The organism is Sinorhizobium sojae CCBAU 05684 (genome assembly GCF_002288525.1).
In the GTDB taxonomy this organism is placed as follows: domain Bacteria; phylum Pseudomonadota; class Alphaproteobacteria; order Rhizobiales; family Rhizobiaceae; genus Sinorhizobium; species Sinorhizobium sojae.
The window spans coordinates 1,811,445-1,867,393 of the sequence record NZ_CP023067.1 but is presented as its reverse complement, the minus strand read 5'-3'; the positions used below and the strand labels follow the sequence as shown (position 1 = coordinate 1,867,393).

The window sequence follows — 55,949 nt, the reverse complement described above, 5'->3', positions numbered from 1 at the left end:
CCAGCAATGCGCGCGCCGACGGATCGTCGCCGGAGCGCTGCTCGGCCCAGTCGAAGACGATGCGCTCCTCGCCAGCGTGAAACTGGCGCAGCATCGGAGCCAGCATCTTGGCCGCATAGGCGCAAATCTCACGATCGACTTCGCCCGGAAGGCTGTCGGCGATCGCCTCGAGGCAATCGCAGAGCGCCAGCTGCTCCCTATGGACGCTTGCGAGCCAGGCGAGCGGCTCGGCATAGGCCTCGTTCGCCGCGGCGCGCGCGCCGCCCGGAGGCGGCGGCCAATTGATCCTTGCTGCCATGCGCTCCGGTCCCTTCCAATATCTCCTCAAGGATGGTCCTCCTTCATCGACGAGTATGCGACACGGCGCCGGGCCCAACCTTGATCTGAGTCAAGGCGGCAAAGGGGTGATTCTGACAATTCTCAGGCCGGCTGGTTCGCGCCGCAATTGCGCGCGATCGCCGGCAACCTGAGAAAAGTTGGGGACCCAACCATGAAATACACTCTCGAGATGCTCGTGCTTGCGGTCGGCGCCTTCCTGGCGCTGATCGGGGCTGGCTTCGCCCAGGACCGCCTGTTCGGGGCGCATATGTGGGTTCTGTTCTTCGTGCTCGTCGCTGGCACGATCGTGCTCATGCGCCGCATGGAGTTCCGGCCGGCGGTTGCAAGCCGGGCGCCCGCACCGCAATCGGAATATTTCGATGAGGTCGTGAAATACGGTGTCATCGCCACGGCCTTCTGGGGGGTGGTTGGCTTCCTCGTCGGCGTCGTCGTCGCGCTGCAACTCGCCTTTCCCGATCTCAACATCGAGCCCTGGTTCAATTTCGGGCGCGTGCGGCCGCTCCACACCTCCGCGGTCATCTTTGCCTTCGGCGGCAATGCGCTGATCGCCACGTCCTTCTATGTCGTGCAGCGCACGAGCCGCGCACGCCTCTTCGGCGGCGATCTCGCCTGGTTCGTCTTCTGGGGCTACCAGCTCTTTATCCTCCTCGCCGCCACCGGCTACCTGCTCGGCATCACCCAAAGCCGCGAATATGCGGAGCCGGAATGGTATGTGGATCTCTGGCTGACGATCGTCTGGGTCGCCTATCTCGTCGTCTTCCTCGGCACGATCCTCGTGCGCAAGGAGCCGCATATCTATGTGGCGAACTGGTTCTACCTGTCCTTCATCGTCACCATCGCCATGCTGCACGTCGTCAACAATCTCGCGGTGCCGGTCTCCTTCCTCGGCTCCAAGAGCTATTCGGCCTTTTCGGGCGTGCAGGATGCACTGACGCAATGGTGGTACGGCCATAACGCCGTCGGCTTCTTCCTGACGGCCGGGTTCCTGGCGATGATGTACTACTTCATCCCCAAGCAGGTGAACCGTCCTGTCTATTCCTACCGGCTGTCGATCATCCACTTCTGGGCGCTGATCTTTATGTATATCTGGGCCGGTCCCCACCACCTGCATTACACCGCGCTGCCGGACTGGGCGCAGACCCTCGGCATGGTCTTCTCCGTCATGCTCTGGATGCCCTCCTGGGGCGGCATGATCAACGGTCTGATGACGCTCTCGGGCGCCTGGGACAAGGTCCGCACCGATCCGATCGTGCGCATGATGGTCATGGCCGTCGCCTTCTACGGCATGGCGACCTTCGAGGGGCCGATGATGTCGATCAAGACCGTGAACTCCCTCAGCCATTATACCGACTGGACCATCGGCCACGTGCATTCCGGCGCGCTCGGCTGGAACGGCCTGATCACGTTCGGTGCGCTCTACTATCTCGTGCCGAAGCTCTGGAACCGCGAGCGGCTCTACAGCATGCGCATGGTCAACTGGCACTTCTGGCTCGCCACCCTCGGCATCGTCATCTACGCCGCCGTCATGTGGGTCGCCGGCATCCAGCAGGGACTCATGTGGCGCGAGTACGACGACCAGGGTTTCCTCGTCTATTCCTTCGCGGAAACGGTGGCGGCGATGTTCCCGTACTACGTGATGCGTGCCATCGGCGGCGCCCTGTTCCTCGCCGGCGCCCTGGTCATGGCCTTCAACATCACAATGACAATCCTCGGACGCGTCCGTGACGAGGAGCCGATCATCGGTGCGGCGCCGATCGCACAGCCTGCGGAATAGGAGGGCTAAACCATGTCCATTCTCGATAAACACGCCATCCTCGAACGCAATGCCACGCTACTGCTCGTCGGCTCCCTGCTCGTCGTCTCCGTCGGCGGCATCGTGGAAATCGCGCCGCTCTTCTATCTCGAGAACACGATCGAGAAAGTGGAGGGCATGCGGCCCTATTCGCCGCTGGAGCTCGCCGGGCGCGACATCTACGTCCGCGAGGGCTGCTATGTCTGCCACAGCCAAATGATCCGGCCGTTCCGCGACGAGGTGGAGCGCTACGGCCATTATTCGCTGGCGGCGGAGTCCATGTACGACCATCCGTTCCAGTGGGGCTCCAAGCGGACGGGGCCGGACCTCGCCCGGGTCGGCGATCGCTATTCCAACGAATGGCACGTCCAGCACATGATCGAGCCGCGCTCCGTCGTGCCGGAATCGGTGATGCCGAGCTACGCCTTCCTCAAGGAGACGCCGCTCGACGTGAAGAATGTCGCCATGAGCCTCAAGGCCAACAGGGCGGTCGGGGTTCCCTATACGGACGAGATGATCGCCCACGCGCTCGACGACCTCGAGGCACAGGCCGATCCCGATGCCGACACCTCCGGCGTCGAGGCGCGCTACCCGAAGGCCAAGCTCGGGGACTTCGACGGCGACCCGCAGAAGTTGACGGAGATGGACGCGCTCGTCGCCTATCTGCAGATGCTCGGCACGCTCGTCGACTTCTCAACCTATGACGACACCACCGGCTATCGCTAAGAAGGAGGCTCCCATGGAAACCTACACGGCTATGCGCCATTTCGCCGATAGCTGGGGACTGCTCGCCATGACGGTCTTCTTCCTCGGCGTCGTCCTTTTCGTTTTTCGGCCGGGCGCCAAGAAGGCCGCCCGACAGGCCGCCATTATCCCGCTGAAGGAGGACTGATCCATGGCGGACAAACATATCGACGAGATCAGCGGAGTCGAAACCACCGGACATGAGTGGGACGGCATCCGCGAGCTCAACAACCCGATGCCGCGCTGGTGGGTCTACACCTTCTACGCGACCATCCTCTGGGGCATCGGTTACGCGATCGCCTATCCCTCCTGGCCGTTGCTGACCGAGGCCACCAAGGGGGTGCTCGGTTACTCCAGCCGCGCCGAAGTCAGCGCGGAACTCGCCGCGGCGAGGGCGGCCCAGGCCGGCAATATGGAACGCATCGCTTCAAGGACGGTCGAAGAGATCATCGCCGATCCGCAACTGCAGCAATTCGCGATTGCGGCCGGTGCTTCGGCCTTCAAGGTGAACTGCGCGCAATGCCATGGATCGGGTGCGGCCGGTGCCGAGGGCTTCCCGAACCTGAACGACGATGATTGGCTCTGGGGCGGTGACCCTGAGGCGCTCTACCAGACGATCGCCCACGGCGTCCGCCATGCCGGCGATGACGAGACGCGCATCTCGGAGATGCCGTCCTTCACCGACATGCTGACGCAGGATGAACTGCGGCAGACCGCCGCCTATGTCGTAAGCCTCACCAGCGCGCCGTCCGATGCGGCTCTGGTGGAGCCCGGAAAGCAGCTCTTTGCGGATAATTGCGCCTCGTGCCACGGGGTGGATGCAACCGGCAGCCGTGAATTCGGGGCGCCGAACCTCGCCGATGCGATCTGGCTGAAGGGGAGCGGCGAGCAGGCGATCATCGAACAGATGAAGGCACCGAAGCACGGGGTGATGCCCGCCTGGCTGCCGCGCATTGGCGACTCTACCGTCAAGCAGCTCGCGGTTTTCGTCCATTCGCTGGGTGGCGGCGAGTAGGCTAGCGCCGGGCGTCTATCAGACGCGCAAAGGCCGCCGTACCGCCGTGAATTGCTGCCGCGGTTCGCCGATCCGGCAAAGGAACGGCGGGGAAAATCCTCACACTTTTCCTTCGCCGCTCCTGCCGCGCGTTCCTGATCGGGGCGCGCGGCATTTTTGCGCGCCAATCTGCAGAGGTGCTAAAGTGCACGATCTGCAGCGACTTCGTGCGTCTCTGTAGAGATACTCGAATGGAGGACGCGAGATGGCAGAGGAATGGCCGATGTACATCCTGCAGTGCCTCGTCGTCTTCGGTCTGGTCGCCGCCTTGTTCATCCGTTTCGGCGAGTAGCGCGGTCGGCACGGCTAGCGCGTCGGCCCGAAAATCGGATCCGATTCTCGAAATCACCATGGCTAGGTTCAAAGAGCTGCAGCGCCCTTTGCGCGTCCAAAGGGCCCACGGCGCTGAGCGTTTGCAGTCAGATGGAATCAGCCGACGTCGCTGCACGCGGCGCAGCCGGAAAATAGGCCCGCCGGGAGGGCGGACTATCTCCGGGACCCTACACGAGGTTACGACCCGTCCCGCAGGCGGATCGGGGCTGGCAGATCGGTCGGCCGTCCGAGAGCGGGTGGACGGGTCAGAGCCTCGCTTCGAGAACGAGATTGAATGGCGTCTCGAAAGCGCGGCGGAAGCGGGTAAAGCCGGCTTTGCGGAAGACGTCGGCCAGCCGCGCCGCGCCGGCCTGCGCGCCAAGCACCAGGCGGCCACCATCCGAGATCGCATGGGCGCAGCAGATCGTGGTCGAGGCCGCGTAGTACAATCTCCCCACCGGGGAGATGTTGTCCTCGACCCGATCGTTGGCGAAGGGCTCCACCAACATCACCGTGCCGTCCGGTGCGAGTGCCTGGGCGGCATGACGCGCTGCCGCGACCGGATCGCCCATGTCGTGGAGCGCATCGAAAAAGCAGATCAGGTCGTAATCCTCACCGGGATAGCTATCGGCTCGCGCGGCCGCGAAGGTAACCTGCTCGGAAACGCACGCTTCGGCCGCGGCTTTCCGGGCCTCAACCAGCGACTCCTGGTGCGAGTCGAAGCCGCGGAACTCGGATGCCGGGAAGGCCTCTGCCATAAGCACTGTCGAATGGCCATGACCGCACCCGGTATCGGCGACAAGGGCACCGGCTTTGAGCTTGTCGACGATACCGTCGAGAGCAGGCAGCCATTCGGAGACGAGGCTCGCCTTGTAGGCGTTGCGGTAGAACGAGGCGACTCCGCAGGAGAGCCGTCCGTCGTGGTCGCCCCAGGGAATACCTTTACCTGTGCGGAACGCCTCCACGGCCTTGTCCTCATCGGCCCACATCGAGGCGGGTACGGCCCAGGCGTTGGGAATGAAGGTGGGGCTGTTGGTGTCGGCAAGCACGAGGGCCTGCTCCGGCGTCAGCTCGTAGGTATTGCTGACGGCGTGGTAGGCGACGTAACCGCCGGCAACCTGCGAATTGAGCCATTCGCGGACGTAGCGTTCAGCGCATCCGCTGCGCTTGGCCAGTTCGCGTGCGCTGAGCGGGCCGGCCCCGGCCATTTCCTTGTACAGGCCGAGCCGGTTACCAAGGCTGATCATGACGCCGCCGTAGCCGGCTGATAAGTCCTCGATCGCCCGTGCGACCAGCGCGTTGAGTTTCGCAGAATCGATTGTGCCGTGGTGGGTGTGTTCCATATCAATGTCTCCTGTCAACGCGCCCAGGGAAGGGCGGCGGCTGGCTCGAAGAATCGCAGAGACAGGAGAAGACGGGCAGAGCCGGATTTTCCGGAATCGGGTCTTTTGTGCCAAACCGACAGCGTTATTCTTGCTCCCGCTATAGTACCGGTGCGTCCGTACGGGCGTTGCTGTAAGCTCATGAATCGAGGTAGCGCGCTTTTTGAAAATCGGGTCCGATTTTCGGGCCGATGCGCTACAAGGCGTTGACATGCAGCACCATACCGTTGCGACCAGATCCGAGCCGTTCCACGTGAGCCTCGTCGCCATTCCGGAGGCCGTCGTATCGACGCTCTCCGGCATCTTCGACGTGATGAACGCCTTTGCCATGATGCCGTTGTCGGAGATCGTATGTTTGCAGGCACCGCCGTTTCACGTCGAGATCGTTGGGCTCAAACCCGGCCTGCTGGAACTAGCCAGCCGCATCCCGGTTATGGTGCAGCGCAGCGTCGATGAACTCAGTGAAACCGATATCATCATCGTCCCATCGATCCTGCTTGGCCCGGAGGGCTGGCAGAAGGATCTGCATCCAGAACTGGTCGATTGGCTTCGCACGATGCATAGCCGTGGCGCACTCCTGTGCTCCGCCTGCTCAGGCATTTTCCTGCTCGCCGAAACCGGGCTCTTCGATGGCGAGGAAGCGACGGTGCATTTCGGTTATGCGGGAGCCTTTGCCCGCGCCTTTCCGGAGGTGTCGATCCGCCCGGAGCGCGTGCTGGTCGTCTCCGGTAAGAGCGAGGAACTGATCACTTCCGGCGCTTCCATGACGTGGCACGATCTGGTGCTGTACCTGATAGCCCGCCATGCCGGCGCGACCTCGGCACAGAGCGTCGCACGATCCTTCGCCCTCCAATGGCATCAGGACGGGCTCGCACCCTACATCGTATTCGAGGGGCGCAAGGAACACGGCGATCAGGCGATTCAGACGGCCCAAGACTGGGTTGCCAAACACTTCTCTGTGGCCAATCCCGTGGAAGAGATGATCCGGCGCACTGGTCTTGCCGAACGCACCTTCAAACGTCGGTTCACAAACGCCACGGGCTTTAGCCCGATCGCCTATGTGCAGCGCCTGCGAGTAGAAGACGCCAAGCGTCGTCTTGAGCGGACAGAAGACACGGTAGACGAAATCAGCTGGCGGGCCGGCTACGAGGAGCCTGCCTTCTTCCGTCGCCTCTTCAAACGCGTCACCGGCCTGTCGCCCGGGAGCTATCGGCGACGCTTCAAGATTCCCGACTATGCTCGTCCTGGTTCCCAAGCCGAACGTCCGGGAAAACCTTGAAGAGAGAGGCGGGCTATGGCTCCTAAGCTTCTGTCGGTATTGCCGTAACGGTGGCGATCCGGCGCCATTTCTCGAGCCGCTGGGTGCAATTCTCGATCAAGTGCCGCCACTTCTCATGTCGGCCCTTGGGGGGCGGGTCCCTGGCCCTTGAGGAAGTAAAGTGACGGCGAAACTGTCGCGCTCGTCAGTTCGGGAGCGGGCCGCGCTCATGTGCGTCCGCGCCACCGCTCGAGCCGCATTTCTCATACTCCTTGTGCCCTGCGTGCTATTCGTTTGGTTTTACCGCATTTGTGCGCCGGCAGGGGATCTCACCTGACTGCAGAATGCTCTATTGCTCCGACCAGACCGCCAGTTCATAGCCGTCCGGGTCGGTGAAATGGAAACGCCGTCCGCCGGGAAAGGCGTAGATCGGCTTGACGATCTTGCCGCCGGCCGCCTCGACGCCGGCCTGCGCTTCCTCGATCCGGTCGGCATAGATGATGACGAGTGGTCCGCCGCTTCGCACCGGTCCGAGCGTGGTGAAGCCGCCCGTCAGCCGACCATCGGCAAACTCGCAATATTCCGGCCCGTAATCGGTGAAGGTCCAGCCGAAGGCGCTGCCATAGAAGGCCTTGCTGGCGGCGATATCCGCGACGTTGAATTCGACGTAATCGATGCGGCGGTCGTTCTCTTTGCGGCTCATGTCGTTCCCGTCCTTCCAATCAGTCCTTGTCGGATTCCAGGATGGATTTAAGCGTGGCGAGATCTTTTTCCACCCACGCCGCGTCGTCGGCAAATTGCGCATCGCTCATCCCCGGTTGCCTGAGCAGGGTGAACATCACCTCGGCGCCGTCGCCGTTCGGCACGACACGCAGGGCGTTTTGCACCTGCCGGCCGTCTTCGAAGGTGACCAGGTGATCGACGACGCCGTAATCATTCTTGGCCACGAAACGTACGCGGGCATTGCCGAGCGGCCCGGGCGCGATCCAATCCTCGCCGTCGCGCGTCAGCCCGGAGGAGAGGCCGGAGGCCCAAAGCGGCATCTTCTCGCGCTCCGCCATGAAGGCATAGACCTCGCGCCAATCGCGCGCGATCGAGATGTGGACGATTCTGGCGGGCATCGGGGGCATGGGCATGCTCCTGTCGTTTCGGGACCTCGATTGAACAAGGCGATCGGTGAACGGTATCCGTTATTGAGCTACTCAGCGCGTGTTCAGGCCACATTTGCGGCCTATGCAATCAAGAATAGACTTAAGAGGCATGCAATGCTCAAATATCTCTTCTTCGCTGCTGCTTCCGTCCTGATCACCTCGCCCGCACTTGCTGACCCTTACAAGGACGAGAGCGGCAATCGTTCGTCCCCTGTCTGGAGAGGGGATCGGCAAGGCGGCTGGAATAATCACCAGCGCTATTCAGATCGCATTCCCCCTGGCCACTTGCCTCCGCCGGGACTCTGCCGCGTTTGGTTCTACGATCGCCCGGCCGGGCATCAGCCGCCACCGACAAGTTGCCGCAAGGCCGAGCGATTTGCTTATCGCTATGGCGGCCGGGTCATCTGGGGAGGGGAGTGGGAGTAAGGCTGCATCGAACTCCACTGAGCCTCCGCTCACCAGGAGGAGCCTGGCAAGTGGTCATCGGGAGATCGGAAGCAGATCAGACCGGAAACCGCGAAACGCAGTCCATAGGCGCAGACCGTTGCGTCAATTCGGAGGAGCGGCGATGGGAATATACAGAGATGTGATCCTGCCGAAGTTGTGCGATCTGTCCATGCGCAACGAGCGCCTGCATCCCTATCGCGAGCGCGTGATCGGAGCGGCGGAGGGCCGCGTTCTGGAGATAGGCAGCGGCTCGGGCCTGAATCTGCCCTTTTACCGTCCGGTCGCCCAGGAAGTTCTGGCGCTGGAGCCTGACCCAACCCTGCTCACCATGGCCCGTCGCGTGCCGTATTCTGGACTGTCGGTCGATTTCATCGAAGCTTCTGCGGAAGCCATTCCGTTTGAGGACAAGAGCGTCGACACCGTCGTCACGACCTGGACCTTATGCACGATCCCCGGAGCTGCGACGGCGTTGGCGGAGATGCGCCGGGTGTTGAGGCCCCAGGGCAAGCTGCTGTTCGTCGAGCACGGGCTCTCGCCTGATCGGGGCGTGCGCTGGTGGCAGGATAGCCTCACGCCGGTTTGGCGTCGCATCAGTGGTGGCTGTCACCTCAACCGACCGATCCAATCATTGATAGAAGACGCAGGCTTTCGGATCGATCGGATCGAGACGGGCTATATGCGAGGGCCGAAGCCACTGACGTTCATGTACGAAGGCAGCGCAAGGCCTAATTAGCGCCCTTCCGGGATTCGCCTCCGGCGTCGTCTTTGCGGTGATCATGCGCGAGCGCTGATCGGTCGGGCGGTGAGGACGAATTGAAGATCACCTGACGTCATTCGAAAAACCGCCTATGATAGATTTCCGCCCGAAACTTTCCGGAGATCCACATGATCCGGCTTGAGCCACCCCTACGCCTCGCAGGCGAAGCAGATGCAAGGGCGCTGGCCGATCTCGTCAACTTTGCTGGCGAGGGTTTGCCCTTGTACATTTGGGAGGGACTTGCAAAGGAGGGACAGGATCCTTGGGAGATCGGTCGCTCCCGGCAACTACAAAAGGTGCGCGAGGACCAGATCGTCGTTGTGGACTTTGGAGACGGTGCGGTAGCAAGTCTGACCGGCTACCCGATCGGCTCCGAGCCCGAGCCAATTGCCGATGACTTCCCCGCCCTGTTCCGGCCGCTTCAAGAACTGGAGAACAAGGCACTCGAAAGCTGGTACGTCAATGTGCTGGCCTGCTACCCCGAGTACCGCGGGCAAGGGCTTGGTTCACGGCTGCTCGATGTTGCAGAACGATTAGCGCAGGATGAGTCGCTTCGCCGGATGAGTGTCATCGTCGCCAGCAACAATACAGGTGCAAGACGACTGTACGAGCGGCATGGCTACCAAGAAGCTGCAACACTCCCCTGTGTGAAAGAAGGCTGGGAGACCGATACGGAGCACTGGGTGCTTCTGATGAAATCGCTCCGCCCAGCGAATGATTGTTAAGCCTGCAATTTGAAACGCCAGAGCGTCACGTCCTCGTCGTTATCGCGAACGGCAAGACAACGATGTCGAGCAAGGTCGGCGCGGCCCAGCAGATCACCGACTTGGATGAAGTGCTCGGTACCGCCCCCACAGAGGCGCCCGAGACGTGAAGAGGATCGCAGCAATCACCGATCTCTCAGGCCGCAGCGCGACCGCACTCAACCGGCCGCAGCCATAGTGGCAGGAGCCGGCGACAATCTCCCGATCGTGCATGCGGTGGATGACAGAAGAAGGCGGAGCGCCCGTCGAAGGAAGGCTTCGGTAAGGCGGTGCCGGCAGGCCATCCTGCTGCACGCCAGGAAGCACGTTCTCGGCTGATGGCCGCTCGGCCTCGACTTGTTGCTGCCGTGCAACAAAATTCCTCCAAGGCCGCTCACGTCGGAGCGGGCATCAGCTGGCCGGAGCCCTCGGGAAATATTTCGATGTCATAAGCGCCGCGAGTTCCGCACGGCAGTCGACGAGCGGGCGAACATCCTGGCTGGCTTTTGCTATCGCCATGGCTCCGGAATAGGCGGCGACTACCAGCGTGGCAAGGCTGCCAGGGTCTATGCCGACAACCCGGTTTGAGTCGATGTCCGACTGAAACTTTGCCGACAGCGCCTCATGCCAAATGGCGAAAACACCACCGAGCGCATCGCGCATCTCATCATCGTGCTGGGCGACCTCCATGCTCATGTTGTTGAGGGGGCAGCCGCGAACCGAGCCTTTGCGTGCCAATTCTCCGATGATGTTTCCAAAAATGCGATCTATGGCGCTTGGTGCGTCTGCACACCCATGAAGCGGGTCTATCCATGTCTTTCGTACGGCTTCGGCTACACGGCTGCGGATGACCGCGAGCCCGAGATCCCGCTTTGCCGGGAAATGATATGCCATAGCACCGCCGGACACGGAGGCCTTGGCCCGGAGCTCTAGCATTCCCGTTGCCAGGTATCCCTGGGTCACAAAGGCATCATAGGCTGCGTCGATAATCCGGCGACGCACGCCCTTGGGGTCATTGGTTCTCTTGTTTTCGATCATCGGAGCCCTTTTGAGATTTTCGACTACAATACGCCCTTGACAAAACAGGTCAATCGTCCTCCTGTAGAACAGGATGATTGACCTGTTAGGAGTTTCCATGAACTCGCACACTGTGTATGAACTCCGCCGCTATCGGCTGCGCCCGGGAGGCAGGGAGGCATTGATCGCCCTGTTTGACAGTGAATTCGTAGAGCCGCAGGAAGAACTGGGCATGCGCATCGAGGGCGAGTTCCGCGACCTGGACGATCCCGATGCCTTCGTCTGGGTACGCTCTTTCAAGGATATGGAATCACGAACGGAAGCGCTTAGTTCTTTCTACTCGGGTCCGATCTGGAAGAAATATGGTCCGGCGGCCAACGAGACGATGCTCAATTCAGATAATGTGCTGCTCCTGCGGTCGGCAGGCGACGTGCGACCGTTCTCACACAACCTACAACGGAAACAGGAGATGACGCGGCCCCAACCAGACGGCCTCATTCTCGTGAATATCTGCTCGCTGGCGCCCGGGACGGAGGACGAATTCACAAAGTTCTTCAGTGAAAATGCACTGCCAATATTGCTGGATGCAGGCGCCCGTATAGAAGCTGTATTTGTCACGGAGCGAAGCGTAAACGGCTTTCCGAGGCTCCCGGTTCGTGAGGGGGAGACGGTGTTTGTCTGGTTCGAGTGCCATAAGGACGTGGAAAGTGCAGCCCGCCATCAAGAGCAGTTGCTACAGCACGTCGGTTGGTCGGACGAAGTCTATCCACGGATGGACGGCCACTGTTGGCGGAGAATCGAAGCGACATGCCTAACACCGACGTCGCGGTCGCTTTGCGCCTGGTGATTTCAATTCGCCGGCACAAAGACGACCGCGCGGCTTTGTCACCGAATTTGCGCTCGATCGAAGTCGAAAGAGCAAAGGCAATCGTACTTAGCTGCCAAACTCTCCCTCAAGATCGGGCGGCTCCAGCTGAACCACGAGCGCGTTTCGACGCACCATGCGGCATTAGGGCGCAAACTTGACGCAGATCAAGGCTCCGGGGCGATCGATCGGGCACAAGTCGGACCGATAGATGTGAATACCCTTGGGAACTCCCGCAGATGCAGCCTCAATCGGTCAATCAATCCCGGTCCGTAGAACTCTTCGAGGCCGAGCCGGTCAATGCGGCGCGCGTGCGAAAGCCGCTTTACGAAAAGCGCCGCAAGATTTTCCCGAAGCGGGCCGAAGGCAGTTTCCGCCGGTTCAAGTGGCTGGTGATGCTTGTGACGCTCAGCATCTACTATCTGACGCCGTGGATCCGCTGGGACCGGGGCGCGCATGCGCCGGACCAGGCGGTCCTGGTCGATCTTGCCGCCCGCCGCTTCTACTTCTTCTTCATCGAAATCTGGCCGCAGGAGTTCTTCTTCGTCGCCGGCCTTCTGGTGATGGCCGGCTTCGGCCTCTTCCTCGTGACCTCCGCCGTTGGTCGCGCCTGGTGCGGTTACGCCTGTCCGCAGACCGTCTGGGTCGATCTGTTCCTGGTTGTCGAGCGCTTCATCGAAGGCGACCGCAACGCCCGCATGCGTCTCGATGCCGGACCCTGGACGCTCGACAAGATCCGCAAGCGCGTCGCCAAGCATTCGATATGGCTGGTAATCGGCCTTGCGACCGGCGGCGCCTGGATCTTCTATTTCGCCGACGCGCCGTCCCTGCTCAAGAGCTTCGTCGCGCTCGAGGCGCCGCCCGTCGCCTATTTCACCGTCGGCACCCTGACCTTCACGACCTATGTCTTCGGCGGTTTGATGCGCGAGCAGGTCTGCACCTATATGTGCCCCTGGCCGCGCATCCAGGCGGCAATGCTGGACGAGAACTCGCTCGTCGTGACCTATAACGACTGGCGCGGCGAGCCGCGCTCGCGCCACGCAAAGAAGGCCGTGGCGGCCGGTCAGGTGGTCGGCGATTGCGTCGACTGCAATGCCTGCGTCGCCGTCTGTCCGATGGGCATCGATATTCGCGACGGCCAGCAGCTCGAATGCATCACCTGCGCGCTCTGCATCGACGCCTGCGACGGCGTCATGGACAAACTCGGCCGCGAACGGGGACTGATCTCCTATGCGACGCTCAGCGACTACGCGGCCAATATGGCGCTCGCCACCGGTAACGGCACGACGGCCATCGACCCGACTCGCGTGCGCGATGCAAACGGCGCCTTCGTCGACAAGGTCAGGCACTTCGACTGGCATATCGTCTTCCGGCCGCGCGTCCTCATCTATTTCGGCGTCTGGACCCTGGTCGGCATCGCCATGCTCTACGCGCTGGTGTCGCGCGATCGGCTCGAACTCAATGTGCTGCACGACCGCAACCCGCAATTCGTCGTCGAGTCCGATGGCTCGGTGCGCAACGGCTACATGGTCAAGCTGCTGAACATGATCCCGGAGCAGCGCAACATCACGCTTTCGATCGACGGCATGGCGTCGGCGCAGATGCGCATTGCCGGTCAATCCCCAGGGGACGGCCGCAGCTTCACCATTGCCGTCGATCCGGACAAGGTCACGCCGCTCAAGGTCTTCGTCACCCTGCCGAAAAACAGACTTGACGAGGCGGAGGACGGCTTCTCGCTGGTCGTCGAGGACCCTTCGAGCAACGAGCGCGACACTTACCAGGCAAACTTCAACCAGCCGGGAACCGAACGATGAGCAAGATACGTACCGACCGTCCGCACGTGTTCACCGGTTGGCACATGGTCGCGGTGATGGCCCTGTTCTTCGGCACGGTTATCTCGATCAATCTGGTGATGGCCTGGAACGCCAGCCGCAGCTGGAGCGGTCTTGTGGTGGAGAACACCTATGTCGCCAGCCAGCAGTTCAACGGCAAGGTGGCGGAGACACGCGCCTTTGCCGAAAGCGGGATCAAGGGGCAATTGGTACCGGGACGCGGCTCCATCCGCTACACGCTCACCCGCAAAGGCGAGCCGGAGCGGAGAGCGGACAGGATCGTCGCGATCCTGAAACGCCCGGTCGAGGAGCACGAGGATCTTAACATTGAGTTCAAGCGCACGGGCGAGGGCATGTTCGTCGCCGCGCTGGCGCTCAAGCCCGGACAATGGATTGCCGATCTGACGGCGATGGCCGGAGACGAGGTCGTCTACCGGCAGGCCATTCGCTTCATCGCGCCGGGAGACGCCCAATGAGTTGCTGCGCCCCGGGTGTCGAAACTGCTGTAGAACCCGAGGGGGGGCTGGGGCTGCCCGCCTCCGAGGAGCTCTGGCTTGCGAGCCAGTGCCTCGGAGGCGGGTCACGCCAGACGGAGCTGAGCGTGCCGGGTGTCCATTGCGGCGCCTGCATCACCACGATCGAAGGCGCACTGCGTAGAAGGCCGGAGGTTGAGCGCGTCCGGGTCAACCTGTCCTCTAGGCGCGTTTCGATCGTCTGGAAGGAGGAGGTTGCCGGCAAGCGCACGGATCCCCGCGAATTCGCCCGCGTCATCCGTGATCGCGGCTATGAAGCGCATCTCTTCGCCGCCGGCGAGGAGGAGGAAGACGCCGTCCTGAAGCAACTGATCCGGGCCGTCGCCGTTGCCGGCTTCGCCGCCACCAACATCATGCTGCTCTCGGTTTCGGTCTGGTCGGGTGCGGATGCCGCAACCCGCGATCTTTTTCACTGGATCTCGGCATTGATCGCCGCGCCGGCGCTCGTCTATGCCGGACGATTCTTCTATCAGTCCGCCTGGAACGCCCTGCGATATGGCCGCACCAACATGGACGTGCCGATCGCGCTCGCGGTGACGCTGTCCTATGGCATGTCGCTCCACGAGACGATCGGCCATGGCGAACATGCCTGGTTCGATGCCTCTGTCACGCTCCTCTTCTTCCTGCTGATCGGCCGCACGCTGGACCATATGATGCGGGGGCGGGCACGCTCGGCGATCAGCGGGCTTGCGCGCCTCTCGCCGCGCGGTGCGACTGTGGTCGATGCCGACGGCAGCCGCGAGTACCGGCCTGTCGAGGAAATCAGGCCCGGCGAACGCCTGATGATTGCGGCAGGGGAGCGCATCCCTGTCGACGGGCGCGTGCTCGCCGGCGCCAGTGACCTCGACCGATCCGTCGTCAATGGCGAGAGCGCGCCGGTACCGGTCGGCGTCGGCGAACTGATCCAGGCGGGCACGCTCAACCTCACAGGACCGCTCACACTCGAGGCGACGGCGGCAGCCCGCGACTCCTTCCTCGCCGAGATCATGGGGCTGATGGAGGCAGCCGAAGGGGGCAGGGCGCGCTATCGCCGTATCGCCGATCGAGCAGCGCGATATTATTCGCCGGCGGTCCATCTTCTGGCGTTCCTCACCTTCATCGGCTGGATGTTCGTCGAAGGCGATGTGCGCCATGCGATGCTGGTCTCCGTCGCGGTTCTCATCATTACCTGTCCCTGTGCATTGGGTCTGGCGGTGCCGGTCGTGCAGGTGGTCGCCGCGGGGCGGCTCTTCCAGGGCGGCGTCATGGTCAAGGACGGCTCGGCCATGGAACGGCTGGCTGAGATCGACACGGTGCTCTTCGACAAGACCGGCACGCTGACGATCGGCGAACCTCGGCTTGTGAATGCCGACGAGATCGCGCCGGCGGCGATGGCGATTGCCGCGGCACTCGCGGCGCATTCCCGCCATCCGATCGCGAGGGCGCTGCATGATGCCGCCGGTGCGGCGGCACCGCTGGCCGGGGAGATCAGGGAGATAGCCGGCGCGGGCATCGAGGCGAACACGAAGGAAGGCGTCTACCGGTTCGGCAGCCGTGCCTTTGCCTGTGCCGGTGCCGGCGAAGCGAGCCGCCAATCGGAAGCGGTCCTGTCACTTGACGGGGGGGAACTTGCCTCCTTCCGTTTCGAGGACCGCTTGCGTGCCGGCGCAGGCGAGAGCGTCGCGGAACTCCACCGGCTCGGGCTCGAAACGGGCATCCTCTCCGGCGACCGCGAGCCGGTCGTCGCCGAGAGCGGCCGAAAGCTCGGCATCAGGCGGTGGATCGCGGAACTGTCGCCGCGCGGCAAGGTCGAGGCCTGCGCCTCTGCGGTCGAGGGCGGACACCGGGTCCTGATGGTCGGCGACGGCATCAACGACGCGCCGGCGCTGCGCGCCGCCCATGTGTCGATGGCGCCGGCAACCGCCGCCGATGTCGGCCGCCAGGCCGCCGACTTCGTCTTCATGCACCAGACTTTGACGGCCGTTCCCTTCGCGATCGAGACCTCGCGCCAGGCGGGGCGGCTGATCCGCCAGAATTTCGCACTGGCGATCTGCTATAACGTGATCGCCGTTCCAATCGCGATCCTCGGCTATGCGACGCCGCTCGTCGCCGCAATCGCCATGTCCACCTCGTCGGTGATCGTCGTCGCCAATGCGTTGCGGCTGAGGGGAGGGGGTATCACGGAACCTCAACGACAAGCACCGATGCATGCGGCGCTGCTGCCCGCCGGGGACGCCCGATGAACACGCTCGTCTATCTCATCCCCATTGCGCTTTTCCTGGGCGGGCTCGGCCTCGCCGCCTTTCTCTGGGCACTGAAGAGCGGCCAATACGAAGATCTCGACGGTGCCTCCTGGCGCGTCCTCGACGATGGCGACGGAAGGCCGGAAAAGGGATGATCAAGAGGGCGGATGCCATGGCGATCAGTGCTCTCGGCTATCGCCCGCCAAGAGGTTTCCTGAAGCCGCCTCGGGAATGGTCGCGTCGGCGATGTCCTGCGGCAGTTCGCTAATTTCATTTCCCAGGCCGCCCTCGGCCGAGCTTGCCTCCGTGCTCGGCTCGGCCGTCCTGGCCTCAGGCTTGCCTGGAACTGCCGCCGCACCTGGGGCGGGCACCTCGTTCGGCGGCATTTCGTCCAGACGAACAATCGGCACGCCCTGTGGAAAAATGACCTCGCGCGCTTCATCCGGCATGGAGACGCCGTGCTCGACGAGCGCCCGCTTGATGAGACGCAGCGCCGAGGATCGCACGCGATGCGGTGAAAGCGTACGCCCGTCTATCCAGAAATGCGCCTTCAGGTTCACCGTCGCTGCCCCTAACGCATCGACCAGCACCATCGGCGGTGGCTCGTTCAGGATCGCGTCGTGGTCGCGCAAGACTTCCGCGATCAGGCGTTGCGTGTCGTCAATCGAGGCATCGTAGCCAATGCCGACCTCCGCCGTCACCCGGCGTGCCGGCGCCGCCGTGTAGTTCAAGATCGTGCTTTTGAAAACCGTCGCGTTAGGTATCTGCGCGTGGTTGCCGTCGATCGTCACCAGAATCGTCGATCGCGTGTTCATCGTCTGCACCACGCCTTCAAAGCCCGCCACACTGATCACGTCGCCCTGCCTGAAAGGCCGGCGGATGCTGAGCACAAGGCTCGCGAGGAAATTCTCGGCGATGTCCCGGAAGGCAAAACCCAGCACGATGCCGATCACGCCCGCGCCGCCCAGCAGCGAGACCGCAAGCCCCGTCAGCCCCGCAACCTGCAGCATAAGATAAACGCCAAGCAGCAGGACCGGAACTGCGATCGCCCGCGCGATCACGTTGCGCAGGAACTCCTGCTCGACGCGGGGCGCGAGCACCCGGCGCATGAGCGAGGCGATAGCGCTTGAGAGCCACCAGGCGAATGGCAGGATCAGCACCGCAAGCGCGATCAGCGGCAGCGCAACTGCGATCCTGCGGGCCAGCGCCTCGGTCTCCAACAAAGCGGGCGCGAAGTCCCAGTTCACCTCCTCACGCACTTCGATCCGGTTCACTACGGCAACCGTGCCCTCGGTCCGCGCTGCGAGATCGCGCGCCCACGTCCGCTGATCCTGGGAACCCGCGACCCCGTCAAGGAACACGATCCCCTCGTCGACCGCGACCCCGACGTTGCGATACCAGCCGGTGGCTTCGAGGATCCGGCCGATCCGCTCCGCAATCGCTTCGTCGCCCGCCACGGGCTCGATGGCCACCTCCTGCTCGGGCGCGGCGGGCTCGTCGGCAGGTTGGGCTGCCGCGTGCGTCGACATCACGAAGAAAATAGCCAGGGCCGCCCAGCGTGCGCGTCGAGAGGCCAACGCCCCCTCGGCGCCGATTGTCAGCTTCGTCATTCCGCTCTCGTCCTTGCCGGCACAGGCGCCGGAGAGTGTGAAACAATAAACGGTAGCCTTCCGCACGATCAAGCGATCAAGACTTGCGCCGTTGTGATGTCCAGGTGGCGCGTGCCGCCGGCTGCGGCGGGACTTGAGCTCCTTCGCCGCAGAGCCTGGAACCGGCGCGGCCGCCAGAGAAGCGGCCCGGCGGCCTGCTCCCTTTCTTAGCCGTTTAGCGAGTCTGCCGCCCGTCGGGCAGCTTGAGCCACACAAGTGCGCCTCGAGAGTGAGACTGATTGGTCAGCCCGAGCGTATGCTGTCAAGCGCACTTCCCAAAAACCGATTGCAAGATAAGATCAGTTGATCTAGTCTGCAACCGGTTGCGTTATGCAATCAAAACGGCAGATGCGCCGTGAGGAAAGCAGATGGCATGGCCAAACCCACGGTCGGAACTTGGACGGCTACGGCGACCATAGGGCGTTCATCGGGACATACGCAGCCCTGCCGGCAGCGGGCAAATGTTGAGCGGAGATGAATTGATGAACACTCACGCCTCAGTCACCATCACGCCGATCCTCGTTGCCGACCTGCTCGTCAAGGGCGAGGTGATGCCGGTCTATGTGCACGTCATCGACCATCCCGACGCGCGCATACTGGTCGACACCGGCATGACGGAGCTGCACCCGGCGGTGGTGGCCGCCTTCGATCCCCGCCTCTATCCACTGAGCAAGCAGGACTTCGACCTCGCCGGCATCGACATCGTCGTCAACACACACCTGCACGCCGACCATTGCGGCGGCAACCACCTCTTCGCCGGCAAACCGATTTACGTCCAGCGTCGGGAGCTCGACGACGCGCGCAGCGACGCGGGTGAGTACCCCATTCGCGAGTGGGTCGATGCGCCCGCCGTGCGATATGTGCCGGTCGACGGCGAACTCGAGCTGCTTCCAGGGCTCCGGCTCGTCCCGGCGCCGGGCCACACAGCCGGCATGCAGGTCGTGGTCGTCGAGACTGACGGGCGCCCAGTCGTCGTTGGCGGCGATGTGGCGGTTTGGTTTGGCGAGCTTGACGAACCGCACACCGAAGGCCAGCTGCGGGTGCGCGCGCTCGAGCCCGAGCTGGTCTGGCTCGCGCACGAGCACGAGCCGTGGCGACCCCGCACCGTATAGGGCATTACGCCGGCGCTCTCTGGCGGACCGGGCAAGCACATAGCAATTTGACTGCGTCCAACGGCAGGCCATATGGGATTTAAGCCTCGGTCGCGCGGCGCTTGGGAGGAGAATGAGAGTATGGCAAGGCTCGTGTTCGGAATGAACCAGTCCCTGGACGGCTACGTCGATCACATGGCGTTTGCGCCAGACCCCACGCTTTTCCGCCACTTCATCGAGGAGGCTCAGGGGCAGGCGGGCAGTCTCTACGGACGTAAAATGTATGAGATCATGCGTTACTGGGACGACGATCATCCTGAATGGGATGGAGAGCAACAGGCCTTCGCGGCGGCTTGGCGAAACCAGCCGAAATGGGTCGTCTCGCGCTCGCTAAAGTCTGTCGGCCCCAACGCCAGGATTGTGGGGGATGATCTTGAGGGCGGGATCCGTGAGTTGAAGGCCGCTTGCGACGGGGAAATCGAAGTTGCTGGCCCGGACTTGGCGCAAAGCCTCACCGAGCTTGGCCTGATCGATGAATATCGAATCTACCTGCACCCCGTCGTGCTTGGTCACGGCAAGTCATATTTCGCCGGACCCCGGCCGCCGCTCCGCCTTATGACTCATGATCGGATTGGCGAGGATGTGATTAGGTTGACCTACGTCCCCGCTTAATCTCGCGACCGGCGGGATGGGTCGGCAGACGGCCCGTTCCGGCGCAAAGCCGGTCATTCGTCCTAGCTCTGCCGTTGCGAAGGTTGTTCCTCCGGCTCTTCTCAGCAAGTTCAGTGGCCGTGACCGGAAGCATTCATCGCGCGCACTCTCAAAGAGATTCTATGATCGAGGAGATGCGATCACGTCCGAACGTGCTGCGGTAAACTAAGCACCTAGCGTCCATTTGCCGCCCGCCACTCGGCGAATGCTTCCGCATGTTCGTCCTTTGTGCACGGATAGAGCCCTATAATGGCGGCGCCCTGCTTAACCTGTCCAATGACGAAATCTTCGTACGCGGTCATCTCGACGGCTTCGTCGGCCGCTTCCGCTACAATGTTCTGCGGGATGACGATCACGCTGTCATCGTCGCCAACGATGATATCTCCGGGAAAGACCGGAACATCACCGCAGCCGATCGGGACGTTCAGATCCAGCGCCTCGTGCAGCGTCAGGTTGGTCGGACTAGAAGGACGGGTGTGATAGGCAGGAATGTCCAATTCGGCGATCGTGGCGGCATCGCGGAAGCCGCCATCCGTGACGACGCCGGCTACTCCGCGCATCATCAAGCGTGTGACGAGGATGTCGCCGGCTGACGCAGCGCGAGGATCCTTGCGGCTGTCCATCACCAGCACATGCCCCTCAGGGCAGGTTTCGACGGCGACGCGTTGCGGATGAGTGGGCTTGCGGAATTCGCTCAACTGATTGCGATCTTCCCGCGCCGGTATGTAACGGAGTGTATAGGCGGGACCAACCATGTTCCGCCCCTTTTGTCGAACGGGACGAACATCCTGAATAACCTGGTTCCTCAACCCCCGCTTGTAAAGCGCGGTCGCAAGCGTGGCGACGGAGACTCCCATCAGTTTCTGCCGCAGTTCCTCGTTCATCATACGTGTTCCCTTTTTATTAGACTGGAGAAGCCCGGCGGTCTGGAAGCCGCACTTGAATAATGGGATCAGGTGAGGGCGTTGCGCGCTATGAACTCGTCGAGCTTGGTCTGCTGCGAAGCCGTCAGCGGCCATGCGGATGGCGGGCGAGTAGGCCCGCAGTCGCGGCCGAGCGCGAGTAAGGCGGCCTTGACGCCGGTCACATTGGTGCCGTTCATTTCCTCGGCCCGAACTTCTTCGAAAGCTTTCATTCCCGCGATCAGACGGTTGGCTTCAGAGTAGTGTCCGGCTTCGAGCGCTGAATGGATCTGAAGGGACCGCTCCGGCCAGACATTGATGAGGCCGGAGGTGAACCCCCTGGCGCCGACGGCGTAGAAGGCCGGTGCCCAAACTTCGGCAAGTCCGCCCACCCAGACGATGGATGGATCGCAAGCCGCCTTCGCTTCCGCCAACTTGAGCGGGTTTGGCGTCGCCCATTTCACGCCCTTCACCCCCTGCACGGCACACAGGTCGGCAATCGCTGCCGTTCCGATGACGTCGTTGCGAAGATAGACCATCATGGGAAGCCCTGCGGCATCGGCCACGGCCTTGAGGTAATCGACGATTCCGCGCGGGGCAACGAACGCGTCCGGAGGCTGGTGTATCATCAGCGCCGCAGCACCGGCATCGGCCGAAGCTTTTGCGAGGCGGCATGCGTCCCGCACGCTGCGCCCCACGCCAGCAAGAAGCGGAGCCCGGCCATTGACGATGCCGGCAACGTCTATGACCATGGCGCAGGCTTCATCCGTGGTGAGTGAATAGAATTCGCCGGTATTGCCATTGACCACCGGCATGTGCAGCCCCGCGGTCAGGGCACGATCCACGATGGGAACGAGACGCTGCGGCGCAAGCTCCCCATCGCTGCCGAATGGGGTGACAAGGATGCCGGAGATGCCGGTCAACGCCTGTTCAAGCGAAAGAGCCATGGTCATGCACCTTCAGAAGATGGAGGGTTCGGCTGTCGCACCACCGAACTGGCGCTCCAGGAAGTCGAAGTCGCAGCCCTTGTCGGCCTGTGTGACATGACGGGAGAAGAGATACCCGTAGCCGCGGTCGTAGTGGGGGGCGGGCGCAATCCACGCGCTTCGGCGGCGGGCGAGCTCCTCGTCGGAAACCAGCATGTCGAGTCGCCGGTTGGGCAGGTCGAGCCGGACCCGGTCGCCGGTCTTCAGCAGCGCCAGGGGACCGCCGATGTAGGATTCCGGCGCGACATGCAGCACGCAGGCGCCATAGGAGGTGCCGGACATCCTGGCGTCGGAAATGCGCAGCATGTCGCGGTGTCCCTGTTTGATAAGCGCCTTTGGGATCGGCAGCATTCCCCATTCCGGAAAACCGGGGCCGCCCTGGGGGCCGGCATTACGCAGAACCAGCACGTGGTCCGGCGTGACGTCGAGATTTTCGTCATCGATAGCTTTCTTCATCTCGGGATAGCTGTCGAAGACTAGGGCGGGTCCCTCATGGAGGTGAAACCTCGGATCGCATGCCGCCGGCTTGATGACGGCGCCGTCCGGGCAGAGATTACCCCTGAGGACCGCGAGCGATCCCTCATGATAGACCGGATTGGACAGAGGGCGGATGACGTCCTCGTTATAGACCTGCGCGCCCTCGAGATTTTCGCAGAGCGTCCGGCCGGTAACCGTCATGCAGGACACGTCCAGCCGGTCCTCGATCTGCTTCATCAGGGCTGCAAGGCCACCGGCATAGTAGAAGTCCTCCATGAGGTAGTCCTTGCCAGAGGGCCTTACATTGGCAATCAACGGTGTCGTCCGACCCAGTTCGTCCAGATGGTCGAGGGTGAGATTGACGCCGGCGCGCCGCGCCATGGCGATCAGGTGAACAACGGCATTGGTGGAACATCCCGTTGCCATGGCTACGATTGCCGCGTTGCGGATCGCTTCATCGGTCACGATCTTGTCGGGCGTGAGATCCTCCCAGACCATTTCAACGATTCGGCGGCCGCAGGATGCCGACATGCGAACATGGGTCGAATCGACGGCGGGAATGGAGGATGCGCCGGCAAAGGTGAGACCCATGGCCTCGGCGATGGCGGTCATCGTCGAGGCGGTGCCCATCGTCATGCAGACGCCCGCGGAGCGCGCAATTCCGCCTTGTAGGCCCGTCCATTCCGCATCCGTCACATTGCCGGCTCGCCGCTCGTCCCAGTATTTCCAAGCGTCCGACCCCGATCCCAAGATCTTGCCGGCGAAATTGCCCCGAAGCATCGGGCCGGCGGGAAGGAAGATCATTGGCACCCCCGCCGAGAGTGCTCCCATCACCAGTCCGGGTGTGGTCTTGTCGCACCCCCCCATCAGAACGACGCCGTCCAGCGGGTGGGAGCGGATCATTTCCTCCACCTCCATGGCCAGCATGTTGCGGTAGAGCATGGATGTGGGCTTGGTGAAGCTCTCATCGACCGAAAGGGACGGCATCTCGACGGCAAAGCCGCCGGCCTGGGCAACGCCGCGCTTCACATCCTTGACGCGCTCCGGGAAATGGCCGTGGCAGGAGTTCAGTTCGGACCAGGTGTTGAGGATGCCGATGACCGGCTTGCCCATGAAGTCTTCTTCCGAATATCCGAGCTGCATGAGGCGCGAGCGATGGCCGAAGCTGCGCAGGTCGTCCGGCGCGAACCAGCGGGATGAGCGCAGGGTATCGGGGGTTTTACGGACATTGTCTTTCATGGCGTCTCCTTAGTCCAGGCTTGATGTATGCGTATACATTTCTTCCTGTCAAGCGGATCGGCTGGTGAGAGCACTTATGGGTACAAGAATGTTACCTCTTCCTCTTGACAGTGCACATCCTTGGGGGGCAACACTATGAATGCGCATACATGGCGCAAGACGAAGTGGACGGGAGGAAGCGTTCACCGCGATCAAACAACTCGCGTTACCGCGACGGAGGAGGAGACTAGATGTTTACACGTAGGACCCTATTGGCGGCCGTCAGCGTCGCGGCATTGGTGGCGCATCCCGTCATGGCCGTTGCGCAGGAACTGCCTCGTAATATCCGCATGGTGATCGGCTCAACCTCGACCGGGGGCGATACCTATCAGAACGCGGCCCTGGTTGCTGACGCGCTTTCACAGCACCTCGACATCAACGTCAAAGTGGATCCGGTTGGCACGAGCGAAGGGCTCAAGGCGCTCGGGCGCGACAAGCGCGGCACCACGATCATGCTCCATCATGATCAGGTCTATCTGTCGTACCTCTACGGCGTGCCGGGCAACGAAGATCCTTTTGCTAACTACTCGGTCGGGCCTACGGTTGCGATCAATCCGGGCGATGCATTCCTGGTACCGGCAGATTCGCCCTACAAGACCATGGAAAACGTGTTCAAGGCAGCCGAAGCAGGAAAGCAGATCCGGGTTGCCATCCAACCGGGCGGCGTCTCCGAGATCGGCTTCACGGCAATGCGCAATGCCGCCAAGACGCGTGCACCCGGCTCCGAGAAGAACTTCGTTCCTGTCAATACCGGATCCCAGGCAGACAAGAACCAGGCCATGTGGGACGGCCTGGCAGACCTGATCAACGGCTCCATTCAGGCAAACGAGCAGTTCACCCAGTTGTCCGCCGACGATGCCAAGGCAATGCGCTTCATCTGGATCACAGCACGGCCCCAGACGCTGGAGCAGGCACCGGAACAGGGCATGGGCAACACGACCCGCGATCAGTTCATGCAGTATGCCAGCCCGAAGACCAGCGTTACGCTGGACGGCCAGAAGGACTTCGCCTTCGATAAGGAGTTCTTCCTTATCTACAACAAGGAGATGGATCCGGCCCAGATGGCTGTCATCGACAAGGCTCTGGCGGAAATCTACCAGAAGGGCGATCTCGAGAAGCGGCAAAAGGAAGCCTTCTTCATCCCGAACAATCTACCGCAGGCTGAAGCCCAGGCGCATTTGGGCGAGAAGAGCAAGACCATCGGCATTCTGATCGAGCAGCTCAAGACGAAATAACTTTGTTGTCAGTGCCCCGGCCGGAGGTGCCGGCCGGGAGAGCCATACCCCATCAGTACTGGATACGGCCATGGGCGGATTGACAAAAGTCGAAATCGACTTCGCGACCTCGCATCTGATTTTCCCCACGCTGATCGGCATCATATTGCTAATCTTGGGCGTGGTACTTCTCATAATTCGGCGCCGTGAAGTTCTGGGCGCCGGGACCATGTGGCGCGACACCTTCGAACGCATGGACAAGCTGCGCTTCTTTGGCACCCTGTTGCTGACGGTACTTTATTTCGTCTTGATGGTGCCGGTGGGGGAGCTCTGGCCGAACACTGGCATGGGTTTCCTGCTGTGTTCCATTCCATTTGTGGCTTTGACGGGCATCCTGTTCACCCACGATCGCCGCCTGTCCAAACTTGTCCCGATGCTGATTGTCGCCGTGATCGCGCCGCTGCTTACCTGGTGGCTCCTCAGCGAAATCTTCGTTCTGACGCTCCCATAAGCAAAGGTCCCTTCGATCATGGACGTTTTTGAACTGATCACACCGCTCTTCGTGGCGCTGGTTTTCGGCGGGACCTTTGTGGGCCTGATCTTTGGCGCGATCCCTGGAATGACGGCGACCATGGCTGTGGCAGTCTGTCTGCCGTTGACCTACTCGCTAGGGTTGGAAAACGGATTGGCTCTGCTGCTGGGCCTGTATGTCGGAGGCATCTCCGGAGGCCTGGTGCCGGCGGTACTGCTTGGAATTCCCGGTACCCCGTCATCTATCGCCACCTGTTTCGACGCCTATCCGATGGCTCAACGCGGCGAAGGGGAAAAGGCGTTGCGCATCAGCATCATTGCTTCCCTTGGGGGTGGAATGCTGTCACTGATCGCCCTCTATTTCTTCGCCCCTTTGCTGGCAGATTTCGCCATCCAGTTCTCTTATGTGGAAAAGTTTCTGATCATTCTGTTCGCCCTGACGGTCATGGGAGCTCTCTCGAGCAACCTGCTTCTGGGCATTTTTTCCGGCTTCCTCGGCATCTTCCTCAGCCTCGTCGGTGTCTATGACGTCACCGACGGCGGCAATGGGCATTTTCGGCTTGTCCCACCGGGAACGGAATACTGGCTTGAGAGCGGCTTTTCCCTGCTGCCCGTCCTGATTGCCCTTTTCGGCGTCAGCGCCATCCTCGAGGAGGCCGAAACCGGAATGCCGCAGAGCATGTCTGTCCGGGAGATCAAGGTCGGCAAAAGCTCGCGCTTTTCTCTTTCCATCTTCAAGGGCCAGATCCGCAACCTCCTCCAGTCGTCCGCCATCGGAACCTTCGTTGGCATCCTGCCGGGTGTGGGCGGATCCGCGGCATCCATCCTTTCTTATACCGCAGCGAAGACCACCTCGCGCAATCCCGAGGAGTATGGCAAGGGATCGGCCGAAGGAATCATCGCGACAGAGGCAGGTAACAACGCACTGACCGGCGGCGCCTTGGTTCCCTTGCTTTCCTTGGGCATTCCTGGCGATTCCACCACCGCCCTCCTGGTGGGTGCCTTTGCACTCCAGGGGATTCAGGTCGGTCCATTGTTCATCGGCAACAACCCGGGGACCTGGAACTCGATGATGATCGCCATGATCCTTGCCAACATCGCGATGTTCGTGATGATGTACTTTGCCATCCGCTGGTTCGCCATGGTGGTGGCCGTTCCCAAGCACATCCTCTATCCGGTCATCCTGATGATGTGCGTCATCGGGGCCTATACCATCAACTACGGCATCATGTTCGACGTCTGGACGGTGCTCATCTTTGGTGTGCTCGGCTGGATCTTCGTCAAGCTGAAGATCGAGGTTGCCCCCTTCATCATCGGCTTCATCCTCGGCCCGTCTGCAGAGATCTACTTCGTGAAGAGCCTGGAGTCATTTGGCGACGTCACGATCTTCTTAACGAAGAGCTGGATTGCGCTAATCCTCTGGCTTCTGATAACAGCTTCGCTGGTGGCATCCGCTGTACTCGCTAGAAGAGCGAAGCAGCTTGAGGCATTGGCACAGCCGGGAGTTTGAATAGGGCATGCGCAGTCGCGAAAGCCAAGATCGTACCGCCGGCAAGCGCACTGCCCGCCCAAGTGGCGGTGGTGTAACCATGGCCGATGTCGGACGCCTTGCCGGGGTCTCTCAGGTAACCGTTTCGCGCGCGCTCTCGGATCCGTCGATGGTCTCCGCAGAGACGCTGAGGCGTATCCAGGAAGCCATCCGCGTCACCGGCTACGTGCCCAATGCTCTGGCTGGTGCCCTTGCCTCAAACAGGAGCAACTTAATCTCAGCGCTCGTCCCCTCGGTGACAAATGTCGTCTATTCCAGTCTGCTTCATGCCTTCTCCAAGATCATGCGCGAGCGCGGTTACCAATTGATGGTAGGCGAGACCGGTTTTGATCCTGCGGAGGAAGAGGCCGTCATCGCAACGCACTTGTCCCGTCGCCCGGACGCCATGTTGCTGACGGGAATTCATCATTCGCCCGGTTCCCGGCGCATGCTCATGAGCGCAGCCATACCTGTTGTCGAAGTCTGGGACATCACCGAAACCCCGATCGACTGCTGCGTGGGCTTTTCGCATGTCGCTGCCGCGGTTGCCGCCGCGAATTATGCGCACGGAAGGGGCTACGAGCGCGCCGCAGCCGTTACGGCCGGCGATGAAAGGGCGGCGCGCCGACGGGACGCCTTTGTAAAGCAGTTTGAGATGCTCCGCGGGGCGCCAGTGGCGACGATAGATTTCAAGGGACACGCATCGCTGGGTGGCGGCAGACAGGCACTGGCAACCCTCATTGCCGATCATGGATTCTCAGGCGGCGTCGTCTTCTGCAGTTCGGACCAGTTTGCCCAGGGAATTCTGGTCGAAGCAAAGGCGCGTGGTTTGGCAGTGCCACGAGAGCTGGCGGTGATCGGATTCGGTGATCAGGAGTTCGCGCCTCACACAGATCCGCCGCTGACCAGCGTCAGAGTCGATCGCGATATGCTCGGAAGCGCGGCTGCGGATGCGCTGCTTGCGCGGTTTGCAAAAATCCCGTTGGTAGGAGCCGTGACCGACATCGGGTTCCAGATCATGGAACGTGAAACGTCGTAGGCTGACGATGCCGCGCGCGGAACGGACCCAAAAGGCCGGTTGCTCTTTTCGTTGATTGAAAGAATATTCTGACCAGCCGAGTTATTTCTCTAGGGGTTCAAGCCGATCCCATCCCGCGCACCGGCCACTTGCGTGTCCGCTTTTCGCGTTGGGGTGCCAGCACCGGACGGTCTGCCGTCGGCCCCATCTTGGTCATGCCAACCACATTCGAGATGACCGCTTCTGGCGCAGTTTTCTTCTCCCGAGCGAGAAGAAGGCTGCTCACTCGCCCTGAGCCGCGCTCCGTATTGGGCATCGGACAGGTCTTCACCACCAGGTTCCGTTTCAGAAGGAAACGCTTGTCGTAAATCGATTTGAATGCCAAAACACCTCCGCCGTCGCGTGCCCCCACTCCATTCCTTCCCTCGTGTGAGCGGCATGCGCAGATCAATTCGAAGGGCCAGCACGCATGCGCTACGGCGCGCTGTGCCGGGTCCTTCTGTCCAATGGAGGCAATCACGTGTCACAGGCGGAAATCGGCCTAATCGGTCTCGGCGTCATGGGGGCCAACCTCGCGCTCAACATCGCCGAGAAGGGCAACAGGATCGCGGTCTTCAACCGTACGGTCGAGACGACGCGAAAGTTCCATGCCGATGCCGGTGAACTCAAAAGCCAGATCGTCCCCTGCGAAACGATCGAGGCGTTCGTCGCCGCGATCCGTCCGCCGCGGCCGATCATCATCATGATCAAGGCGGGCGAGGCGGTCGACCAGCAGATGGAGGCCTTGAAGCCCCATCTCGCCGGGGGCGACATCATGATCGATGCCGGCAACGCCAATTTCCGCGATACGATGCGCCGCTTCGACGCCTTGAAGGATACAGGCCTGACCTTCATCGGCATGGGCGTTTCGGGCGGCGAGGAGGGCGCACGCCACGGACCGTCGATCATGGTCGGCGGCACGGAGGAGTCCTATGCCCGCGTGGAAAAGGTGCTGACCTCGATCGCCGCGAAATATGACGGCGAGCCCTGCGTCGCCTGGCTCGGCGAAAACGGCGCCGGCCACTTCGTCAAGACGATCCACAACGGCATCGAATATGCCGACATGCAGATGATCGCCGAAATCTACGGCATCCTGCGCGACGGCCTGAAGATGACGGCCGAGGAGATCGGCGACGTCTTCGGCACCTGGAACAGGGGCCGCCTCAATTCCTACCTGATCGAGATCACCGAAAAGGTGCTGGAGGCGACAGACCCGCTCACCGGCAAGCCGATGGTCGACATGATCCTCGACAAGGCCGGCCAGAAGGGCACCGGCAAGTGGTCGGCGATCGAGGCGCAGAACATGGGCGTGCCCGCGACCGCCATCGAAGCCGCCGTTGCCGCCCGCAGCATCTCCTCAATGAAGGGCGAGCGCGAAGCCGCCGAGAAGATCCTCGGCCTGCCGTCGATCGGCGAATTTCAGGTCGCCGACAGGGCGGCGTTCATCAAGGATCTCGAGAATGCGCTGCTCGCCGCCAAGATCGGCGCCTATGCGCAGGGCTTTGCCGTGATGTCGGCCGCCTCGAAGGAATTCGGCTGGAGCCTGCCGATGCCGACGATCGCGAGGATCTGGCGCGCCGGCTGCATCATCCGCTCGCAGTTCCTCGACGAGATCACCTCGGCCTTCACCAAGGCGCCGGATGCCGCGAACCTGATCGTCACCCCGGCCTTCGCGGCGATGGTCAAGGAAACCGACGGGGCGTTGCGCCGCATCGTCTCGGCGGCGGTGCTCGGCGGACTGCCGGTGCCGGCGCTCGCCTCCGCGCTCGGCTATTTCGACAGCTATCGCCGCGGCCGCGGCACGGCCAACCTGATCCAGGCGCAGCGCGACTTCTTCGGCGCTCACGGCTTCGACCGCGTCGACGGCGCCGACAGTCATCATGGGCCATGGGGCAGCGTTTGATCCCGGTTCCGGTTTAGTGCGGTTCTACCAAAGGAAGGGTGGCGCCGGTCACCCTTTCACGACAAGCTGATGGCATCTCAGGAAGGAGCAATCGGAAGGTAGGAAGGTAGAATGAAATTCAGGGTGATCGAAGGGGGTAAAGCGGTCGAAACCACGCCCGTCACCGGGCCAGCAAGGATCAGCCAGGAGGCGGACCGGCGCATAAAGGCGTCGGGCTACGAGCAATGGCGGGTGCGCAGCCTCGCAACCGGAGCGCCGATCCCAAGTTCGATCCAGTACCTGAAGATGCAGATCGACTTCGTTGCCGAGAAACTCAGGCAGCTCAGTACCATTCCGCACGACTTTGCCGACGACAAATACTGGCCTACCGTCAGTATCTAGCGCATCGGCCCGAATATCGTAGCCGATCTTCGGAAAGCTCGATGCGCAGTTTCAAAGGGTTACAGCGACCTTTGACCTTTGCGCGTCTGACACCGTACACGACAGTCACTTAATTGGGTTTGGCGGATGCTCTCTTCGCCCTCATCCCTATGCTTGTCACAGGGATCCAGCAGCGCCGCGTCTGCGGCGCGGATGAGTCTTTTCAGCCCAGGACTTGGGCTGACTGGATTCCAGTGATGAGCACGGGAATGAGGATCGGGGAAGGCCATACCGTGCCGCAACGGACGGCAACATAGGCTACCCTCGTGTACTGTGGCGTCTGAAATGGCGCGCGGCGCTGTAAGGAAAGGCCGCTGCATCGGCCCGCGTGACAGTCGCAGGCAGCAAAGTAACCGGAAGATTACGTCTGCTGCCCCGGTATCGTCGACTGGAACTCCGGCTGGCCGAGGCTCTGCAGCGTTTCGGGCGGGCGGCCCTCGATATGGCCGATCACCGCTTTGGCGAGCTCGCGGCCGGCAAGGCGGATATCCTCATACATGGTGATGACCTCCGGGCGCAGCCAGCGCAGGAAGTCGCTCGGCACCTTCGAGACCATGTCGGCATCAACGCCGGCCTTTTTGCCGGCCGCCTCGAGCCCGGCGATCAGCGCGATGGCGCCGGAGCCGCTGCCGGAGACGATGCCGTCCGGCGCTTCGTTCGAGCGCATCAGCGCTTCGAAGGCATCGCGGATGGTCTTTAAGCTGTGGTCGATATTGACCTGGTGAAAGCTGACGGACTCGGCGCCGAAATCTCTCAGGCCGCGTTCGAAGCCCGTACGCATGTGCTGGTGGAAGGAGAGGTGGGGTGGCGGCTCGAGCAGGACGAGCCGACGGCGGCCGCGCTCCACCAGCTTGCGCACCGCCTCGTAGGCAAACCGCTCGTTGTCGAAATCGTGATAGGGGTGGACGATGCCCATCTTGGTGCGTCCATGGGTGACGAACGGCAACTGACGTTCCGTCAGCAGCGTCACGCGCGGGTCGTTCGGCTCCATCCGCGAGATGATGACGCCGTCCGCGGCGCCGGTGTCGAGAATGTAGCGGATGGGTCCGAGCGGATCCTTGGTGGAGCTGTAAGGGGTGACGACCAGGTGATAGGGCGTACCCGCCAGGATTTCCGTGATGCCGATGACCATCGGGCTGGTGATGCCCATGATCTCTTCCTCGAGTGTCAGCACCAGGCTGATGACATTGGTCTTGCCAGTCCTGAGCCGTACGCCCGCCCGGTTCGGCTGATAACCGATCTGCTTTGCCACCAGGCGCACGCGTTCCTTGGTTTCGGCGCCGATATCGGGCGCGTCCTTCAGCGCGCGGGAAACGGTGGTGATGCCGAGCCCAGTCATGAAGGCGATCGTCTTCAGCGTCGGTCTGCCGCCTTCCGCTGGCGGCGCTCCCGCTGACTTGTTCTTCGTCCTGCCTTCCATGCCCGTCCCCAAAAAAATACACTGCAAGCGCCTGTGCTGCGTCTCCGCCCCATCCAGTGCTCTAGCCCGCTTATATCTGATTTGCAGGTGGCCGCCAGAGTGACGCGGAATGGCGCCGCGCCGAAAAATCTGTAACGATACAGGTCCAATGTCGAGCATTTTTGTTGCTGCACTGCGAAACATGTATCCAAGGAGTTGAGTTCAGCACGTGCTTCCTGCGGTATTACGCCTGCGAAGCGCTGATTATGAACACATGTATCTTCATGGGGGATTATGTTAGCCTTTACAGGTGGTTGTGCATGAAAGACTCGTGTCTTTCGGCACTTGTCGGCGCCTACGGCCGCGTGCCGTCAGGTCCCTCTAATGCTCTCTAAACGTGTGTCTTAACATTTGTTTTGAAACCTCCGTTGTGGGTGTTGCTTCCGCAAATTGTTTGAACTAAGTTTTTTACGGTAACGTTACAGTGAGGGAGGAGACTCATGAAATTACGTTCTCTGGCTGGCGCTCTGGCCGCAACCGTCGCTCTGCCGTTCGGCGCGGCCAACGCCGCGGAACTGGAGGTCACGCATTGGTGGACCTCCGGCGGTGAAGCCGCGGCGGTCGCCGAACTGGCGAAGGCCTTCGATGCGACCGGCAACAAATGGGTCGATGGCGCGATCGCGGGTTCCGGCGGCACGGCGCGTCCGATCATGATCAGCCGCATCACCGGCGGCGACCCGATGGGGGCAACGCAGTTCAACCACGGCCGCCAGGCGGAGGAACTGGTCGAGGCCGGGCTGATGCGCGACCTGAGCGATGTGGCCGAGCGGGAAAACTGGCGGGAAATCGTCAAGCCGTCGAGCCTGCTCGACTCCTGCACGATCGAGGGCAAGATCTATTGCGCCCCGGTCAATATCCATTCCTGGCAATGGCTGTGGCTTTCCAATGCCGCATTCGAACAGGCGGGCGTGCCCGTGCCGAAGAACTGGGATGAATTCGTCGCTGCGGCGCCGGCGCTCGAAAAGGCCGGCATCATTCCGCTGGCGCTCGGCGGTCAGCCCTGGCAGGCAGCCGGCGCCTTCGACGTGCTGATGGTGGCGATCGCCGGCAAGGACGTGTTCGAGCAGGTCTTCGCCAAGAAGGACGCCGAAGTGGCGGCCGGTCCTGAAATCGCCAAGGTCTTCAATGCCGCCGACGACGCGCGCCGCATGGCGAAGGGCAGCAATGTCCAGGACTGGAACCAGGCGACGAACCTGGTGATCACCGGCAAGGCCGGCGGCCAGATCATGGGTGACTGGGCCCAGGGCGAGTTCCAGGTCGCGGGCAAGAAGGCCGGCGTCGACTACACCTGCCTGCCGGGTCTCGGCGTCAACGAGGTGATCTCGACCGGCGGCGATGCCTTCTATTTCCCGGTGCTTGACGACGAAGAGAAGTCGAAGGCGCAGGAGGTGCTCGCTTCCACCCTGCTGAACCCCGAAACCCAGGTCGCCTTCAATCTGAAGAAGGGCTCGCTGCCCGTTCGCAGCGATGTCGACCTTGCAGCGGCCAATGACTGCATGCGGAAGGGTCTCGACATTCTCGCTAAGGGCAATGTGATCCAGGGCACGGACCAGTTGCTTTCGCCGGACAGCCAGAAGCAGAAGGAGGACCTCTTCTCGGAGTTCTTCGCCAACCCCTCCATGACGCCCGAGGACGCCCAGAAGCGCTTTGCTGACATCATCGCGGCGGCGGACTAACGTCCGGCGCATGACGGCCCCGCTTTTGTCGCGGGGCCGGCCCCGAGCTCGTTGGGCGGCTCGGTCGCGGCATTGGCGCGCGCGGGCGGTGCGTGATTTGGCAGGCGTCGCCGTGCGGCTGCGGAGCCGGGCTGCCGCCATCCGAAAACCATAGCAGTTCCGGAGGAGGGAATATGACAGGTCTAACCCGTGGTTCGGTTCGTCCGAACCAGTGGCTGCGTAACCTGAATGCGAAGATCGCCTCTATACCGATGATCCTGACGGCCGTGGTCATCTTCCTCGGCGGCACGGTCTGGACGGTCGTCTATTCCTTCACCAATTCGAAGCTGCTGCCGCGGCTCAATTTCGTCGGGCTCGATCAGTACGAGCGGCTGTGGGAGGCGCCGCGCTGGATCGTTTCGATCCAGAATCTGGCGATTTTCGGCTTCCTCTCACTGGTCTTCAGCCTGGTGATCGGCTTCGTGCTTGCGGCGCTGATGGATCAGAAGATCCGTTTCGAAAACACGTTCCGCACCATCATGCTCTATCCCTTCGCCCTGTCCTTCATCGTCACGGGCCTGGTCTGGCAATGGCTGCTCAACCCGCAATACGGCATTCAGTCGATCGTGCGGTCCCTTGGCTGGGAGAGCTTCTCCTTCGATCCGCTCTATGATGCGGATATCGTCATCTACGGCATCCTCATCGCGGCGCTCTGGCAGGGCACGGGTCTCGTCATGTGTCTCATGCTCGCGGGCTTGCGCGGCATCGACGAGGACATCTGGAAGGCGGCGCGCGTCGACGGCATCCCGATGTGGAAGACCTATGTCCTCATCATCATCCCGATGATGCGCGGGGTCATCATCACGACGCTCGTCATCATCGCGAGCGGCATCGTCAAGGTCTACGACCTTGTGGTGGCGCAGACGAGCGGCGGCCCCGGCATCGCCTCGGAGGTACCCGCCAAATATGTCTACGACTACATGTTCCTCGCCCAGAACCTGGGTCAGGGCTTTGCCGCCTCGACCATGATGCTTTTGACCGTCGCCATCATCATCGTGCCGTGGGCGTATCTCGAATTCGGAGGGGGCCGCAAGCGTGGATAACATCGCCAAGAACAGCATGGCTGCCTCTATCGATGCGGTCGGGGGCAGGCTCGAGGACGGCCCGCGCGGCGCCAAGCCGAAACGGACGCTCTCGCGCCGCAACATCATCGTCTATGGCACGCTGATCGTCGTATCGCTCTATTATCTGCTGCCGCTCTACGTGATGATCGTGACCTCGCTCAAGGGCATGCCGGAGATCCGCGTCGGCAATATCTTCGCGCCGCCGCTGGAGGTCACCTTCCAACCCTGGGTAAAGGCCTGGGCCGAGGCCTGCACCGGGCTCAATTGCGACGGGCTTTCGCGGGGGTTCTGGAATTCGGTCCGCATCACCGTGCCTTCGGTTATCATCTCGATCGCGGTCGCGTCGGTGAACGGCTATGCGCTGGCGAACTGGCGTTTCAAGGGCGCCGATCTCTTCTTCACCATCCTGATCGTCAGCGCCTTCATCCCCTACCAGGTGATGATCTACCCGATCGTCATCGTGCTGAGAGAACTGGGCGTCTACGGTACCCTGACCGGCCTCGTGATCGTCCATACGATCTTCGGCATGCCGATCCTGACGCTGCTCTTCCGCAACTATTTCGCCGGGCTGCCGGAGGAATTGTTCAAGGCGGCGCGCGTCGACGGCGCCGGCTTCTGGACGATCTATCTGAAGATCATGCTGCCGATGTCGCTGCCGATCTTCGTTGTCGCGATGATCCTGCAGGTGACCGGAATCTGGAACGACTTCCTGTTCGGCGTGGTCTTCACCCGGCCGGAATACTACCCGATGACGGTGCAGCTCAACAACATCGTCAACTCGGTCCAGGGCGTGAAGGAATACAACGTCAACATGGCCGCCACCATCCTCACCGGTCTCGTGCCGCTGACGGTCTACTTCGTCTCGGGCCGCCTGTTCGTACGCGGCATCGCAGCCGGCGCAGTGAAAGGATAAGCAAGCATGACTAGCCCGCATTTTTCACACTCCTTGTGCCCTGCGCCGGTTCAAAATGGCGACAGGGTAGGAGGATGGCGCAGCCCGATGTGGTTCATCGGGCAAGTCATTCGACGCCCACTGTCGCCATTTTCAACTGGCCCGCAGGGTTGGATTGTGTCGGCCGCCTCCGGGCGAAAGCCGCTCGACCGTAGGACCAGCTACGCTTTTCGCGGCTTTCCCCCGTATCCGCCTCGCCACAATCCAACGCAGGGCACAAGGAGTGTGAAAAATGCGGGCTAGCGTTTCTGTCAGGGGTCTTTCCTTGAGCTTCGGCGCCGTCACGGTCCTCGACAAGCTCAATATCGACATCGATCACGGAGAGTTTCTTGTCCTGCTCGGATCGTCCGGTTGCGGCAAGTCCACGCTGCTCAACTGCATCGCCGGACTGCTCGACGTCACCGACGGGCAGATATTCATCCATGATCGCAATGTCACCTGGGAGGAACCGAAGGACCGCGGCATCGGTATGGTGTTCCAGTCCTATGCGCTCTACCCGCAAATGTCGGTCGAGAAAAATCTCTCCTTCGGCCTGCAGGTCGCGCGGGTGCCGCAGGCGGAAATCGACAAGCGCGTCGCGCGGGCGGCGGAGATCCTGCAGATCCGGCCCCTGCTCAAGCGCAGGCCCTCCGAGCTTTCCGGCGGTCAGCGCCAGCGCGTGGCAATCGGCCGGGCGCTGGTGCGCGACGTCGACGTCTTCCTTTTCGACGAGCCCCTGTCGAACCTCGACGCCAAGCTGCGCTCGGAACTGCGCGTCGAAATCAAGCGGCTGCACCAGTCGTTGAAGAATACGATGATCTACGTCACCCACGACCAGATCGAGGCGCTGACGCTCGCCGATCGCATTGCGGTGATGAAGAGCGGAGTGATCCAGCAACTCGCCGATCCGATGACGATCTACAATGCGCCGGAGAACCTTTTCGTCGCCGGCTTCATCGGTTCTCCCTCCATGAACTTCTTCCGCGGCGAAGTGGAGGCGAGGGAAGGCCGCAGCTTCGTCCGCGTCGACGGCGTCGCCTTCGACGTCACCGCCTATCCGGCGCGCACACCGCTGCAACCGGGACAGAAGGTGGTGCTCGGCCTGCGTCCGGAACATATCAAGGTCGATGAGGCCGGGGCGGGCGAGGTGTACGAGGCGACGGTGGATATCGAGGAGCCGATGGGCGCCGACAACCTCCTTTGGCTGACGCTCGCCGGGCAATCCATGTCGGTGAGGATCGCCGGCCAGCGCCGCTATCCGCCTGGAAGCACCGTGCGGCTCTCCCTCGACATGGGGGTTGCCTCGATCTTCGACGCTGTCAGCGAGAACCGCCTTTGACAGCCGCATAGCGCAACGGCCCCAACCTCTTGGAGCCGGCCGGGCCTGGAAGGCGCCGGCCGAGGACAGTATTCCGGCGGCCAGCGCCGGTCACGAATGGATAGTGGACATGCCTCCCGAGACCCTGAATGGCGACGCCATCCGCATCGATCTTTCCGGCGATTGGCTGCTCGCCTCCGCGGACAACAGCCATGCGCTGACGATTGCGCTGCCAGGCGATGTGCACAGCGCCCTGCAGCACGCCGGCGTCATCGCCGACCCCTATCGCGGTCGCAACGAGGCCGAAGTGCAATGGGTGGCGCACAAGGACTGGGTGCTCGAGCGCACCGTCTCGATCGATGCGGACGACCTCGGCGGATACTGGTATCTCGATTTCGACAGCATCGACACGGCGGCCTCGGTCCATGTCAACGACCGGCTGGTGCTGCAGGCGGAAAATTGCTTCCGCCGCTACCGCCCGGACGTCTCGGGCGCTCTCGTGGCCGGGGAGAACCGCATCCGCGTGGTGCTCCACTCCGCGATCGCCGAGGCGGCAAGGCGGCAGGCCGAACAGCCCTTCCGCGTGCCCTATCACGAGGGCAACTCGCCGATCCCCAACGGCAACATGCTTCGCAAGCCGCAATGCCATTTCGGCTGGGACTGGAACATCGCAATCGCACCGCTCGGCATCTATGGGCCGCTGGCGCTCTGCCGGCTGGAGGCGGCGCGCATCGAGCACGTGACGACGCGCCAGGTCTGGCTTAAGGACGGCTCCGTCGACCTGCAGGTGACGGTCACGCTTTTTGCCCGCGATCGCGGCATCGTGCCGATCCATTTCGACCTCGACGGGCAGCGCGAGCGCCTGGACTGCGCGGTCGCCGCCGGCGAGACGCGCATCACGCACGTCTTCAGCATTGCGGAGCCGAAGCGCTGGTGGCCGTCCGGCAGCGGCGAGCAGGCGCTGTCGATGCTGACGGTCGAGACGCCCGAGGAAACGGTGAGGCGGCAGATCGGCTTCCGCACGATCGAGCTCGTGACCGACCGCGACGAGGCGGGCAATCGCTTCGCCTTCCGCGTCAACGGCCGCGACATCTTCTGCCGCGGTGCGAACTGGATACCGGGGGATGCGCTGATGGCGCGGGTCACGCCGGAGGGCGTCGAAGACCTCCTGCGTTCGGCGGCCGACGCCAATATGAACATGATCCGCGTCTGGGGTGGCGGCTTCTACGAGCCCGACTGGTTCTATGATCTGTGCGACCGGCTCGGCCTCCTGGTGTGGCAGGACTTCATGTTCGCCTGCAACCTCTATCCCTCGACGCCGGACTTCCTGGAGAATGTCACGGCGGAAGTGGACTACCAGGTGAAGCGGCTTGCCTCGCATCCCTCCATCGCCCTCTGGTGCGGCGACAATGAACTTGTCGGCGCCCTTACCTGGTTCGAGGAAAGCCGCAAGGATCGCGACCGTTACCTCGTTTCCTATGACCGTCTCAACCGCACGATCGAGGCGGCGATGAAGGCGGCCTGTCCGGAGGCGAGCTGGTGGCCGTCGAGCCCGTCCGTCGGATACCTTGATTTCGGCGATGCCTGGCATGCCGACGGTTCCGGCGACATGCACTACTGGTCCGTCTGGCACGAGAACAAGTCCTTCGACAATTACAGGACGGTGCGGCCGCGCTTCTGCTCGGAGTTCGGCTTCCAGTCCTATACCTCGATGCCGGTGATCCGAAGGTTCGCCGAGGCGCGCGACCTCAACATCGCCTCGCCGGTGATGGAGGCGCATCAGAAGAATGCCGGCGGCAACGAGCGGATTGCCGGTACGATGTTCCGCTATTTCCGCTTCCCCAAGGACTTCCCGAGCTTCGTCTATCTGAGCCAGATCCAGCAGGGGCTCGCGATCCGCACCGCCGTCGACTACTGGCGCTCGCTGAAGCCCCATTGCATGGGCACGCTCTATTGGCAGCTCAACGACACCTGGCCGGTCGCCTCCTGGTCGAGCCTCGACTATGGCGGCCACTGGAAGGCCATGCACTACATGGCGCGCCGCTTCTTCCAGCCGGTGACGGTGGCGGCCATTCCGTCCGCGGACGGCAAGACGATCGCCTTCTCGATGGTCAACGATACGGCCGAGCCGGTGACGGTCGAGCTAGAGACCTTCCTGGTTTCGCTCGACGGCAAGCAACGGCCCCTGGTGGCGGCGGCGGGCGCATGCTCGCCGGAACGGGCAGAGACGCTCGTCACCATCACGGCCGCCGATGTTCCGGCCGATGCGCTCGTCTTCTGGTCCTTCGAAGCGTCGAACGGCCTACGCGGCGAGGGGCACTACGTCTGCGGCACCTACAAGGCACTCGACCTCAAGCCCGCAGGCCTCGCAATCGAGGCGGTGTCCGGCGACGAGGGTTACAACGTGACCGTGACCGCAGCCGGCCTCGCGCTGCATGTGATGGTCGAAGCGGATGTCGAGGGACGCTATTCCGATAACGCCTTCGACCTTGCGGCCGGAGAAGCGAAGACGATCCGCTTCACGCCGAAAGTGCCGCTCGATCCTGGCGCGAGGCCGCGCTTCAACGCCTACGACCTCGAATCCTGCCAGGGAAGGGGGTGAGCGAGTGAAGCGCGATCCGCCGTCATGGCTGGCTCTTCGCCTGCGAAGATCAACCGCGCGTCGCTCCGCTGCGCCCCTGCCACGATTTGAATCCGCAAAACCCACGAGGAGAGTGTCGATGAAAGACGTCAGTTTTCAGCTCTACAGCGCCCGCAACTTCCCGCCCTTCGCCGAAGTGCTCTCCGCTCTCGGCGACGCCGGCTATACGCAGGTCGAAGGCTATGGGGCGCTTTATGCCGCGCTCAGCGACGAGCAGATCGCGGATTTCAGGAGCGGGCTCGAGCGCAATGGCCTTGCCATGCCGACGGCCCATTTCAGCCTCGACATGTTGGAAACGGACCCCTTGCGGGTGATGCAGATTGCCAATGCGCTCGGCATCCGCGCCATCTACTGCCCCTATCTGATGCCCGATCAGCGCCCGAGCGATGCGGCCGGATGGCGGGAATTCGGCGCACGACTGCAGGCGGCCGGAAAGCCATTTCGCGACGCCGGCATCGACTTCGGCTGGCACAATCATGACTTCGAATTTCATGCCCTGCCGGACGGTTCGGTGCCGCTGGAGCACATCTTTGCCGGTGGACCGAACCTTTCCTGGGAAGCCGACATCGCCTGGATCGTGCGCGGCGGCGGCGACCCCTTTGCCTGGATCGCGAAATATGGCGACCGCATCACCGCCGTCCATGTCAAGGACATCGCGCCCAAGGGCGAAAAGACGAACGAGGACGGCTGGGCGGATGTCGGCGAGGGCACGCTCGACTGGAAGGGGCTCACCAAGGCGCTCGCGGAGACCCCGGCGCAATATTTCATCGCGGAGCACGACAATCCGAGCGACTTCCGCCGCTTTGCCAAGCGGTCGCTCGCTTCCATTCAATCCTACTAAGCGGTCGGTTGTGGCTGACCACGACTGTCTGCTTTGAATTCTTTGTTTGTCGCAGGATCCCGCAAGACCACAGTTTTTGCGGGTCCTGCCTAGAGGAACGGATAACTCCATGACGAAAGAACTTGGCGTCGGCATCATCGGATGCGGCAATATTTCCACGACCTATTTCAAGCTTGCGCCGCTCTTCAAGGGCATCCGGGTCGTCGCCTGCGCGGATCTCAACCCGGCGGCGTCCGAGGCGCGCGCCGCCGAATTCGACGCGACGGCACAGAGCATCGAGGCGCTGCTGGCCAATCCGGAGGTGGACATCATCGTCAACCTCACCATTCCGGAGGCACATTTTCCGGTTTCGAAGGCGATCCTCGAAGCCGGAAAGCATGTCTATTCCGAGAAGCCGCTTGTCCTGTCGCTCGAGCAGGGCGAGGAATTGAGGGCGACCGCCAAGGAAAAGGGGCTGGTGGTCGGCAGTGCGCCGGATACTTTCCTCGGCGGCGCCCACCAGCTCGCCCGCAGCTACATCGATGACGGCAGGATCGGCCGCGTGACCTCCGGCACCTGCCACGTGATGAGCCCGGGCATGGAGATGTGGCATCCGAACCCGGACTTCTTCTTCCTGCCCGGCGGGGGGCCAGTGCTCGACCTCGGCCCCTATTACATCGCCAATCTGATCAACCTGATCGGACCGGTAAAGCGCGTGGCGGCGCTCTCGTCGATGGCGAGCCAGACGCGCACCATCACCAGCGAGCCGCGCAAAGGGGAGGTAATCCCGGTCAAGACACCGACCAATATCCACGCGCTGCTCGAATTCCATAACGGCGCGACCATCACGCTTTCCGCGAGCTGGGACGTCTGGGCGCATCGCCACGCCAATATGGAGCTCTACGGCACCGAGGGGTCGCTGTTCGTGCCCGACCCGAATTTCTTTGGCGGCACTGTCGAGGCGAGCGGCCGGAGCAAGGAGATCCAGCCACTGGAGATGTGGGACCACCCCTTTGCCGTCGACAATTGGGAGCATCCGCTGGGGCCGATCGCCAACTACCGCACCGCCGGCCTCGCCGACATGGCCGACGCCATCCTCAAGGGGCGCGACCCGCGCTGCTCGCTCGATCGCGCGCTGCATGCCGTCGACGCGATGGTGTCGATCCTGAAATCCGGCGAGGAAGGGCGATTCGTGACGCTGGCGACCACGTGCACCCAGCCGGCGGCGCTTGGGATAGAGGAGGCGAGGGCGCTTCTGCGGTGAATTGCGGATGAAAAGAACCTCTCCCCAACCCCGCCCCATTAGGAGGATGGGCTCGGTGCCTGCGGCGCTCGCCCGCCCATCTTCAGCCTTTGGTGGTCGATCCCACCGAGACGGAGGCGGGAGGGTGCGGCAAAGTAAGTCCTTCCCCCTTGTGGGGAGGGGTTGGGGAGGGGTATTCAACCCCCCATCATTGGCGAGGAACACAACCCATGGCCTGGCAACCGGCGGAAAACCGATACGAGAAGATGAAATACAACCGCTGCGGCAGGAGCGGGTTGAGGCTGCCGGCAATCTCGCTGGGGCTGTGGCACAATTTCGGCGGCGACACGCCGCATGAGCGAAAAGTGGACATGTGCCGGACCGCTTTCGATCTCGGCATCACCCATTTCGATCTCGCCAATAATTACGGACCGCCTCCGGGGTCTGCGGAGATCGCCTTCGGCGAAATCCTGCGCACCCAGTTCGCCGGCCTGCGCGACGAGCTGATCATTTCCTCCAAGGCCGGCTACGACATGTGGCCCGGGCCCTATGGCGAATGGGGCAGCCGCAAATATCTGATCGCCTCCTGCGATCAGAGCCTGAAGCGCATGGGGCTGGACTATGTCGACATCTTCTATTCCCACCGCTTCGATCCCGACACACCGCTCGAGGAGACCTGCGGCGCGCTCGACCAAATCGTGCGCTCGGGCAGGGCGCTCTATGTCGGCATTTCCTCCTACAATTCCCAGCGCACCCGCGAGGCGGCGGCGATCCTGAAGGATCTCGGCACGCCCTGCATCATCCACCAGCCGAGCTACTCCATGCTCAACCGCTGGATCGAGGACGACGGCCTCATCGATACGCTCGAAGAGCTCGGCATCGGATCGATCGTCTTCTCGCCGCTGGCTCAGGGCATGCTGTCGACGAAGTATCTGAGCGGTATCCCCGAGGACAGCCGCGCAGCGCAGAATCACTTCCTCAAGAAGGACTTCATCCGGCCGGAGATCGTCGAGAACATCCGGAAATTGAATGCGATTGCCGAGCGCCGAGGCCAGACGCTGGCGCAGATGGCGATCGCCTGGGTGCTGCGCGGCGGGCGGATCACCTCCGCGCTGGTGGGCGCCAGCCGTTCCGGGCAGATCGTCGACAGCGTCAAGGCACTCGAGAACGATTGTTTCACCGCAGAGGAACTGTCCGAGATCGACGCCTATGCGCGCGAGGCCGACATCAACCTCTGGGCTGCGTCGGCGGAGCGCTGACGACTTCCTGCGCCAGACCGCGGGAAAGGCCGCCTCGGCGTTTTGGAGAGCGGCCCGTCGAAGGCCGCAAAACCGAGTCAGCTGCGAGCCCGAATGCGTTGATTTGCCTCGTATTTTAGGCAATTTCGCGCCGTCCGGTCGCCTCTTCGACAAAACTCGTGGCGGCGGCCGGATACGGCCACTGGACATGCCTTGCCATCTCTGTATGGTGCGGTTGTGCCGGTCCGATTTGGGGCGCTTCTGCCCGGCGCCGGCAAATCATGACAATGGGCCCTCCACGCGCTGAGGCGGGGGGAAGCTCAAGCGACGGTTCGGCGGACCACGCCTGCAACCGTCATGGCGGGAAAAGGGAGGAATCATGGATCGCCGTTCATTCATCAAAAATGCGGGTCTTGGCGGCCTTGGAGCGGCTGCCGCGACGGCACTCGCAGCTCCGGCCATTGCCCAGACAAACCCGAAGGTCACCTGGCGTTTGACGTCGTCCTTCCCGAAGTCGCTGGATACCATCTATGGCGGCGGGGAAGTCCTGTCGAAATACGTGTCCGAAGCGACCGACGGCAATTTCCAGATCCAGGTCTTCGCGGCCGGCGAAATCGTTCCGGGCCTGCAGGCGGCCGATGCGGCGGCCGCGGGTACGGTCGAGGCGTGCCACACGGTGGCCTATTATTACTGGGGCAAGGACCCGACCTGGGCGCTCGGCGCTGCGGTGCCGTTCTCGCTCAATGCGCGCGGCTTCAACGCCTGGCACTATCACGGCGGCGGCATTGACATATTCAACGAATTCCTCGGCGAGCAGGGCCTGGTCGGCTTCCCCAACGGCAATACCGGGGTGCAGATGGGCGGCTGGTACCGCAAGGAAATCAAGACGGTCGACGACCTGAAGGGGCTGAAGATGCGCGTCGGCGGCTTCGCCGGCAAGGTCCTGGAAAAGCTCGGCGCCGTGCCGCAGCAGATCGCCGGCGGCGATATCTACCCGGCCCTGGAAAAGGGCACGATCGACGCCGCGGAATGGGTTGGTCCTTATGACGACGAGAAGCTCGGCTTCTACAAGGTCGCGCCCTATTACTACTATCCCGGCTGGTGGGAAGGCGGCCCGACCGTGCATGCGATGTTCAACAAGGCGGCGTTCGAGGGCCTGCCGAAGGCCTATCAGTCGCTCCTGCGCACGGCCTGCCAGGCGGCCGACGCCAACATGCTGCAGAAATACGACTATCTGAACCCGGCGGCCATCAAGCGCCTCGTCGCCGCCGGCGCGCAGTTGCGGCCGTTCAGCGCAGATGTCCTTTCCGCCTGCTTCGACGCGTCGAACGAGATCTATGCGGAGATGGAGGCCACCAATCCGGCCTTCAAGAAGATCTGGGAATCGATCAAGGCGTTCCGCGGCGAGTATTACCTCAATGCGCAGATCGCCGAATACAACTACGACACCTTCATGATGATCCAGCAGCGCAACGGCAAGATCTGACGCTGCCTTTCAATCGCGGAACTGGAAAACCCCGGGGCGCTGCTCCGGGGTTTTCTTTTGATCGCCACTGAAGGCGGTGGATGAAATCTGCCCCCTCACGCTAACTCTCTCCCCGCCCGCGGGGAGAGGGGACTTTTTGCGCCTCTCGCTCGGTGCCCTCACCCGAGCGGGTACCGCGCGGTCCTTCTCCTCGTCAAAACGGGGAGAAGGTGCCGGCAGGCGGTTGAGGGGCTGCCATACGAAGAAAGCTCTCCACCCTCAATCAAAGGACGGCGGCGCGCTGAGGTCGGGCGCCGACGGCGTCTCCGGCTGGGGCGCGACATTCGGCTGGGCCGGCTGCTGGCCGCCGTCGAGCGGGCTTCCGCCCGGCAGTTGCAGGCCGCCCGGCAGGCCGAGCCCGCCGCCATTATCGGGCAGTCCCAGGCCGGTGCCGGGTGTGCCAAGGCCGGGCAGCTCGATCTTGATGGTCGAGGGGTCGACCCCCGCGCCGGTGCCCTTGTAGTGCATCACCATCTGCGGGAACATGAGCGTCAGCGCGACCATCACGATCTGGATGCAGACGAAAGGCACGGCGCCCCAGTAGATCTGGCCCGTCGTAACCGGTTGCATCATCTTGCCGGTCACCTTGTCGAGATAGGGCACCCTAGCCGCGACCGAGCGGAGATAGAACAGCGCAAAGCCGAAGGGCGGATGCATGAAGCTCGTCTGCATGTTGATGCCGAGCAGCACGCCGAACCAGATGAGATCGATCCCGAGCTTCTCGGCCGCCGGTGCCAGCAGCGGCACGATAATGAAGGCGAGTTCGAAGAAATCGAGGAAGAAGGCCAGGAAGAAGACGAGCAGGTTGACGGCGATCAGGAAGCCGACCTCGCCTCCGGGCAATCCCGTGAGCAGGTGTTCCACCCAGAGATGACCGTTGACGCCGTAGAAGGTCAGCGAGAAGACGCGCGCTCCGATGAGGATGAACAGCACGAAGGCGGAGAGGCGCGTGGTGGAGGCAAGCGCCGAGCGGACCACTTCCATAGTGAGCCGTCCCTTGGCCGCGGCCATGATCAGCGCGCCGACCGCGCCCATCGCGCCGCCCTCGGTCGGTGTTGCGATGCCGAGAAAGATCGTGCCGAGAACGAGAAAGATCAGCGCCAGCGGGGGGATCAACACGATGATGACCTGCTGCGCCAAACGCGACAGGGCATTGATCCTGAACAGGCGATCGAGCACGGCGACGAAATAGATGAAGACCACGCCCACCGTGGCGCCGAGGATATCGGCGTTCTCGCCTTGCGTCGGCGACAGGTAGAGGTGGGCGGCATACGCAATCCCGACGGCGACGACGAGAGCGACGACCAGGGACATGACGCCTGATCCGAGGGTGCGGGCTTCGAGCGGCAGCGCCGGCATCGAGTCGCGCTTCAGGAACGACATCAGCAGGATGTAGCTCATGTAGAGACCGGTCAGCACGAGACCCGGGATCAGCGCGCCGGCATACATGTCGCCGACGGAGCGGCCGAGCTGGTCGGCGAGAACGATCAGCACCAGCGACGGCGGAATGATCTGGGCGAGCGTGCCGGAGGCGGCGATGACGCCGGTGGCGACCCGCCGGTCATAGCCGTAGCGCAGCATGATCGGCAGGGAGATCAGGCCCATGGCGATGACGGACGCGGCGACGACGCCCGTGGTGGCGGCAAGAAGGGCGCCGACGAAGATGACTGCATAGGCAAGGCCGCCGCGGACCGGACCGAAGAGCTGCCCGATCGTATCGAGCAGATCCTCGGCCATGCCGGAGCGTTCCAGCACGATCCCCATAAAGGTGAAGAACGGGATGGCAAGCAGGGTGTCGTTCGACATCACCCCCCAGAACCGTTCCGGAAGCGCGTTGAGCAGCGGCCAGGAGAGATTGATCGAATCGGAAAGCGGCGCGAGCTCCACGCCGATGATGAAGAACAGGAGGCCGTTCGCGGCAAGCGAGAAGGCAACGGGATAGCCCAGCAGCAGGAACACGATCAACGACACGAACATGATCGGCGCCAGGTTGTGCGCGATGAACTCAATCACGGGCGCACCTCCGGAGCGGTCGCCTCAACGAGCGGCGCATGAGTCGGCACGTGAGGCGTCGGGTCGTCCATGTTGCCGGTCATGACGGCGATCTTCTTGATGATCTCGGAGACGCCCTGCAGCGCCAGCAGAATGAAGCCGATCAAAAGCACGGCCTTGGCGGGCCAGATGATCAGCCCCCCGGCGCTGGAGGAGAGCTCCCCCGAGAGATAGGACATGCGCACGTAGGGCACGAGGAAATAGATCATCAGCAGCACGAAGGGCATCAGAAAGACAATGTGTCCGAAGAGGTCGATCCAGTGCTGCACGCGGCGCGAAAACTGACCGTACACGATATCGATGCGGATATGTTCGTTCTGGCTCAACGTATAGGCGGCAGCGAACATGAAAGCGGCGCCGAACAGGTACCATTGCGCCTCGAGCCAGGCATTCGACGACATGTTGAATGCCTTTCGGATGACGGCGTTGCCGGCGCTGACGAGCACCGCGACGAGAATGAGCCACGAGACCGCCTTGCCGATCCTCTCGGTTATGGCGTCTATCAGTCGGCTCAAGCCGAGTAACATCTGCATCGAATTGCCTCCCCGCAGTAACTGTTTTTTCTTCTGCCAAGCACAGTCACAGTGCCGATTTCAAGAGTGCTTTCAAGCCCGCGCCTTCATTTTTCCGCAGCGCAGCAGGTCCTCACGCGAAAGTCGCATGCCGGCCATCACTGAAGACACTCACACTTCGAGGGAATGAGAGTGCCGGGGACCGGTCCGTCGATGCACGTCTATACGAAACGTCGTGTCGCCCTGTCGGAAGCTCTGGGGAATAATGGGCGCGCTGCCGCGTTTCTTCCATGCCATGAGTAGGGAGAACCGGGATGTTTCATCTTCTGCACAAAGAGCCGCGCCTGATTCGCTTTCTCTGCCGCCCGGAGGACCGTGACGTCATCGCGCCGCCGGTTCCGGCCAAGTCGGTCCTGCCTGACTGGTACCGCAAACTGCCGCCGGTCGACCGGGAGCACCTGTCGACCACCAACAACGGCTTGACCGTCAAGCGCTGCATGCCCTTCCTTGACGCGATGACGACCGGCTGGATACTGCCGCTCGCGGCGACGGTACGCCTCGAGATCAAGGATGGTGGTCGCAATGTCGAGGCGGGATGGGAATTCGACAGGGTGATGGTCAGTTATCACGGCGCCCATCAGGTTGCGGGAAATCCGTTAGAGCCCAATCCTCCTTGCAAGTTCCACAATTACTGGTCGATCAACACGCCGCCCGGCTGGAGTTCTCTGTTTCTGCCGCCGCTCAACCGTCCGGGACAGCCCTTCGAGTGCGTGGCAGGAATCGTCGATACGGACACCTACGCCGCCCACATTCATTTCCCGTTCTTTGCAACGGCGCCTGACGGCCTCTATGTCGTCGAAAAGGGGACGCCGCTCGTCCAGGTCATCCCGTTTCGCCGCGCTGACGCGGCGGTCACTGCCGAGATCCGGGCGGAAACCCGGGAAGAGGCCGCGGCACGGGAGACGGTCCACCGGAACACCATCGCGGCTGCAGGCTGGTATCGCAAGGTGGCTCGCTCTGCCCGTTGAGGCAGGGTGCGGTTGATTCATTCGCCAGAATATCTTCGCTGTTCGCACTGGGCCGCTTCGGTTACCTGAAATTGGCCACAGAGAACAGTTTCATGACACTTTCGTGACAGCTCACGTAGCGGAGGCGTGAAATGCGTTCCAAGGCCCTGGAGACAACGGAAAGGCCCCACGCTGGTATCACTGGCCGCTCCATTTCCTTTACTCAGACCTTTCACGCGCTGACGGGCACGACGCATCAGCGGTGGTTGATCGGCGCCTTGGTCCTAACGGGAACGGTTACAATTGCGAGTGCCCTGATAGCGATCGTTGCACCAAACGTGCGAATGGTGCTCCTACGTGAAGACGGCATCATTGAAACGGCGAGTGCAATAGGTCTGGCGATCGCCACCCTCGGAGCCGGAGTGGCCTCTGCCGTGCGCGGTCCGCGCTTGCCTTTCTTGTTGGCCGGCCTGATCGGGCTCGTGGAATTGATGGACGAGACGAGCTTCGGTGCCCGAATTTTCGGATTTCAGCCGCCACCTCTTTTTGGCGGCGGCGAACTCGATGGCTTCCATGATCTCATGATTCTGGCTTACCGGCTGCTGGGCGACTTAAGTCCGGGCCTCGGCTGGCTGTGGGTGGGACTGATCTTCGCGGCTTCCGCCGGGATCATACTGATTGCACTAAGGCAGATCAGGAAAGTAGCGGAGGGCGGTGGATCGTGGCTCGCTGAGCACGCCCTGGTGTTCCTCCATGTTGGCTTTGTCGGACTGGCGCAGGCAATTGACGTCGCCACGTCCTCCAAGGCGTTGTCGGCTGTCGAAGAGGTTCTGGAGTTCGACGCGGCCCTCTTGCTTCTCTTCTACCTCGTCCAGCAGGCTTCGCGCCAGCACTCTTGGGGGAACGATATTGAAGTGCACGAATCCGTCCGGCCCTGATGGCGGCAGGAGCAGGTACACCGATCCGCAAGACTGACATGGGTTGCTGGCGATCAAACAATGCCGTTGCGCGCCTTTGAAGATCGGAGGAGGTCAAAGCGGGGGCCATTCGGAGCCCCCCGCTTCGTGCTGCGGTATCAGCGCACATGCCACAACTTGCCGGGACGATAGGTCCGGTCGGAGCCGTTGGAACTCGAATTGGAGGAACTGTTCGACGATGAATTCGAGCTTGAATTGCTCGAGGAGTTTGAGCTCGAGTTCGACGAGCTGTTCGATGAAGAGTTTGACGACGAGTTGGAACTGGAGTTGCTCGAAGAGTTGGAACTCGAGTTCGACGAGCTGTTGCCCGCAACGATGAATTCGCTGTCGGTTCGGCTCGTTTGCGTCGGCGGCACGGACGGGTTCTCGACGTCAGGGAACGTCAGGGGGTGCTCCCTTGCCTCCGCGGTAAAGCCCGCGAATGCGCCCAGGCCGGCGATGAGTGCCGTACTCAGTTTCCAGTGCTTCGTCATGCCGTTTACTCCTCTTGAGATGCGGACCGGTTCTTCAGGCCCGGCGGAGTAACGGGCGACACGCGCGTCTATTCCATCATCAGGTTCACCGCATCCTTATCTTTCTGCGTCGGCTCGGATTTCGCCGAGGGCCTGCGCCTCTTCAGCCGCATCCATCTGCGGCCTGGCGTCGATCGCCGCGAGATAGGCGTCGAGAGTCTCGGTCGACGCGGCGGGAGCATAGCCACCACTGTCACCCGGCGCGACCACGGCGAAGGTGACGCGCCATTCCTCTCCGGAACGGCAGGCGACCGAAACCACCGTCGACCGATCGGGCGAATCCACCTCGAACTCGCGGCAAAGCGCCTGGGTGCTGTCGCGGAAGGTCGCGATCGCCCGGAAGCGTTCGTTGGAATCGGGAAGTTGCATTTCCTCGCCTGAAGCCACCGTCACAAGTGCTTCATCGAGAGCGGGACCGATGATGCCGGCGACATTGAGCGGGCTTTGTTGAGCCGGTTCGGCGGCACCGCGCAGCCAGTATCCGCCGAATCCGGCGATAACGGCCCCAAGCGAAGCCGCGATCGGTGCGAGCCAGCGGTTTGCCTGGCGGTCGTTGGCAGAGCGACGCGGGAATGGCAAGACGACAGCTCCCCGTGCACCTTGCGCCGACGTCTTTTCAGCAATCATCTTTTCGACGGCGGCGGTCAGTCCGGCGGGTACCGGCTCGTCGAGGAGCGGCTTCAGGGCCGCCTGTGCCGCGCGGCGCGTTTCCATGAAGAGCGACACGCGCGAGACCAACTCGTCGTCGGTTTGCATCGCCTGCTCGATCTCTGCCATCGCGTCAGCATCCAGTTCGCCATCGGCAAACCGCATCAGTGTCTCGTCGGGATACAACGTTCTCGTCATTCTTCAGCGTCCTTCACGGCTACAGAACGTGCGGCTGGCATGGTTATTCCGGCGGCCTCAGCCAGATTCTTGCGCGCTCTCGCGAGGCGGCTCATCACCGTCCCGATCGGAATTCCGAGGATGTCGGCGGCCTCGCGATAGGAAAGCTCTTCGACGCAGACCAACAGCAGCACTTCCCGGTGTTCGTCCGGCAATTGTGCGATCGCTTCGGCGACCGTCTTGAGGATCAGCCGCGCCTCGGCGTCGCGCTCCCCGGAGGCGCCGACAATGTCCGGCTGCTCGACGATGTCGACGCGGACGCCGGCGGTCTTTTGCCTTCTGACCTGATCGATCCACAAATTGCGCAGGATGCGGAACATCCACGCGTCGAACCGAGTGCCTGGCTCGAAACGGCCCGCATTGGCGAGCGCCCTTTCGCACGCCGCCTGCACGAGATCGTCCGCCAGATCGCGGGAGCCGCAGAGGGAAATGGCGAAGCGGCGTAGATTGGGCAGGAAGGCGATGAGACGCGCGCCGACTTCCTCCGCCGTATTGCTCATTTCCAATGCCTCCCGCAGAATTCCACGGCCTAGGGAATAGGTTGCCGCTTCGATCGTTTGACCCAATCTACATGCATCGCCCTGGCTGTCCAGGAATGCGCCATCTGAGCTAATTCGGCTCGAGTCGTTTGAGGATCAAGGTGTTCGCTGGTTTTCACTCATCGAAAATGGCCCTGATAGCCTTGCTTGCCGGGACGATACTCGTCGTCGGCGACATGCTGGCCATCGGGAACCCCGCTCTTCTGCATGTGCTTGGAACGAGCGAAGCGCTGGCCGACGACGATGACGACGATGACGACGATGACCGGGGCTCCTCCTCGGCGCGCGACGGTTCGGGCGGCAGAAACGATTTCTTCCGGATATTCCGGGGCCGGTCGACGCCGCGCCTGCCGCGCCGTGCTCCCCGCCGCGTGGTTCCATTGCCGACCCGCGCGCAGATCGAGATCATCGGCCTCGGCCTGACGGCGGCGCAACTCGATCAGCTTTCGGCCTCCGGCTACAGCGTGTTCGAACGAGAGACATTGGGTGCCTTCGGCGCGGACGTGGTGAAGCTTCGCATTCCCTCCGGCCTCACCCTCGAAGCTGCCCGAGAACAGGCTGCTACCCTCGCGCCGCAGGCGGTGGTCGACTTCAATCACTTCTATCGCCCGGAGCAGCGTTCGCACCCCTGTGCCGCGGCCGACTGCCTGGCGCGCACATTGATCGGCTGGCCCGAGCCGAAGGAGTGGCGGGGATCATGCGGCGGCAATGTGCGCATCGGACTGGTCGACACGGCGATCAATCCCGATCACAGCGCTTTTGAAGGAGCCAACATTGAGATCATCCGGCCTTCTGGCACCAAATTGCCGGAATCCGGCAAACAGCACGGCACAGCCGTTGCCGCGCTGCTCATTGGATCAGCGGCGAGCCGAACACCAGGCCTCGTACCCGGCGGGACGTTGGTTGCCGTCGACGCATTTTACCGCGCCAAGCGCCAGGATGACCGCGCCGATGCCTATGATCTCGTGCGAGCGCTCGACCTGCTCGCCGGGCGGAAGGTCCACGTCGTCAATTTGAGCCTGGCGGGTCCCGCAAACCTGCTGCTTGAACAGGCCGTGAAGAAGGTGAGCGGACAGGGAGTCATCATGGTTGCCGCCGCGGGTAACAAGGGGCCGAAGGCCGAACCGGTCTATCCCGCGGCTTATGCCGAAGTGATGGCGGTGACAGCGACTGACAAAGAGAAACGGCCTTACAGGCGCGCCGGACGCGGAGAGCATATTGACTTTGCCGCACCTGGTGTCGCGGTCTGGACCGCAGCCTCCATCAGCGGCGCACGCCCGAAGACGGGGACCTCGTTCGCCGCGCCCTTCGTGACCGCCGCGGCGGCGCTCATGAAGGCCGCCGACCCCTATCTCGCAGCTGACCGCATCCGCGAAATGCTGACGCGAAGTGTGGAGGACCTCGGCGATCCCGGCAAGGATCCGGTTTTCGGCTGGGGACTCCTGAATGCCCGCGCGCTTTGCCAACCAGCGCTGTAAAAGCGCGGAAGCCTCATCCTCTCTGGCCGGCCATCTCCCCGAAATGTCCCAAGGACGAGATTGCCTGCGGCAACCCGATCGCCCTTTAGAAAGGCCGGGCAATGCGGAGACCCTTGATGGCTCCGTGCGTGCCGCATCGATTCTCACCTGGGGGAGATGCCGGCAGGGCACAGGGGTGAGGCTGTGCGGCCGAGCCGGGATGCGTGCAGCCCCGGGACAGGGCTGTTTCTTCAGCGGCAAGCGACGCCTTGAAACTGCCGCGACTTTCGGGCTGGATGCTGGCGACTCTGGAGGAGAGAACATGGCCGCATCGATCCGCAATCCGATCCTGCCGGGCTTCAATCCCGATCCCTCGATCTGCCGCGTCGGAGACGATTACTACATCGCCACCTCCACCTTCGAGTGGTATCCGGGGGTGCAGATCCACCACTCGCGTGACCTGGTGAACTGGCGGCTCGTCCGGCGGCCGCTCGAGCGCGCGAGCCAGCTCGACATGCGCGGCAATCCCGACAGCTGCGGCATTTGGGCGCCCTGCCTTTCCTATTTCGACGGCTTGTTCTGGCTGGTCTATACCGACGTCAAGCGCTTCGACGGCAACTTCAAGGACGCCCATAATTATATCGTCACGGCCGAGTCCGTCGAGGCGACCTGGTCCGATCCGGTCTACGTCAATTCGTCGGGCTTCGATCCGTCGCTCTTCCATGACGAGGACGGCCGCAAATGGTTCTTGAACATGCAGTGGAACCACCGCACCGAAAGTTTCGGCGGCGCGCCGAAGAGCCCGGCTTTCGACGGCATCCTGCTGCAGGAATGGGACGAGCGTACGCGCAAGCTCACAGGTCCCGTGAAGAACATTTTCGCCGGGAGTTCGCTCGGGCTCGTCGAAGGGCCGCATCTGTTCAAGCGGGATGGCTGGTATTACCTGACGGTTGCCGAGGGCGGGACCGGCTACGACCATGCGGTGACCATGGCGCGCTCCCGCACGATCGACGGTCCCTACGAGCTGCACCCGAACCCCCACCTCATCACTGCGAAGGACCACCCGGAGGCGGCGCTGCAGCGCGCCGGCCACGGGCAATATGTCGAGACGCCGGATGGGCAGGCCTATCACACGCATCTCTGCGGCCGGCCGCTGCCGCCGCATCGCCGCTCACCGCTCGGCCGCGAAACGGCGCTGCAGAAATGCGTCTGGAGGGAGGATGGCTGGCTCTACCTGGAAAGCGGCGGCGTCGTGCCGGAGGTCACGGTGCCGGCGCCGGTGATGACCGACGCGATCCCGGAACCGAAAGTGATCGAGACCGATTTCGACGAGCCGGATCTTCCGGTCGAGTTTCAATGGCTGCGCACGCCGTTGCCGGAGCGGATCTTCTCGCTGACGCGCCGGGAAGGGTACTTGCGCCTCTTCGGCCGCGAGAGCATCGGCAGCTGGTTCGAGCAGGCGCTCGTGGCGCGGCGCCAGGAGCATCATTCCTTCCGGGTGGAAACCGTCTTCGCCTTCGCGCCGTGCACCTATCAGCAGGTCGCGGGACTGACACATTATTATAACCGCCACAAGTTCCATGCGCTCGGCGTCACCTGGCATGAGAAGCTCGGACGGGTCGTCACCATTCTTTCCTGCCCGGGCGATTTTCCGCACGGACGCCTGACCTATCCGTCTGGCAGCGGCGTGGCGCTTGGCGACGGGCCGGTCCATTTGGCGATGGAGATCCGGGAGAATGATCTGCAGTTTTTCTGGCGGGCCTCGCCGAAGGAGGATTGGGCGGCAATCGGGCCGGCGCTCGACGCGGCCGTTATCTCGGATGAGGGCGGACGCGGCGAGCACGGCTCGTTCACCGGCGCCTTCGCCGGCCTGTTCGCCTTCGACACATCCGGCAGCGGACTGCACGCGGATTTCGATCGCTTCCGCTATGAGGTGATTTGAAGTGGCGACGGGGGTTGTCGTGTGTCTTTTGTCGATAGACTGAAAGCTTGACGCTTCGTATCCAACCGAACGGCACAATTCGACCCATTGTTGTCGTTGGCGCCCGCGCCCAGACATTCGCCCAAATGCCGGTTAGCTTTCGCGAACTCGACTGCGACTTCTTTGTCACCAGCCTTCACAAATGGCTTGGCGCGCCCGTGGGCAACGGCATGCTCATCGTCGATAAGCGCCAGATCGACCGGACCTGGCCCTTGCTAGCACCCTTCGACCAGCCAGCCGTGGGCATAGACAAGTTCGATCACTGGAATCTGGGTACCTACAATTCCGCGATACAGGCTGGGATCGCCCCGGCGATTCAATTCCACAAGAAGATCGGTGCAGAGAGAATGCACGTGCGACTCCGCGAGCTCACCCGATACTGGGTCAGCCTCGCCAAGGACATCCCCGGTTTCAGGCTCCATACGCCCACCGACACTGACTGCCTCGGTGCGATCATCCTCTTCTCGATCGACGGCCCTGGACATGAAGGAACTCGAGCGCGATCTGCGCGAGAAGCATCAGGTCCACATGAAGTATCGGAAGGTCGAGCACGTCGAGGGGCTGCGGGTTTCACCGCACATTTACATGCTGGAGAGTGATCTCGATGGTTTCGTCACCGCACTGCGAAGTGCATTGAAGTGAACCTACGAGTTTCTCTCGCTCTTGACGACTGAGCCAGATCAGCAAACTCTGGGCTGGCGACCTGAGGCAAACAACGCCTATATCGTGACCCCGGATGGGACGATCGTCACGCGGGATCTCTCGACCGATATCCTGCACGGGATTACCCGGGCAGCTGTTCTGCAGTGCGCCAGTGATCTTCAACTGCGGGTGGAGGAACGTCCGTTCACGGTGGACGAGGCCAGATGTGCGGCCGAGCCTTTTCCACCTCCGCGTCCGGGCTAGTGAATCCGGTCGTCAGGATCGATGATACACCGATCGGCGCCGGGCTGCCGGGCGTGGTCACCCAGCGCTTGCGGCAGATTTATCTCGAGCGGAGCCGAGCATCAGCGGTCTAGGGTTGATCGTCGAAGGTGTCCTCTGCGGCGGCACGCCGGCTAAAAGCCTCACTTCTTCACCACTATCGGCCCGAAGCAGTCGGCCGGTGGCAGGCAGAGGGAAGGTCCCGGTGGTTTCTGCAACCTTGTCATAGACGATGATCACCCAAATAGCCCTCGCGGCCATTTGGGTGATGTCTGTGTGACCGCTACGTAAGCCGAACGGACATGCCGCCATCCACGGTCATCGGGCTTCCCGTCATGAAGCTCGACCGGTCGGAGAGAAGGAAAAGGGCTGCCTGGGCAATTTCCTTCGCGCTTGCCATGCGCTTCATGGGATGCAGGTTTGCGATGAATTGCAACGCGGCGGGATTCCCCTCTCCGCCGCTTGGGGTGATTGTGCCGCCGGGCAGCAGTGCATTGACGCGAATGCCTTCTGCCGCGTGGTCGGATGCCAGCGACTGGGCCAAGCCGATCAGGCCGGCCTTGGACGCCGCATAGGCTCCCATTCCAGGCATGCCGCCGTTGCTGAAGCCGACGAAGGAAGACGTGAAGACGATTGAACCTTGGCCCTGCTTCTTCATGGCCGGTATCTGGGCTTTCGCCGCAAGGAAGGCGGCCGTCAGGTTGACCGATATGACATCGTTCCAGTTGCCGATCGTCATTTCGGATATTGGACCCATCTCTCCCACGATGCCGGCATTATTGAACGCTCCGTCCAGCCCGCCGAACTCCTTCTCGGCGAGAGCGACGAGAGCATCGGCATAGCTCTCATCCTTAAGGTTGCCGGCTAGGTATACGGCTTTGCCATTGCCGCGGTTGATTGTCGCGGCGAGGGTTTTCAATTCCGCCGACCGACGCGCGCCGAGGACCACATTGG

At 62.4% G+C, this 55,949-nt stretch carries 53 protein-coding genes and 1 pseudogene (2 of these 54 cut by a window edge); 38 read left to right on the top strand and 16 right to left on the bottom strand.

The window, feature by feature from the left end; translation table 11 throughout:
- Positions 1 to 328 carry the 5' portion of a hemerythrin domain-containing protein gene (locus SJ05684_RS09170; protein ID WP_244426564.1) on the bottom strand. It extends 212 nt beyond the left edge of the window, so 328 of the gene's 540 nt are visible here — the first part of the coding sequence; it begins with the start codon at positions 326 to 328; its stop codon lies off the left edge, out of view.
- 162 nt (positions 329 to 490) lie between these two features.
- On the opposite strand from SJ05684_RS09170, the gene ccoN reads away from it, so the two are divergent.
- The 4 genes from ccoN to ccoP are packed head-to-tail and all read left to right on the top strand — an operon-like array spanning position 491 to position 3,890.
- The gene (ccoN, locus tag SJ05684_RS09165; RefSeq protein ID WP_034850588.1) at positions 491 to 2,113 is read left to right on the top strand and encodes a cytochrome-c oxidase, cbb3-type subunit I; all 1,623 of its coding nucleotides are present in this window, start codon (positions 491 to 493) and stop codon (positions 2,111 to 2,113) included.
- A gap of 12 nt (positions 2,114 to 2,125) precedes the next feature.
- Positions 2,126 to 2,857, top strand: a complete 732-nt coding sequence (gene ccoO / locus SJ05684_RS09160) for a cytochrome-c oxidase, cbb3-type subunit II (RefSeq protein ID WP_034850587.1) — start codon at positions 2,126 to 2,128, stop codon at positions 2,855 to 2,857.
- Between the two features lie 13 nt (positions 2,858 to 2,870).
- Positions 2,871 to 3,023: a CcoQ/FixQ family Cbb3-type cytochrome c oxidase assembly chaperone gene (locus tag SJ05684_RS09155; RefSeq protein WP_034850586.1), complete on the top strand. Its 153-nt coding sequence runs from the start codon at positions 2,871 to 2,873 to the stop codon at positions 3,021 to 3,023.
- Positions 3,024 to 3,026: 3 nt separating this feature from the next.
- The gene (gene ccoP / locus SJ05684_RS09150) at positions 3,027 to 3,890 is read left to right on the top strand and encodes a cytochrome-c oxidase, cbb3-type subunit III (protein ID WP_034850585.1); all 864 of its coding nucleotides are present in this window, start codon (positions 3,027 to 3,029) and stop codon (positions 3,888 to 3,890) included.
- A gap of 617 nt (positions 3,891 to 4,507) precedes the next feature.
- Here ccoP and SJ05684_RS09140 read toward each other — a convergent pair.
- Positions 4,508 to 5,584, bottom strand: coding sequence for a class I SAM-dependent methyltransferase (locus SJ05684_RS09140; protein WP_034850584.1), 1,077 nt, complete (start codon positions 5,582 to 5,584; stop codon positions 4,508 to 4,510).
- A 250-nt stretch (positions 5,585 to 5,834) separates the two neighbouring features.
- Between SJ05684_RS09140 and SJ05684_RS09135 the strand changes: the two genes are divergently transcribed.
- A complete protein-coding gene (locus SJ05684_RS09135; protein ID WP_034850607.1) occupies positions 5,835 to 6,902 on the top strand; it encodes a GlxA family transcriptional regulator in 1,068 nt (355 codons plus the stop codon).
- A 328-nt stretch (positions 6,903 to 7,230) separates the two neighbouring features.
- On the opposite strand, the gene SJ05684_RS09130 is transcribed toward SJ05684_RS09135, so the two are convergent.
- Together SJ05684_RS09130 and SJ05684_RS09125 are read right to left on the bottom strand one after the other, a co-directional pair.
- Entirely contained in the window at positions 7,231 to 7,584 is a 354-nt protein-coding gene (locus SJ05684_RS09130) for a VOC family protein (protein ID WP_034850582.1), read from the bottom strand.
- A gap of 19 nt (positions 7,585 to 7,603) precedes the next feature.
- Positions 7,604 to 8,011, bottom strand: coding sequence for an SRPBCC family protein (locus tag SJ05684_RS09125; protein ID WP_034850580.1), 408 nt, complete (start codon positions 8,009 to 8,011; stop codon positions 7,604 to 7,606).
- A gap of 135 nt (positions 8,012 to 8,146) precedes the next feature.
- Here SJ05684_RS09125 and SJ05684_RS09120 point away from each other — a divergent pair, with 135 nt between their 5' ends.
- The 3 genes from SJ05684_RS09120 to SJ05684_RS09110 all read left to right on the top strand — a co-directional run bounded on the left by SJ05684_RS09120 (position 8,147) and on the right by SJ05684_RS09110 (position 9,961).
- On the top strand, positions 8,147 to 8,458 hold the full coding sequence (locus SJ05684_RS09120; RefSeq protein ID WP_083846037.1) for a hypothetical protein: 312 nt from the start codon (positions 8,147 to 8,149) through the stop codon (positions 8,456 to 8,458).
- A 142-nt stretch (positions 8,459 to 8,600) separates the two neighbouring features.
- Positions 8,601 to 9,212: a class I SAM-dependent methyltransferase gene (locus tag SJ05684_RS09115; RefSeq protein WP_034850578.1), complete on the top strand. Its 612-nt coding sequence runs from the start codon at positions 8,601 to 8,603 to the stop codon at positions 9,210 to 9,212.
- Positions 9,213 to 9,364: 152 nt separating this feature from the next.
- Positions 9,365 to 9,961, top strand: coding sequence for a GNAT family N-acetyltransferase (locus SJ05684_RS09110; protein ID WP_034850576.1), 597 nt, complete (start codon positions 9,365 to 9,367; stop codon positions 9,959 to 9,961).
- 429 nt (positions 9,962 to 10,390) lie between these two features.
- Here SJ05684_RS09110 and SJ05684_RS09105 read toward each other — a convergent pair whose 3' ends face one another.
- Positions 10,391 to 11,128: a TetR/AcrR family transcriptional regulator gene (locus SJ05684_RS09105; protein WP_244426563.1), complete on the bottom strand. Its 738-nt coding sequence runs from the start codon at positions 11,126 to 11,128 to the stop codon at positions 10,391 to 10,393.
- Here SJ05684_RS09105 and SJ05684_RS09100 point away from each other — a divergent pair.
- From SJ05684_RS09100 to ccoS, 5 genes are all read left to right on the top strand, one after another.
- Complete coding sequence (locus SJ05684_RS09100; RefSeq protein ID WP_034850606.1) at positions 11,115 to 11,843, top strand: NIPSNAP family protein; 729 nt, start codon at positions 11,115 to 11,117, stop codon at positions 11,841 to 11,843. The two genes, SJ05684_RS09105 and SJ05684_RS09100, sit on opposite strands and share 14 nt — an antisense overlap.
- A gap of 257 nt (positions 11,844 to 12,100) precedes the next feature.
- Positions 12,101 to 13,675 (top strand): cytochrome c oxidase accessory protein CcoG, encoded by a 1,575-nt coding sequence (gene ccoG / locus SJ05684_RS09095; RefSeq protein WP_034850572.1) that lies wholly within the window; start codon positions 12,101 to 12,103, stop codon positions 13,673 to 13,675.
- Positions 13,672 to 14,169, top strand: a complete 498-nt coding sequence (locus SJ05684_RS09090; RefSeq protein ID WP_034850571.1) for a FixH family protein — start codon at positions 13,672 to 13,674, stop codon at positions 14,167 to 14,169. The genes ccoG and SJ05684_RS09090 overlap by 4 nt, the downstream gene beginning before the upstream one ends.
- Positions 14,166 to 16,448, top strand: coding sequence for a cation-translocating P-type ATPase (locus SJ05684_RS09085; RefSeq protein WP_050979886.1), 2,283 nt, complete (start codon positions 14,166 to 14,168; stop codon positions 16,446 to 16,448). Before SJ05684_RS09090 ends, SJ05684_RS09085 begins: the two co-directional genes overlap by 4 nt.
- Complete coding sequence (gene ccoS, locus SJ05684_RS09080; protein WP_034850568.1) at positions 16,445 to 16,603, top strand: cbb3-type cytochrome oxidase assembly protein CcoS; 159 nt, start codon at positions 16,445 to 16,447, stop codon at positions 16,601 to 16,603. The genes SJ05684_RS09085 and ccoS overlap by 4 nt, the downstream gene beginning before the upstream one ends.
- Positions 16,604 to 16,627: 24 nt before the next feature.
- Here the strand turns inward: ccoS and SJ05684_RS09075 are convergent, their stop codons facing one another.
- Positions 16,628 to 18,058 (bottom strand): mechanosensitive ion channel family protein, encoded by a 1,431-nt coding sequence (locus SJ05684_RS09075; RefSeq protein WP_202947454.1) that lies wholly within the window; start codon positions 18,056 to 18,058, stop codon positions 16,628 to 16,630.
- Positions 18,059 to 18,579: 521 nt separating this feature from the next.
- On the opposite strand from SJ05684_RS09075, the gene SJ05684_RS09070 reads away from it, so the two are divergent.
- Positions 18,580 to 19,209, top strand: a complete 630-nt coding sequence (locus SJ05684_RS09070; RefSeq protein WP_034850565.1) for an MBL fold metallo-hydrolase — start codon at positions 18,580 to 18,582, stop codon at positions 19,207 to 19,209.
- A 120-nt stretch (positions 19,210 to 19,329) separates the two neighbouring features.
- Positions 19,330 to 19,860, top strand: coding sequence for a dihydrofolate reductase family protein (locus SJ05684_RS09065; RefSeq protein WP_034850562.1), 531 nt, complete (start codon positions 19,330 to 19,332; stop codon positions 19,858 to 19,860).
- Positions 19,861 to 20,072: 212 nt separating this feature from the next.
- Here SJ05684_RS09065 and SJ05684_RS09060 read toward each other — a convergent pair whose 3' ends face one another.
- The 3 genes from SJ05684_RS09060 to araD all read right to left on the bottom strand — a co-directional run bounded on the left by SJ05684_RS09060 (position 20,073) and on the right by araD (position 23,503).
- The gene (locus tag SJ05684_RS09060; protein ID WP_034850603.1) at positions 20,073 to 20,783 is read right to left on the bottom strand and encodes a ribonuclease activity regulator RraA; all 711 of its coding nucleotides are present in this window, start codon (positions 20,781 to 20,783) and stop codon (positions 20,073 to 20,075) included.
- Positions 20,784 to 20,851: 68 nt separating this feature from the next.
- The gene (locus SJ05684_RS09055; RefSeq protein WP_034850601.1) at positions 20,852 to 21,748 is read right to left on the bottom strand and encodes a dihydrodipicolinate synthase family protein; all 897 of its coding nucleotides are present in this window, start codon (positions 21,746 to 21,748) and stop codon (positions 20,852 to 20,854) included.
- Positions 21,749 to 21,760: 12 nt separating this feature from the next.
- Entirely contained in the window at positions 21,761 to 23,503 is a 1,743-nt protein-coding gene (gene araD, locus SJ05684_RS09050; RefSeq protein ID WP_034850559.1) for an L-arabinonate dehydratase, read from the bottom strand.
- Positions 23,504 to 23,733: 230 nt separating this feature from the next.
- Between araD and SJ05684_RS09045 the strand changes: the two genes are divergently transcribed.
- The 4 genes from SJ05684_RS09045 (at position 23,734) to SJ05684_RS09030 (ending at position 27,854) form a co-directional block, all read left to right on the top strand.
- A complete protein-coding gene (locus SJ05684_RS09045) occupies positions 23,734 to 24,777 on the top strand; it encodes a type 2 periplasmic-binding domain-containing protein (RefSeq protein WP_034850555.1) in 1,044 nt (347 codons plus the stop codon).
- Positions 24,778 to 24,847: 70 nt separating this feature from the next.
- A complete protein-coding gene (locus SJ05684_RS09040; RefSeq protein WP_050979885.1) occupies positions 24,848 to 25,267 on the top strand; it encodes a tripartite tricarboxylate transporter TctB family protein in 420 nt (139 codons plus the stop codon).
- An 18-nt stretch (positions 25,268 to 25,285) separates the two neighbouring features.
- Positions 25,286 to 26,797, top strand: coding sequence for a tripartite tricarboxylate transporter permease (locus tag SJ05684_RS09035; RefSeq protein WP_034850548.1), 1,512 nt, complete (start codon positions 25,286 to 25,288; stop codon positions 26,795 to 26,797).
- Positions 26,798 to 26,804: 7 nt separating this feature from the next.
- On the top strand, positions 26,805 to 27,854 hold the full coding sequence (locus SJ05684_RS09030) for a LacI family DNA-binding transcriptional regulator (RefSeq protein WP_034850546.1): 1,050 nt from the start codon (positions 26,805 to 26,807) through the stop codon (positions 27,852 to 27,854).
- Positions 27,855 to 27,951: 97 nt separating this feature from the next.
- Here the strand turns inward: SJ05684_RS09030 and SJ05684_RS09025 are convergent, their stop codons facing one another.
- Complete coding sequence (locus SJ05684_RS09025) at positions 27,952 to 28,218, bottom strand: hypothetical protein (protein ID WP_034850544.1); 267 nt, start codon at positions 28,216 to 28,218, stop codon at positions 27,952 to 27,954.
- A 135-nt stretch (positions 28,219 to 28,353) separates the two neighbouring features.
- Between SJ05684_RS09025 and gnd the strand changes: the two genes are divergently transcribed.
- Both gnd and SJ05684_RS09015 read left to right on the top strand, forming a co-directional pair.
- The gene (gnd, locus tag SJ05684_RS09020; protein ID WP_034850599.1) at positions 28,354 to 29,775 is read left to right on the top strand and encodes an NADP-dependent phosphogluconate dehydrogenase; all 1,422 of its coding nucleotides are present in this window, start codon (positions 28,354 to 28,356) and stop codon (positions 29,773 to 29,775) included.
- 111 nt (positions 29,776 to 29,886) lie between these two features.
- Positions 29,887 to 30,156: a hypothetical protein gene (locus tag SJ05684_RS09015; RefSeq protein WP_034850542.1), complete on the top strand. Its 270-nt coding sequence runs from the start codon at positions 29,887 to 29,889 to the stop codon at positions 30,154 to 30,156.
- Between the two features lie 400 nt (positions 30,157 to 30,556).
- On the opposite strand, the gene SJ05684_RS09005 is transcribed toward SJ05684_RS09015, so the two are convergent.
- Positions 30,557 to 31,615, bottom strand: a complete 1,059-nt coding sequence (locus SJ05684_RS09005) for a LacI family transcriptional regulator (RefSeq protein WP_034850540.1) — start codon at positions 31,613 to 31,615, stop codon at positions 30,557 to 30,559.
- 479 nt (positions 31,616 to 32,094) lie between these two features.
- Here SJ05684_RS09005 and SJ05684_RS09000 point away from each other — a divergent pair, with 479 nt between their 5' ends.
- The 9 genes from SJ05684_RS09000 (at position 32,095) to SJ05684_RS08960 (ending at position 44,110) form a co-directional block, all read left to right on the top strand.
- The gene (locus tag SJ05684_RS09000) at positions 32,095 to 33,330 is read left to right on the top strand and encodes an ABC transporter substrate-binding protein (protein ID WP_034850538.1); all 1,236 of its coding nucleotides are present in this window, start codon (positions 32,095 to 32,097) and stop codon (positions 33,328 to 33,330) included.
- Positions 33,331 to 33,503: 173 nt separating this feature from the next.
- Positions 33,504 to 34,412: a carbohydrate ABC transporter permease gene (locus tag SJ05684_RS08995; protein WP_034850536.1), complete on the top strand. Its 909-nt coding sequence runs from the start codon at positions 33,504 to 33,506 to the stop codon at positions 34,410 to 34,412.
- The gene (locus SJ05684_RS08990) at positions 34,405 to 35,346 is read left to right on the top strand and encodes a carbohydrate ABC transporter permease (protein ID WP_034850534.1); all 942 of its coding nucleotides are present in this window, start codon (positions 34,405 to 34,407) and stop codon (positions 35,344 to 35,346) included. The genes SJ05684_RS08995 and SJ05684_RS08990 overlap by 8 nt, the downstream gene beginning before the upstream one ends.
- 271 nt (positions 35,347 to 35,617) lie before the next feature.
- Positions 35,618 to 36,703 (top strand): ABC transporter ATP-binding protein, encoded by a 1,086-nt coding sequence (locus SJ05684_RS08985; RefSeq protein WP_034850532.1) that lies wholly within the window; start codon positions 35,618 to 35,620, stop codon positions 36,701 to 36,703.
- 109 nt (positions 36,704 to 36,812) lie between these two features.
- Entirely contained in the window at positions 36,813 to 39,284 is a 2,472-nt protein-coding gene (locus SJ05684_RS08980) for a beta-mannosidase (RefSeq protein WP_034850529.1), read from the top strand.
- Between the two features lie 118 nt (positions 39,285 to 39,402).
- Complete coding sequence (locus SJ05684_RS08975; protein ID WP_034850527.1) at positions 39,403 to 40,164, top strand: sugar phosphate isomerase/epimerase family protein; 762 nt, start codon at positions 39,403 to 39,405, stop codon at positions 40,162 to 40,164.
- Between the two features lie 109 nt (positions 40,165 to 40,273).
- Positions 40,274 to 41,407, top strand: a complete 1,134-nt coding sequence (locus tag SJ05684_RS08970) for a Gfo/Idh/MocA family protein (RefSeq protein ID WP_034850525.1) — start codon at positions 40,274 to 40,276, stop codon at positions 41,405 to 41,407.
- A gap of 209 nt (positions 41,408 to 41,616) precedes the next feature.
- Positions 41,617 to 42,645 (top strand): L-glyceraldehyde 3-phosphate reductase, encoded by a 1,029-nt coding sequence (gene mgrA / locus SJ05684_RS08965; RefSeq protein ID WP_034850523.1) that lies wholly within the window; start codon positions 41,617 to 41,619, stop codon positions 42,643 to 42,645.
- 358 nt (positions 42,646 to 43,003) lie between these two features.
- Positions 43,004 to 44,110: a TRAP transporter substrate-binding protein gene (locus tag SJ05684_RS08960; protein ID WP_034850521.1), complete on the top strand. Its 1,107-nt coding sequence runs from the start codon at positions 43,004 to 43,006 to the stop codon at positions 44,108 to 44,110.
- 258 nt (positions 44,111 to 44,368) lie between these two features.
- On the opposite strand, the gene SJ05684_RS08955 is transcribed toward SJ05684_RS08960, so the two are convergent.
- Together SJ05684_RS08955 and SJ05684_RS08950 are read right to left on the bottom strand one after the other, a co-directional pair.
- On the bottom strand, positions 44,369 to 46,162 hold the full coding sequence (locus tag SJ05684_RS08955; RefSeq protein ID WP_034850519.1) for a TRAP transporter large permease: 1,794 nt from the start codon (positions 46,160 to 46,162) through the stop codon (positions 44,369 to 44,371).
- Positions 46,159 to 46,734 carry a TRAP transporter small permease subunit gene (locus SJ05684_RS08950; RefSeq protein ID WP_034850517.1) on the bottom strand — a complete coding sequence of 192 codons (576 nt, stop codon included), beginning with the start codon at positions 46,732 to 46,734 and terminating at the stop codon, positions 46,159 to 46,161. Before SJ05684_RS08950 ends, SJ05684_RS08955 begins: the two co-directional genes overlap by 4 nt.
- Before the next feature lie 293 nt (positions 46,735 to 47,027).
- Between SJ05684_RS08950 and SJ05684_RS08945 the strand changes: the two genes are divergently transcribed.
- The 3 genes from SJ05684_RS08945 to SJ05684_RS29570 all read left to right on the top strand — a co-directional run bounded on the left by SJ05684_RS08945 (position 47,028) and on the right by SJ05684_RS29570 (position 49,222).
- Positions 47,028 to 47,741 carry a DUF6065 family protein gene (locus SJ05684_RS08945; protein ID WP_034850515.1) on the top strand — a complete coding sequence of 238 codons (714 nt, stop codon included), beginning with the start codon at positions 47,028 to 47,030 and terminating at the stop codon, positions 47,739 to 47,741.
- Between the two features lie 131 nt (positions 47,742 to 47,872).
- Positions 47,873 to 48,658 carry a hypothetical protein gene (locus tag SJ05684_RS08940; protein ID WP_034850513.1) on the top strand — a complete coding sequence of 262 codons (786 nt, stop codon included), beginning with the start codon at positions 47,873 to 47,875 and terminating at the stop codon, positions 48,656 to 48,658.
- Positions 48,659 to 48,856: 198 nt separating this feature from the next.
- Positions 48,857 to 49,222: a hypothetical protein gene (locus SJ05684_RS29570; RefSeq protein WP_157211931.1), complete on the top strand. Its 366-nt coding sequence runs from the start codon at positions 48,857 to 48,859 to the stop codon at positions 49,220 to 49,222.
- Between the two features lie 44 nt (positions 49,223 to 49,266).
- On the opposite strand, the gene SJ05684_RS08930 is transcribed toward SJ05684_RS29570, so the two are convergent.
- Entirely contained in the window at positions 49,267 to 50,055 is a 789-nt protein-coding gene (locus SJ05684_RS08930) for an anti-sigma factor family protein (RefSeq protein WP_034850511.1), read from the bottom strand.
- A complete protein-coding gene (locus tag SJ05684_RS08925; protein WP_034850503.1) occupies positions 50,052 to 50,594 on the bottom strand; it encodes an RNA polymerase sigma factor in 543 nt (180 codons plus the stop codon). Before SJ05684_RS08925 ends, SJ05684_RS08930 begins: the two co-directional genes overlap by 4 nt.
- A gap of 167 nt (positions 50,595 to 50,761) precedes the next feature.
- On the opposite strand from SJ05684_RS08925, the gene SJ05684_RS08920 reads away from it, so the two are divergent.
- From SJ05684_RS08920 to SJ05684_RS30340, 5 genes and pseudogenes are all read left to right on the top strand, one after another.
- The gene (locus tag SJ05684_RS08920; RefSeq protein WP_034850501.1) at positions 50,762 to 52,111 is read left to right on the top strand and encodes a S8 family serine peptidase; all 1,350 of its coding nucleotides are present in this window, start codon (positions 50,762 to 50,764) and stop codon (positions 52,109 to 52,111) included.
- Positions 52,112 to 52,412: 301 nt separating this feature from the next.
- A complete protein-coding gene (locus SJ05684_RS08915) occupies positions 52,413 to 54,032 on the top strand; it encodes a glycoside hydrolase family 43 protein (protein ID WP_034850499.1) in 1,620 nt (539 codons plus the stop codon).
- A 125-nt stretch (positions 54,033 to 54,157) separates the two neighbouring features.
- Positions 54,158 to 54,487 (top strand): annotated as a pseudogene (locus tag SJ05684_RS30350) (aminotransferase class V-fold PLP-dependent enzyme); the annotation flags it as partial.
- A 67-nt stretch (positions 54,488 to 54,554) separates the two neighbouring features.
- The gene (locus SJ05684_RS30345; protein ID WP_244426567.1) at positions 54,555 to 54,713 is read left to right on the top strand and encodes a hypothetical protein; all 159 of its coding nucleotides are present in this window, start codon (positions 54,555 to 54,557) and stop codon (positions 54,711 to 54,713) included.
- Between the two features lie 84 nt (positions 54,714 to 54,797).
- Positions 54,798 to 54,977 carry an aminotransferase class IV gene (locus tag SJ05684_RS30340; protein ID WP_244426566.1) on the top strand — a complete coding sequence of 60 codons (180 nt, stop codon included), beginning with the start codon at positions 54,798 to 54,800 and terminating at the stop codon, positions 54,975 to 54,977.
- 301 nt (positions 54,978 to 55,278) lie between these two features.
- Here SJ05684_RS30340 and SJ05684_RS08900 read toward each other — a convergent pair whose 3' ends face one another.
- Positions 55,279 to 55,949: the 3' portion of an SDR family oxidoreductase gene (locus SJ05684_RS08900; RefSeq protein WP_034850497.1), read on the bottom strand. The gene runs 88 nt beyond the window's last position; the window shows 671 of its 759 coding nt (coding positions 89–759); the start codon falls outside the window, past its right edge; it ends in the stop codon at positions 55,279 to 55,281.

Excerpts from the sequence above, each read along its gene's own strand:
- SJ05684_RS08975 (WP_034850527.1), top strand. The coding sequence starts at position 39,403 with ATGAAAGACGTCAGTTTTCAGCTCTACAGCGCCCGCAACTTCCCGCCC.
- SJ05684_RS30345 (WP_244426567.1), top strand. The coding sequence starts at position 54,555 with ATGAAGGAACTCGAGCGCGATCTGCGCGAGAAGCATCAGGTCCACATG.
- ccoN (WP_034850588.1), top strand. The coding sequence starts at position 491 with ATGAAATACACTCTCGAGATGCTCGTGCTTGCGGTCGGCGCCTTCCTG.
- SJ05684_RS08940 (WP_034850513.1), top strand. The coding sequence starts at position 47,873 with ATGCGTTCCAAGGCCCTGGAGACAACGGAAAGGCCCCACGCTGGTATC.
- SJ05684_RS09060 (WP_034850603.1), bottom strand. The coding sequence starts at position 20,783 with ATGAACGAGGAACTGCGGCAGAAACTGATGGGAGTCTCCGTCGCCACG.
- ccoP (WP_034850585.1), top strand. The coding sequence starts at position 3,027 with ATGGCGGACAAACATATCGACGAGATCAGCGGAGTCGAAACCACCGGA.
- SJ05684_RS09140 (WP_034850584.1), bottom strand. The coding sequence starts at position 5,584 with ATGGAACACACCCACCACGGCACAATCGATTCTGCGAAACTCAACGCG.
- SJ05684_RS09075 (WP_202947454.1), bottom strand. The coding sequence starts at position 18,058 with ATGACGAAGCTGACAATCGGCGCCGAGGGGGCGTTGGCCTCTCGACGC.
- SJ05684_RS08920 (WP_034850501.1), top strand. The coding sequence starts at position 50,762 with ATGGCCCTGATAGCCTTGCTTGCCGGGACGATACTCGTCGTCGGCGAC.
- SJ05684_RS09055 (WP_034850601.1), bottom strand. The coding sequence starts at position 21,748 with ATGGCTCTTTCGCTTGAACAGGCGTTGACCGGCATCTCCGGCATCCTT.
- SJ05684_RS08925 (WP_034850503.1), bottom strand. The coding sequence starts at position 50,594 with ATGAGCAATACGGCGGAGGAAGTCGGCGCGCGTCTCATCGCCTTCCTG.
- araD (WP_034850559.1), bottom strand. The coding sequence starts at position 23,503 with ATGAAAGACAATGTCCGTAAAACCCCCGATACCCTGCGCTCATCCCGC.
- SJ05684_RS08950 (WP_034850517.1), bottom strand. The coding sequence starts at position 46,734 with ATGCAGATGTTACTCGGCTTGAGCCGACTGATAGACGCCATAACCGAG.
- SJ05684_RS09090 (WP_034850571.1), top strand. The coding sequence starts at position 13,672 with ATGAGCAAGATACGTACCGACCGTCCGCACGTGTTCACCGGTTGGCAC.
- SJ05684_RS09125 (WP_034850580.1), bottom strand. The coding sequence starts at position 8,011 with ATGCCCCCGATGCCCGCCAGAATCGTCCACATCTCGATCGCGCGCGAT.
- SJ05684_RS09110 (WP_034850576.1), top strand. The coding sequence starts at position 9,365 with ATGATCCGGCTTGAGCCACCCCTACGCCTCGCAGGCGAAGCAGATGCA.
- SJ05684_RS09065 (WP_034850562.1), top strand. The coding sequence starts at position 19,330 with ATGGCAAGGCTCGTGTTCGGAATGAACCAGTCCCTGGACGGCTACGTC.
- SJ05684_RS08945 (WP_034850515.1), top strand. The coding sequence starts at position 47,028 with ATGTTTCATCTTCTGCACAAAGAGCCGCGCCTGATTCGCTTTCTCTGC.
- SJ05684_RS09085 (WP_050979886.1), top strand. The coding sequence starts at position 14,166 with ATGAGTTGCTGCGCCCCGGGTGTCGAAACTGCTGTAGAACCCGAGGGG.
- SJ05684_RS09155 (WP_034850586.1), top strand. The coding sequence starts at position 2,871 with ATGGAAACCTACACGGCTATGCGCCATTTCGCCGATAGCTGGGGACTG.
- SJ05684_RS08970 (WP_034850525.1), top strand. The coding sequence starts at position 40,274 with ATGACGAAAGAACTTGGCGTCGGCATCATCGGATGCGGCAATATTTCC.
- SJ05684_RS09015 (WP_034850542.1), top strand. The coding sequence starts at position 29,887 with ATGAAATTCAGGGTGATCGAAGGGGGTAAAGCGGTCGAAACCACGCCC.
- SJ05684_RS08985 (WP_034850532.1), top strand. The coding sequence starts at position 35,618 with ATGCGGGCTAGCGTTTCTGTCAGGGGTCTTTCCTTGAGCTTCGGCGCC.
- SJ05684_RS09100 (WP_034850606.1), top strand. The coding sequence starts at position 11,115 with ATGAACTCGCACACTGTGTATGAACTCCGCCGCTATCGGCTGCGCCCG.
- SJ05684_RS08995 (WP_034850536.1), top strand. The coding sequence starts at position 33,504 with ATGACAGGTCTAACCCGTGGTTCGGTTCGTCCGAACCAGTGGCTGCGT.
- ccoO (WP_034850587.1), top strand. The coding sequence starts at position 2,126 with ATGTCCATTCTCGATAAACACGCCATCCTCGAACGCAATGCCACGCTA.
- SJ05684_RS08930 (WP_034850511.1), bottom strand. The coding sequence starts at position 50,055 with ATGACGAGAACGTTGTATCCCGACGAGACACTGATGCGGTTTGCCGAT.
- SJ05684_RS09040 (WP_050979885.1), top strand. The coding sequence starts at position 24,848 with ATGGGCGGATTGACAAAAGTCGAAATCGACTTCGCGACCTCGCATCTG.
- SJ05684_RS09000 (WP_034850538.1), top strand. The coding sequence starts at position 32,095 with ATGAAATTACGTTCTCTGGCTGGCGCTCTGGCCGCAACCGTCGCTCTG.
- SJ05684_RS09045 (WP_034850555.1), top strand. The coding sequence starts at position 23,734 with ATGTTTACACGTAGGACCCTATTGGCGGCCGTCAGCGTCGCGGCATTG.
- SJ05684_RS09035 (WP_034850548.1), top strand. The coding sequence starts at position 25,286 with ATGGACGTTTTTGAACTGATCACACCGCTCTTCGTGGCGCTGGTTTTC.
- SJ05684_RS09030 (WP_034850546.1), top strand. The coding sequence starts at position 26,805 with ATGCGCAGTCGCGAAAGCCAAGATCGTACCGCCGGCAAGCGCACTGCC.
- SJ05684_RS08915 (WP_034850499.1), top strand. The coding sequence starts at position 52,413 with ATGGCCGCATCGATCCGCAATCCGATCCTGCCGGGCTTCAATCCCGAT.
- ccoS (WP_034850568.1), top strand. The coding sequence starts at position 16,445 with ATGAACACGCTCGTCTATCTCATCCCCATTGCGCTTTTCCTGGGCGGG.
- SJ05684_RS09130 (WP_034850582.1), bottom strand. The coding sequence starts at position 7,584 with ATGAGCCGCAAAGAGAACGACCGCCGCATCGATTACGTCGAATTCAAC.
- mgrA (WP_034850523.1), top strand. The coding sequence starts at position 41,617 with ATGGCCTGGCAACCGGCGGAAAACCGATACGAGAAGATGAAATACAAC.
- SJ05684_RS08960 (WP_034850521.1), top strand. The coding sequence starts at position 43,004 with ATGGATCGCCGTTCATTCATCAAAAATGCGGGTCTTGGCGGCCTTGGA.
- SJ05684_RS09120 (WP_083846037.1), top strand. The coding sequence starts at position 8,147 with ATGCTCAAATATCTCTTCTTCGCTGCTGCTTCCGTCCTGATCACCTCG.
- SJ05684_RS09070 (WP_034850565.1), top strand. The coding sequence starts at position 18,580 with ATGAACACTCACGCCTCAGTCACCATCACGCCGATCCTCGTTGCCGAC.
- SJ05684_RS09005 (WP_034850540.1), bottom strand. The coding sequence starts at position 31,615 with ATGGAAGGCAGGACGAAGAACAAGTCAGCGGGAGCGCCGCCAGCGGAA.
- SJ05684_RS08980 (WP_034850529.1), top strand. The coding sequence starts at position 36,813 with ATGCCTCCCGAGACCCTGAATGGCGACGCCATCCGCATCGATCTTTCC.
- SJ05684_RS09135 (WP_034850607.1), top strand. The coding sequence starts at position 5,835 with ATGCAGCACCATACCGTTGCGACCAGATCCGAGCCGTTCCACGTGAGC.
- SJ05684_RS09115 (WP_034850578.1), top strand. The coding sequence starts at position 8,601 with ATGGGAATATACAGAGATGTGATCCTGCCGAAGTTGTGCGATCTGTCC.
- ccoG (WP_034850572.1), top strand. The coding sequence starts at position 12,101 with ATGCAGCCTCAATCGGTCAATCAATCCCGGTCCGTAGAACTCTTCGAG.